The organism is Streptomyces sp. NPDC052012, from assembly GCF_040689265.1.
GTDB lineage: Bacteria > Actinomycetota > Actinomycetes > Streptomycetales > Streptomycetaceae > Streptomyces.
Genome location: NZ_JBFAXA010000019.1, coordinates 1 through 54,935 on the forward strand (window position 1 = coordinate 1; position 54,935 = coordinate 54,935).

Genomic DNA, 54,935 nt, shown 5'->3' on the forward strand with positions numbered 1-54,935 from the left:
CCGAGAACTGGCCGGTGACCCCGATCGCGGCCCGGACCGCCTGCGCCTCACGGGCCAGGTCGTGGCCGGCGACCTGCGCCTGACCGCCGTCCGCCCTGATCAACGTGGAGAGGATCTTCACCGCGGTCGTCTTGCCCGCCCCGTTCGGGCCCAGCAGGGAGAAGATCGTGCCTTCCGCGACGGCCAGGTCGATGCCGTCGAGGACCAGCTTGTCGCCGTAGGACTTGCGCAGACCGTTCGCCGCGATGGCCATGGTGGTCATGAGAGGTGCTCCCTTTCCAGGACGTCCGGGGCTTTTGGGATTCAGAGGCTGCGGGCGGTGATGTCGCCGTAGGCGGTGGTCGCGTGGATGGTCAGGCCGGCGGCGGCGCCGTCGGTGTTGTTCAGCGCGTTGTGGATGCGGCCGTAGCCGGTGCCCGCGTCCAGGGAGGCGGAGGCTCCGTGAGCGGCGCCGATCTCGATGTCACCGTGCTCGGTGCGCAGCGTGACCGTACCGTGCAGGGCCTCGGTGATCCGGATGTCGCCCTGCTGGGTGCTGATCTCGGCGGGGCCGCCCATGCGGCCGACCGCGATGTCGCCGGCGAGGAGGGTGAGGCGGGTGCCGGCGGTCTCGTCGAGCTTGACCGAGCCCTGCGCCCCCTCGAAGGTGACGTCGCCGAGCCGTCCCACGCCCCGGAAGCCGGCGGCGGCGGCCTTCGCCTCGACGCGGGAGCCGGCGGGCAGCTGGACGGTCACCTCGACGGCCCCGGAGCCGCTGCCGAGGATCCGGTTCCTCGCCGGCGCGGCCTCGATACGCAGGACACCGTCGCCGTAGGCGACCTGGATCTGCTCGGCCGCCTTCACGTCGCGGCTCTTGGCGGGGTCCGCCGGGAGGATCTCGACGGTGGTGTCGGCCCGGTCGGCGGCGATGAGCCGGATCTGTCCGGCGGGGATGTCGAGGACGGCCGCGATCGGAGCGGGGGTGTCGAACGTCCGCGGGGTGGTCTGCTGCGTCTGCATGGTGTGCTCCTCAAGTCCGTGCGCCTTGTTTCCGACGAGAGAAACGCTACGTTGCCTTCACTAAGTCGACAACACACTTGTTGCGCTCGACTCACATCAGTGCAGGTCAGCACTATTAATTCGTTGCAACCAGCTGAACGATAACGCAACACAACAGCGACGATTCGTTGCAATGAGTTGAGGGTGAACGCTATGGTGAGCCCACCCCGCACCACGAAGGAGGCCGCGATGCCCGGAGGCAGGCTCACCCAGCAGGAACGTCAGCAGATCGCGCTGGGACTGGCCGACGGCCTCGCCTACGCGGAGATCGCCCGGCGTCTCGACCGTCCGACCTCGACGATCACGCGCGAGGTGATGCGCAACGGCGGCCCCACCGCCTACCGCGCCGACCTCGCCCACCGCGCCGCCGAGCAGCGTGCCCACCGTCGCAGGCAGGCCGCGCCCCGGGGTGCGAAGGCGCCCGCGCAGGCGCACGGGCGCGACCCCGAGGCGATGCGCGCGTACGAGGAGACGTTCACGACCGTGATGATGCAGTCGGGCATGCCGAAGATGACGGCCCGTGTCATGGCAGCCCTCAGCCTCACCGACTCGGGCAGCCTCACCGCGTCCGAGCTCGTCCAGCGTCTCGAGGTCAGCCCGGCGTCCGTGTCCAAGGCGATCGCGTTCCTCGAGAGCCAGGGCATGGTCCGCCGCGAGCGCGACGGGCGGCGCCGCGAGCGCTATGTGATCGACAACGACGTCATGTACCAGTCGATGATGGCCAGTGCCCAGGCCATCGCCCGGATAGTGGAGATCACCCGGCAGGGCGTCGGCGTGCTCGGCGCCGACACCCCGGCCGGGGTTCGTTTCGAGAACATCGCCCGCTTCCTCGACTTCGTCGCCGAGAGCACGGCCCGCGCGGCGGAGCAGGCACGCGCGATCCTTCACTCGACGCCTGCCACCGCGCCGGAGAGCGCTGCTGAGCCGGGGTCAGAGGGCTGAGGGAACGGGTGGGTCAGTGTGCCGCGGGCTTCTCCGCGCCCGAGGCCCGGACCTGGGGCTCGCGCCACATCGACCACAGCGTGGGCCCGCCGCCGGGCAGTTGGAGTTTCTCGCGGACGGTGAAGCCGAAGTGCTCGTAGAAGGGGAGGTTGTCCGGCTTGGACGACTCCAGGTAGGCGGGGAGGCCCGCCGCGTCCGCCTGGGCGAGGCCCGAGCGGAGCAGCGCGGCTCCGTGGCCCTGGCCCCGGGCGGCGGGGTCGGCGCCGATGACGGCCAGGTACCAGTGCGGTTCACGGGGCGAGTGCTTGGCGGCCGACTCCACGGCCTCCCCGAAGAGGGCGGCCCGGTCACCGAGGATGTTCTGCAGTTCGCCGATGGTCTCCGCGTCCGGGACGGCCTGGGGCTGGGCCTCCGGCGGCACCCAGAACGCGGCGCCGGCGCCGGTGCGTTCGCAGACCGCGTGGTGGGCGTACTGGCGCGTGAAGATCGTGCCGAAGTAGCGGGTCAGGCCTTCCTCGCGCGTGGTGTCGTCGGGGAAGAACCAGCGCATCATCGGGTCGTCGTCGAAGGCGCGGGCCAGGGTGCGGCTGACGAAGGCGGCGTCGTCGAGCGTTGCCGTTTCGGGTGCGTTCGGTATGGGCATACCGGTCATTCTGCACGCCGTGATCATCAGCCGGTGGGGCGGGGTGGCGCCCATCGGGGCGTTGTCTCAGTCGAGTTCGCCTCGTTCGACGCAGAACTCGTTGCCCTCGGGGTCGGCCATGGTCACCCAGCCCTTGCCGTCCGGGCGTGTGTGGTCGGCCAGTTGGCGGGCGCCGAGGCCGATGGCGCGGGCCACTTCCTCGGCCCGGGTGCGGCCCGTGGGCCTCAGGTCGAAGTGGAGGCGGTTCTTCACCGCCTTGGGTTCGGGCACACGGACGAAGAGCAGGCCGGGACCAGTGCCGGACGGGTCCTCGATCAGGGCCTCCGGGTCGCCCGGCTTGTCGTCGTCGGAGACCTGACGGCCCAGCAGGGCGCTCCAGAACAGGGCCAGTTCGTAGGGATCGCCGGTGCAGTCGAAGGTGATGTGGCGGATCGTGGGGTTCAACGGGGCTCCCGGTGCGTCGAGTTCGGGCGTCGGCCTGGTCTCGCAGGATGTCGTGGCAGGGCAGCCGTCGTCGAACCGTTTTCCGGCGGGTGCGGGCCGGGTGGGACACGCCGCCGAGCGGCGGGTGCGGGCTGGGCGGAGCTCAGGGGGATGCAGGGCGGAGCTCCAGGATGTGCCGGGCGTGCCTCAGGGGCGCCCCCTGAGCTGTCCCCTTCGCTGGGGGAGTTAGCCTCTGAGCCAGGTGTGACACCCGCCCCACGGGCACGGCAGCAGGAGGCAGGCAATGGCGAAGGTTCCCAGCTCGGTGGTGGCCGCGAGTGGGCTGGTCGGTGGGTACGGCGTCGCCCGCTGGACGCGGAAGCGGCAGCTGGGCGGTGTGGTCCTCGCCGCCGCGGGCGCCGCTGCCGCGCGGCAGTGGCGGGAGCAGGCCGGCGGAGTGGCGGCGGGGGCACTGACGGCCGCGTACGTCGCCGCCTTCGCAGGGTCGCATCCGCTGGCCAAGAAGGTGGGTGCCTGGCCGGCGGTCTTCTCGGTCGCCGGGGCCGTGGCCCTGGCGTCGTGGGCGGTGGCCGACCGGCGCGGCTGAGCGGAACCCGCCGGCTCACCCTGGCGGAACCGGCCCCGCTCACCCCCGGTGAGTGAGGACGTTCACCACCCGCCCGCCCGGATCCCGCACGAAGAAGCGGCGTACGCCCCACTCCTCGTCCCGCAGCTCCCGTACGATCTCCGCGCCCGAGGCCTTGACCTGGGCGTACACCGCGTCGACGTCCTCCACCTCGACGCTCAGGTCGGGGACCACGGGCGCGGTGCGTTCCTCCGTGAAGAAGCTGATCTGGGCGGTGGGGTTGGCGGGGGACGCCAGGGTGACCACCCAGCCCATGTCCATGACCTCCTCGAAGCCGAGCAGGCCGTAGAAGTCGCGGTTCGCGCCCAGCTCCTTGTCGGAGCCGACCTGGACGTCGGGCATGACTCTGCGGATCGTCATGCGCCAGGTCTACCCGCCGCCGCGGCCGCTACGCCGTCGCCGGCCTGGACTGTCCGTGTCTGCTCTTCGCCTGCGCGCCCGCCGTCGCCGTCAGCGGCTGGGCGATGTCCTCCAGCGACCGCCGTTCCGCCTTCACCGCGAGGAACACGGCCACCAGACCCGCCGCACACATCAGGCCGGCGCCGATCTGGAAGGCGAGCACCGTGTCGGCGACCTTGCCCGTGCCGGTGAGTTCGGCGAAGAGCAGCGGGCCGCTGATGCCGCCCGCGGCCGTGCCGATGGCGTAGAAGAAGGCGATCGACATGGCCCTCGTCTCCATGGGGAACACCTCGGAGACGGTCAGGTACGCGCTGCTCGCGCCCGCCGACGCGACGAACAGCACCGCGCACCAGCAGGCCGTCAGCGTGGCCGCGCTCAGCGAGCCCCGGTCGAACAGCCAGGCCGTGGCGAACAGCAGCAGACCGGAGACCAGATACGTGCCCGAGATCATCACCCGGCGGCCCACGGTGTCGAAGAGTTTGCCGAGCAGCAGCGGGCCCAGGAAGTTGCCGAGGGCGATGACGGCGAAGTAGTAGCCGGTACTGCCGGAGGGGACGTCGTAGAACGTCGTCAGGATCGCGCCGAAGCCGAAGGTGATGGCGTTGTAGAGGAACGCCTGGCCGATGAAGAGGGAGAAGCCGAGGACCGCACGCCTGCGGTACCGCGAGAGCACCGTGCGGGCGATCTCGGCGAACGTGACGCTCTTGCGCTGGTGGATGGTCAGTTCGCCCTCGGCGCGCGGCAGCGGCTCGCCCTTCTCGGCCTCGACGCGCTGCTCGATGTCCGAGACGATCCGTTCCGCTTCCTCGTCGCGGCCGTGGATCAGCAGCCAGCGCGGGCTCTCCGGGACGTGGCGGCGTACGAGCAGGATGACCAGGGCGAGGACGGCGCCGAGGGCGAAGGTCAGGCGCCAGCCGACGTTCGCCGGGAAGATCGAGGTGTTCAGCGCGACGATCGACAGCAGCGAACCGCCGACCGCGCCCAGCCAGAAGCTGCCGTTGATGATCAGGTCGACGCGGCCCCGGTACGGCGCCGGGATCAGCTCGTCGATCGCGGAGTTGATGGCCGCGTACTCCCCGCCGATGCCGAAGCCGGTGAGGAAGCGGAAGAGGAAGAACCACCAGGTGTCGAAGGCGATCGCGGTCAGGGCGGTGGCGCCGAGATACACCGCGAGGGTGATCATGAAGAGTTTTTTGCGCCCCCAGAGGTCGGTCAGGCGGCCCCAGAACAGGGCGCCCGCGCAGGCTCCGGCGACATAGAGGGCGGCGGCGATACCGGTGACCTGGCCGGAGGTGATCGGCAGTCCGCTGCCGGGCTCGGACAGGCGGCTCGCGATGTTGCCGACGACCGTGACCTCCAGGCCGTCCAGGATCCACACGGTGCCGAGACCGATGACGACGGACCAGTGCCAGCGGGACCAGGGAAGCCGGTCCAGGCGGGCGGGGATGCTGGTGGTGACGGTGCGTCCGGTCGGGCCGGTGCCTGCGGCCGGTGCGGTTCCTCCGGTGGTCATAGGGCCCCCTCCTCGGCGAAGCGACCACCGTCGGGTGCCCTGACATGTACGGTTCTACGCCCAGCCCGGCCCGGCCCGGCCCGGCCCACGCCCGTCCTACGCCCGGCGCACGCCCCGCCTACGCCCCCAGCGCCCGCGACACGGTGTAGATCACCAGCCCCGCCAGTGAGCCGACCACCGTGCCGTTGATGCGGATGAACTGCAGGTCGCGGCCGATGTTCGCCTCGATCTTCTTCGTGGTGTGCTCGGCGTCCCAGCTCGCCACCGTGTCGGTGATCAGGGAGGTGATCTCCTTGCGGTAGGTGGTGACGACGTACACCGCCGCGCTCTCCAGCCAGCCGTCGACCTTGCCCTGCACCTTGGGGTCGGCCGCCATCCGCGCGCCCAGCGACAGCAGCGAGGCCCGTACGCGCAGCCTGAGTTCGCTGCGCTCGTCCTCCGCCGCGGAGACGATCATGGACCGTACGGCGGTCCACGCGGAGGCGATCAGGTCCTGCACCTCGCCGCGGCCGAGGACGTCTGTCTTCAGCCGCTCCACGCGGGTGCGCGTGTCGGTGTCGGACTGCAGGTCGGAGGCGAAGTCGGTGAGGAAGCGGTCCAGGGCGCCGCGGGCGGGGTGGGCGGGCATGTCGCGCATCTCCGCGCAGAAGCGCAGCAGTTCCTTGTAGACGCGCTCGCCGACCTTGCGGTCCACGAACCTGGGGGTCCAGCCGGGGGCGCCGCCCTGCACGGCGTCCATCACGGAGTCGCTGTGCAGGATCAGCCAGTCGTGGGCGCGGGTGACGATCAGGTCGACGGCGCGTTTGTGGCCGCCGTCGGCGACGATCTTCTCCAGCATCTTGCCCATGCCGGGGGCGATCTCCTGGGCGTCGGCGCGGCGGGTGATGGCCTCGCCGACGACCGCCTGGACGTCGGAGTCGCGCAGCACGGTGAGCGCGCCGCGCAGGGCGGCGGAGAGCTCGGCGGTCACGCGGTCGGCGTGTTCGGGGACGGCGAGCCAGGCGCCGAGGCGGCTGCCGATGCCGACGGCGCGCAGCCGCTGGCGTACGACGTCCTCGGAGAGGAAGTTCTCGCCGACGAAGTCGCCGAGCGAGACGCCCAGCTGGTCCTTCTTGGTGGGGATGATCGCGGTGTGCGGGATGGGCAGGCCGAGGGGGTGGCGGAAGAGGGCGGTGACCGCGAACCAGTCGGCGAGCGCGCCGACCATGCCGGCCTCGGCGGCGGCGGCGACATAGCCCGCCCAGGGGCCTGCGCCCTGGTGGGAGGCCACCTTGGCGAGGACGTAGACCAGGGCGACGAACAGCAGCAGGCCGGTGGCGGTGAGTTTCATCCGGCGTACGCCGCGCCGCTTCTCCTCGTCCGCGGGGCTGAACGTGGTCATCGCGCGGTTCGTGACCGGGCCGGGGCGGGCATGCTGCTCCTCGGCACCCCGCCCGCCGGTTTGCCCGGTGTCTGACGTTTTCGTCCGTTCCATCCGCTCCACCCGTTCGGTGATCCCTCACACATTGTCCCTTCCTGACCGACTCCCGGAACGGAACAGGAGTTCCCGGCGTCTGTCCGGAGGGGGAAGGCGAGGGGGTCCTGTCAGCCTCTCCCCGCCCATGACGCATCATGGGCTCATCGGATCGGAGCCTCGGGGCTCCCACCTCCCGAGGAGAACAGAACAGCATGACCCGGGGTCGTGACGGGGGCGCGGGGGCGCCTCCCGCCAAGTACCGAGCCCTGCTCGCCGCGATCGTCGCAGCGATCGTGGCCGTGTCCGCCGCCATCTTCGTCGGCGTGTCCTCCGACGACGGCACGAACAGCCGCGACACCCTCGCCGGTGGCCGCGGCGCCCACAACAACCCGGCCGCACCCGCCTCCACCGGCACCTGGGTCGGTTCCTGGGCCACCTCGCCGGTCGGGGGCGAGCCCGGCACCGAGATGCGGGGGCTGGCGGGGCGCTCGGTGCGCAACGTCGTCCACACCAGCGTCGGCGGTACGAGTGCCCGCGTCACCCTGTCCAATCTCTACGGCCAGTCCCCGCTGACGATCAGCCACGCCTCGATCGCCGTCTCCGCGGGCGCGGACTCGGCGGCGGCGCTCGCCGGAACGATGCGGCAACTGACCTTCACGGGGCGGGCCGCGGTCGTCATCCCGGCGGGCGGTCAGGTGATGAGCGACGCGGTGCGCCTCACCGTCCCGCACGACGGGGACGTCCTGATCACGACGTACTCCCCCACCGCCTCCGGGCCGGTCACCCACCACCCGCATGCGCGCCAGGTCTCCTACGCCGCCGTCGGCGAGCACACCCGGGACACCACGGGCACGCCGTACACCGAGCGGTTCACGTCCTGGCGGTACGTGACCGCGCTGGACGTGCTGAGCAACGAGTCGGACGGCACGGTCGTCGTCCTCGGCGACTCGCTCACCGACGGCATCACCTCCACGACCGGCGTGAACAACCGCTGGCCGGACATCCTCTCCGACCGGCTGCGCACCGCCGTCGAGTCCGGGCGGGACGTGCCGCGCTACAGCGTCGTCAACGAGGGCATCAGCGGCAACCGTGTCCTGACCGACGGCCTGGGGCGCCCGCCGGAGAACCCCAGCGGCCTGAACCGCTTCGGCCGGGACGTGCTGAGCCGCACCAACGTGAAGGTCGTCGTGATCGTCCTCGGCGTCAACGACATCCTGCGCGACCCGAACACCGCGGACCCGGACCGCATCGTGGCCGGCCTGAAGGCCCTCGTGGACCGGGCCCACGCGCGGGGCCTGAAGGTGGTCGGCGCGACCCTGATGCCGTTCGGCGGCCACCGCGGCTACACGGACGCCCGCGAGGCGGTCCGCCAGGAGATCAACGCCGAGATCCGCGCGGGGCGGGTGTTCGACGCGGTCGCCGACTTCGACAAGGGGCTGCGTGACCCGTACGACCCTCGGCGGCTTCGGGCGGACTATGACTCCGGGGATCATCTGCACCCCAGCGACAAGGGGTACGCGCGGATGGCCGAGGTGTTCGACCTGGACGATCTGAAGGGTGGGGGCGCGGCGGAGCTGTAGGCCCGTGGGGCGTCGGGGGTGGTTTTCTCGCCCCCGCCGCCCCTTCCCGTCCCGTCCCCAGGGGGCTCCGCCCCCTTCGACCCCCGATCAGGGGCTCCGCCCCTGCAACCCCGCCGGGACTTCCCCCGGCCCCCGCATCGGCCGGAACGGGCCTCGTCCTCGAGCTCTCCCCGAGGGGGCACCCCGGACGGGCCGGAACAGCTCACGTGCGCCGAAGCGCCGGCGGGCGGCAACAGCTCACCTGCGCCGAGTGCCGACGGGCTGGAACAGGACACTTGCCCCGACACGTCGGCGGGCCGGAACAGCTCAGGCAGCCCGAAACACCGGCGGGACGGAACAGCTCACCCGCCCCCACACACCGGCGAGCCCGAACAGCTCACCCGCCCCCACACACCGGCGAGCCCGAACAGCTCACCCGCCCCCACACACCGGGCGGGCCGGAGGCGCTCACGTGTCCAATTCGCGGCGGGCTTCCTTGCGTTCCAGTTTCTCCCTGCGGCGCTCCTCGCGCAGGCGCTGCTTCTCCGCACGCGGGAGTTTGCGCTGGACGCCGACGCCGCCCCAGAAGGCGAAGCCCGTGACGATCACGCGCGGGGCGCCCGGGTCGCCCGGCACGCCCGCCTCGCGGTGATCGAAGCCGCCCATGATGCCGATGCCGCGCACGACGACCTCGACACCCGGCGGCACGACGACATCCACCCCGCCCATGATCGCGACCGCGTTGATCACGATCTCGCGGTCCGCGAAGTCCGCCTCGCGCAGATCGATCTCACCGCCGCCCCAGAACGCGAAGCAGTTGAAGCGGCGCGGCGCCGTCCAGCGGCCCTTGCGCTGGAAACCCGACATCACCGCGACGGCCCACGTCGACCTGCCGTCGTCGTCCCCGCCGACGATCCGGTCCGCCCAAGCGCCACCCCGCGCGGGCTCCTTGCTCAGCGACACCACCGGTGCGGCCCCGCCCGGGGACGGCAGGTCGCGGGTGATCGGCTCCAGCTCGCCGTACGTGCGCGCCTTGTACGTCGCGTCCAGGCGTTCCCCGAACTCCTCCATGTCCAGACGCCCCTCCGCGAGGGCGTCCCGCAGGATGTCGGCGACCCGTTCACGGTCGGCGTCGGAGGCGCGGAGGTCCGGGACAGCGTCGTCGGTCATACACAGCAGCCTACGATTTCCCCCCGACCGGCGGCTACGAGAGCTACGGTTGCGTAGCCGCTCGTTCCGCCCGTTCCGCGTACATCTTGGCGATCACGGCCTCGATGTCCGGCTCCCGTACCGAGAGATCCACCAGCGGGCACTCCGCCGCGATCCGCGCCACCAGCGGCGCCGCCGACTGCGACGCCGGGAACGCCAGCCACTGCCGGGGCCCCTCCACACGGACCACCCGCGCCGGCGCCGGCACCTCGAGCGGCGGCAGCTCCCGCTCCAGGTCCACCACCAGCGTCCGCTCGCTCTCCCCCGCCTCGTGCAGCCCGGCGAGCGGACCGTCGTACATCAGCCGGCCGTGGTCGATGACCATCACCCGGCCGCACAACTGCTCGATGTCCTGCAGATCGTGCGTCGTCAGCAGCACCGTCGTGGCCCGCTCGGCGTTCAACTCCCGCAGGAACTCCCGCACCTTGGTCTTGCTGATCACGTCCAGACCGATCGTCGGCTCGTCCAGGTACAGCACCTCCGGATCGTGCAGCAGCGCCGCCGCGATGTCGCCGCGCATCCGCTGACCGAGGGAGAGCTGCCGCACGGGGACGTCCAACAGGTCGGCCAGGTCCAGCAGTTCCACCATCCGGTCCAGGTTCTCGCGGTAACGCCCGTCCGGGATCCGGTACATGCGGTGCATCAGCCGGTAGGAGTCGATCAGCGGGAGGTCCCACCACAGCGTGGTCCGCTGCCCGAACACCACCCCGATCCGGTGCGCCAGCCGCGTCCGCTCCCGGCTCGGGTCGATGCCCGCCACCCGCAGCCGCCCGGCGCTCGGGGTGAGGATCCCGGTCAGCATCTTGATCGTCGTCGACTTCCCGGCGCCGTTCGGCCCGATGTAACCGACCATCTCGCCGCGCGCCACCCGGAAGGAGATCGAGTCGACGGCCCGCACCTGCCGCCGCTCCCGCTTCAGGAAACCGGTCTTCCTGCGCACGTCGAAGACCTTCTCCACCCGGTCGAGCGTGATGAAGTCACCCTCGCGGGCCCGTGCCTCGTCCACCCGTCAGCTCCCTGTACTCCGATACGAGCGCAGCCCCGCCCGCCACGCCACCCCCGCGAGCGCACAGCACGCCACCGCCACCAGCGGCGAGGCGAACGCCGCCCAGCCCGGCAGATCCAGCGGATAGGGCCGCCCGAGCACATACGTCGCGGGCACCCAGTTCACGAAGGCGAGCGGCAGCACGAACGTCACCCCGCGCACGAGTTCCTTTCCGAACACCGTCGGCGGGTACTGCAGCAGCGTCGTACCGCCGTAGGTGAACGCGTTCTGCACCTCGGAGGCGTCCTGCGCCACGAACTGGAACGCCGCCCCCGCCACGAACACCGCACAGAAGATCGCCGACCCGCTGACCAGCATCACCGGCATCAGCAGCAGCCGGCCGGCCGTCCAGTCGATGTCGACGGTGCTCAGCGCGTACCCGAGGACCAGCGCCCCCTGGGTGACCCGCCCGAGCCGGCGCAGCCCGAACCGGTCGGCGGCCACCTGCGCCAGCACCGGCGCCGGGCGCACCAGCAGCGTGTCGAGCGTGCCGTCGCGCACCCGCTGACCGAGCTTGTCCATCGAGCCGATCGCCAGGTCGGCGAACCCGAAGGAGATGCTGGTCAGGCCGTAGAGGAAGGCAATCTCGGGGAGGGCGTAGCCGCCGAGGGCGTCGACGCGGGAGAACATCAGCAGGATCGCCACGAAGTCGAGCGCCGTCAGCGCGAAGTTCCCCACCGTGGTCAGCACGAACGACGTGCGGTACGCCGTGGTGGAGCGGATCCACATTCCCACGATCAGCCGGTACGCCCGCAGCCCGTCCCTGAGCCGGGAGGATCGCCGGCCCCCGGCGACACCGGCGTCAGCCACCCTGGACCACCACCCGCCGCGTCGCCACCGACTGCAGCAGCCGCCCGGCCGCCAGCAGCACCACCGCCCAGCCCGCCTGGAACGCGTACGTGCCGGGCAGAGCGGCCTCGCCCATCAGCACGTCCGCGGGCGCCTGGAGCATCGACGACCACGGCAGCGCCCGCACGACCTCGCCGAGCGCACCGGGGAAGACGTTCAGCGGCAGCAGCATCCCCGAGCAGAACGTGCCGGTGATCATCAGCATCTGCGCCACCCCGGTGCCGTCGAGCAGCCAGAACGCCGACAGCGCCACCAGATAGCGGACGGCGAAGCTGACGACCATCGCGAGCGCCACCGCGACCAGGAACGCCGCCCAGGTCATCGGGTCGGCGGGCAGCGCGAGGTGGAAGAACAGCCCTCCGACGGCGAACGGCACCACCCCGCGGCCCAGCAGCTGGAACGCCGCCCGCCCCAGATCCGCGGACAGCCACCACAGCTGAAGGTCGGCCGGCCGGTACAGATCGATCGCCACGTCACCCGTACGGATGCGTTCCATCAGTTCGCTCTCGACGCCGCCGCCCCCGAGGGCGAGCGTCGACAAGAACGCCTGCCCGAGCCACACGTACGTCAGGGCCTGCGCCTGGTCGTACCCGCCGAGACCGGGCCGCTCGTCCCACAGGGCGACATAGGTGTAGGCGAGGACCAGCCCGAACACCGTGTTGGTGAACACCCCCGCCAGGGTGGCCGCCCGATATGTCGCGTACCGTCGGAAGCCACCCGCCGCGACGGCCGCGTACAAGCGTCCCGAGCCCACGCCCGCACCCTCCTCCCGCGCCCGGCACCGAAGCGCAGGAGCCTAGCGGGGGCGGCGGGCGGGCTGCCACGCGTTTTCCGGGCGCCGGCAGGCGGCCCGGGGCGGGCGACAGCCGCTCCTCGCGGCCCTGGTCACCCGTTTCGCGCCAGCCATGCGTGTGAGAAGCCGCATGTCTGCGCGACGCGCGCCGTGGCGGGGAACTGATCGCCGGATGCGACAGTCTTCCATGAGGGGGAGCGCACCAGGCGTACTGGAGCGAACGAGGCGAAACAGGAGTCCGTGCACGACATGAGCGACGAGCCGCAGCAGCAGCCCCACCAGGGCTGGGCACCCAGAGAGCCGCAGGCGGCGAACGCCCCTCAGGACAACGGCAAGGGCCGGCGCACCGGATGGCGGCGCCTGATCCCCACCTGGCGCATGGTGCTCGGCACCTTCCTGATCGCCGCGCTGCTGATCGTCGGCGGCTTCGTCCTCGGCTACACCCTGGTGAAGATCCCGCCCGCCAACGCCCTCGCCACCCAGCAGGCCAACGTCTACCTGTACGCGGACGGTTCCGTCATCGCCCGCGACGGCGAGGTCAACCGGGAGAACGTCGGCCTCGCCCAGGTCTCCAAGGACGCCCAGCACGCCATCCTGGCCGCCGAGGACCGCGACTTCTACAGCGAGTCCGCCATCGACCCCGGCGCCATGGTCCGCGCCGCCTGGAACACCGCCACCGGCAAGGGCAAGCAGTCCGGCTCCACGATCACCCAGCAGTACGTGAAGAACTACTACCTGCGCCAGGAGCAGACCGTCACCCGCAAGGTGAAGGAGTTCTTCATCGCCATCAAGCTGGACCGCGAACAGTCCAAGGACAAGATCCTCGAGGGCTACCTCAACACCAGCTTCTTCGGCCGCAACGCCTACGGCATCCAGGCCGCCGCCCACGCCTACTACGGCATCGACGCCGCCGAGCTCGACCCCGCCCGCGCCGCCTACCTCGCCGCGCTCGTCAACGCGCCCAGCCAGTACGACGTCATCGCCCACCCGGAGAACCGCGACGCGGTCGTATCCCGCTGGAACTACGTCCTGGACGGCATGGTCGAGAAGGGCTGGCTCAGCGAGTCCGAGCGGGCCGGCATGAAGTTCCCGATGCCGAAGCAGACCACCGTCTCCACCGGCCTGTCCGGCCAGCGCGGCTACATCGTGAACATCGTCAAGGACCACCTGATCCAGAACAAGATCGTCAGCGAGGAGGAGCTCGACGCGGGCGGCTACCGCATCACCACCACCCTGCACAAGGACAAGCAGGACGCCTTCGTCGACGCCGTCAACGACAAGCTGATGGACCGGCTCGACAAGAAGAACCGCAAGGTCGACACGTACGTCCGCGCGGGCGGCGCCTCCGTCGAGCCGAAGACCGGCAAGGTCGTCGCGATGTACAACGGCATCGACTACGTCAAGCAGTACACCCCCAACGCCACCCGCCGCGACTACCAGGTCGGCTCCACCTTCAAGCCGTTCGTGTTCACCTCCGCCGTCGACAACCGGTCCAACACCCAGGACGGCCGTCTGATCACTCCGAACACGACGTACGACGGCACCAACAAGCGCCCGGTGGAGGGCTGGAGCGGCGGCCGCTACGCCCCCGAGAACGAGGACCAGGTCTCCTACGGCGACATCACCGTCCGCGAGGCCACCGACAAGTCCGTCAACGCGGTGTACGCGCAGATGGCCGTGGACGTCGGCTCCGACAAGGTCATGCGGACCGCCATCGACCTCGGCCTGCCCTCCTCCACCCCGGAACTGACCCCCTCCCCCTCCATCGCGCTCGGAGTCGCCACCGCCAGCGTCCTCGACATGGCCCAGGCCTACGCGACCCTCGCCAACCACGGCGAGCACCGCACGTACACGATCGTCGAGAAGGTCACCCGCAACGGCGAGACCGTCGAGCTGCCCGAGAGCCGGACCCGCCAGGCCGTCAGCCGCGAGGCCGCCGACACCACCACCTCCGTGCTGCGCGGCGTCGTCAGGGGCGGCACCGCCACCGCCGCCCAGGGCTCCGGCCGCCCCGCCGCCGGCAAGACCGGCACCGCCGAGGAGGACAGGGCCGCCTGGTTCGCCGGCTACACCCCCGAACTGGCCACCGTCGTCGCCGTGATGGCCCAGGACCCGGAGACCGGCAGCCAGAAGAAGCTGTACGGCGCCATGGGCCTGCCCCGCATCAACGGCGGCGGCGCCCCCGCCGAGATCTGGGCCCAGTTCACCCGCGAGGCCCTCCAGGGCGAGCCCGTGCGCGACTTCGACCTCCGGCTCCAGCCCGGCGCCGACCAGACGCAGCCGCCCACCGACAGCACACCCAGCGGACCCGCCTCCGACGGCCCCGACGAGGACGCCGAGCAGACGCCGGAGGACGAGGAGACCACCGGGCAGACCCCGGGCGAGGACGAGGGCGAGGACCAGGGCCAGAGCGACGGCGGCACCGAGGACGGCGGCACCGGCGACACCACCGGCGGCGACACCGAGGGCGGGACCGCCACCGGCGGCACGACGGGCGGCACCGGCGACGGTGAGAGCGGCGACGGCGGAACCGACGGGGACGAGGGCGGCACGGGCCAGGGCGGCCCGACCGGCATCGTCCCGACGCGCAGGCCCTGAGCCCGGGAAGGGCCCGTCAGTGGCCGGAGGTCGCCTTCAGCCCCACCACGGCGACCAGCAGCAGACAGATGAAGAAGATCCGGGCGGCGGTCACCGGCTCCCCCAGCACCACCATGCCCAGCACCGCCGCCCCGGCCGCGCCGATCCCGACCCACACGCCGTAGGCCGTGCCGATGGGCAGGGTCTTCGCGGCGTACGACAGCAGCACCATGCTCGCGACGATGCCGGCGCCGGTGAACACGCTCGGCCAGAGCCGGGTGAAACCCTCGGTGTACTTCATGCCGATCGACCAGCCGACCTCCAGCAGACCGGCGACGACGAGCAGAACCCAGGCCATGACAGGCACCTCCGGGACACGAACGGAAACGGGGGTGCGTCGTCTTTGCCTTCACCCGGTACGGCGCGTCTCGTCGGGACCCAGTGGGTCCTTCCACCATAGCCAAGAGCAGCCGAAAGGGGCCGGTGACGATGGTCACCAGCCCCTCACACCTCAGAACTACAGGTGATTACAGGTACAAGCCGGTTGAATCCTCGGAACCCTCGAACCGGTCCGCGGCCACGGCGTGCAGATCGCGCTCCCGCATCAGCACATACGCGATCCCCCGCACCTCGACCTCGGCACGGTCCTCCGGGTCGAACAGCACCCGGTCACCCGGCTCCACGGTCCGTACGTTCTGCCCCACCGCGACGACCTCGGCCCAGGCCAGCCGGCGGCCCACCGCCGCCGTGGCGGGAATCAGGATGCCGCCCCCGGAACGCCGCTCGCCCTCACTGGTGTCCTGCCGCACGAGTACGCGGTCGTGCAGCATCCGGATGGGCAGCTTGTCGTGCTGGGGACTGTGCTCGTTTCTGTTGGCGCTCACGCTGTGAAACCTACCTGCCTTCGCCGCGAACGTACGCGGGCGGGTCAGCCCCGCCGCCGGCGGGTGCCCAGGGCCAGCAGCCCCACGACGCCCACCACCAGCACCGCCACCGGCACGACCCGCTCCAGCCGGGGCGCGCCCTTCTCGTCCACGAACTGCGCCTTGACGTCGCTCACCGCGCGGTTCACGCCGACGTAGGCCCGCCCGAGGGTGTGATCCACGTTGGCGGCGACCTTCGCCTTCGCATCGCCCATGATCGTCTTCGGGTGCACCCGCACACCGATCTCGTCCAGGGTCTCGGCCAGCACCGCGCGACGGCGCTTGATGTCCGCCTCGATCTGCGCCGGGGTTCTGGTGTCCGCCGTGTCCGCCACCGTGTCGCCTCCGAAATCCGCTGATACCTGTGCCGGACAGTCTGTCAGCTCCGGACGCCGCCGCACTGTCAGGACCCCCGGTTACGCTAGTCCGATGAGCGAGCGACTCCAGCCCGGGGACGTGGCCCCCGCCTTCACCCTCCCCGACGCCGACGGCAACCAGGTGTCCCTGTCCGACCACAAGGGCCGCAAGGTCATCGTCTACTTCTACCCCGCTGCCCTTACCCCCGGCTGCACGAAGCAGGCCTGCGACTTCACCGACAACCTGGAGCTCCTCGCCGGCGCGGGCTACGACGTCATCGGCATCAGCCCCGACAAGCCGGCGAAGCTGGCGAAGTTCCGCGAGCAGGAGTCCCTGAAGATCACCCTCCTCGCCGACGAGGACAAGCAGGTCCTGAACGCCTACGGCGCGTACGGCGAGAAGAAGAACTACGGCCGCACCTACCTGGGCGTCATCCGCTCCACGATCGTCGTGGACGAGGAGGGCACGGTGGAACGCGCCCTGTACAACGTCCGAGCGACGGGCCACGTGGCCAAGATCATCAAGGATCTCGGCATCTGAGCGCACTGCCCGGCCGCTAGCATGGCCGGGCAGTATCAGGCGGCCGTGGTGGAACTGGCAGTCACGCTGGGTTTAGGTCCCAGTGGGGTAACTCCCGTGAGGGTTCGAGTCCCTCCGGCCGCACCGTCTTCTCTCAGCCCAGCAGCTCGCGCACCACGGGTACCAGGGCGCGGAACGCCTTGCCGCGGTGGCTGATGGCGTTCTTCTCGGCCGGGGTCAGTTCCGCGCAGGTCCTCGTCTCGCCGTCCGGCTGGAGGATCGGGTCGTAGCCGAAGCCGTTCGTGCCGGCGGGCTCTCGGCGGAGGGTGCCTCTGAGTTGGCCCTCGACCACCCGCTCCGTGCCGTCCGGCAGCGCCAGGGCCGCTGCGCAGGCGAAGTGGGCGGCCCTGTGGTCGTCGGGGATGTCCGAGAGCTGGGCCAGGAGCAGGTCGAGGTTGGCCTTGTCGTCGCCGTGGCGGCCCGACCAGCGGGCCGAGAAGATGCCGGGGGCGCCGTTCAGGACGTCGACGCAGAGGCCGGAGTCGTCGGCGACGGCCGGGAGGCCGGTGGCCTGGGCCAGTGCGTGGGCCTTCAGCAGGGCGTTCTCGGCGAAGGTGACGCCGGTTTCCTTGACGTCGGGGATGTCCGGGTAGGCGTCGGCGCCGACGAGCTCGTGGGGCAGGCCGGACTCGGCGAGGATCGCCCTCAGTTCGGTGATCTTTCCGGCGTTGCGGGTGGCGAGGATCAGGCGGGTCATGGGGACCAGTATTCCGGTCCCCATGACCTTCGCTCGAGGTGCCTTACGGGGTGCAGACCTTGGTCAGTTCGCCGGCCGCGTCGGTGACCGGGCTGATGTCGGGGGTCTGGTCACCGTTCTCGATGGAGGTGCGGACGTTGTCGACGGCCTTGTTCAGGTCGTCGACCGCCTTGTTGACGTCCGCGTTGTCGGTCTTGTCGCCGATCTCGCCGAGGTTCTTGTCGATGGAGTCGAGGGACTCCTCGAGCTGGGTCACGTCGTTGGAGGCGTTCTCCACGGCCTGCTGGAGGTCGGTGACGCTGTCGGCGATGGCGTCGGCGGTCTGGACGCAGTCCAGCGCCTTGTCGACGGCGTCGCAGCCGGTGGTGAGTCCGGCGGTCAGCGCGACGGCCGCCAGGGTGGCGGCGACGGCTGCGGTGCGGCGTCGGCGGCTCGCGGCCATGGAACGGTCCCTCCCTCGTCGGGCCGGTCGGTGGTCCGGCCGGCCCTGGTCGCTGGCCGGGCGCACAGGGATGAGCCGTGCGCCCGTATCTCTTCAGACGCGGCGGTGGCCGGCGCGGTTGCCCGCGTCGGCCACCTGCCTTGGTGCGCCTTTTACCTTCCTTTACCGTTCGAGGACGGTATCAAGCGCGGTGCGCTGCGCGGCGGCGAGTTCGGTGCAGCCGGCGACGGCGAGGTCGAGGAGGGCGTCGAGTTCCTCACGGGCGAAGGGTTCGGCCTCGGCGGTGCCCTGGACCTCGACGAAGCGGCCGTCGCCGGCGCAGACGACGTTCATGTCGGTGTCGGCCTTGACGTCCTCCTCGTAGCACAGGTCGAGCATGGGGACGCCGGCGACGATGCCGACGGAGACGGCGCTGACGGTGCCGGTGAGGGGCTGGCGGCCGGGGCGGATGAGCTTCTTGGCCTGGGCCCAGGCGACGGCGTCGGCGAGGGCGACGTAGGAGCCGGTGATGGCGGCGGTGCGGGTGCCGCCGTCGGCCTGGAGGACGTCGCAGTCGAGGACGATGGTGTTCTCGCCGAGTGCCTTGTAGTCGATGACGGCGCGCAGGGACCGGCCGATGAGGCGGCTGATCTCGTGGGTGCGGCCGCCGATGCGGCCCTTGACGGACTCGCGGTCGCCGCGGGTGTTGGTGGCGCGGGGAAGCATCGCGTACTCCGCGGTGACCCAGCCCTCGCCGCTGCCCTTGCGCCACCGCGGGACGCCTTCGGTGAGGGACGCGGTGCACAGGACCTTGGTGTCGCCGAAGGAGACGAGGACGGAGCCTTCGGCGTGCTTGCTCCAGCCGCGTTCGATGGTGATCGGGCGGAGTTGTTCGGGGGTGCGGCCGTCGATTCGAGACATGGCGTCGAGCCTAGCCGCACATGCGGAAGGGGCCCCTCCCGCGGTGGGTGAGGGGCCCCGGTGAGCGGGCGAGGCTCACATCATGTCTTCGATCTCCGCTGCGATGGGGTCGGCGTCGGTGCCGATGACGACCTGGATCGCGCTGCCCATCTTGACGACGCCGTGGGCGCCGGCGGCCTTCAGGGCGGCTTCGTCGACCTTGGCGGCGTCCACGACCTCGGTGCGCAGGCGGGTGATGCAGCCTTCGACCTCTTCGATGTTGTCGATGCCGCCGAGCCCGGCAACGATCTTCTCAGCCTTGCTGGCCATGTTCGTTCTCCCTGATCCGAACCGCTTTGTCGCAGTAACCCACAGTTGGCCCATCTTCGCGAGCGGTCATGTCGGACGTATCGAATGATGGCGTCACGACAGCGGAACCGTCCGTCGACTGGTCTACACCACCGGGTGGATCGCCGACAAACCCGCAGCGAAGGGGACCGGATGAGCACCGACCGTCCCGCCGGCACGGAGGACCGGGTGAGTCCCGCGCGTGAACGCTGGAACCGGCTGTTCCAGGGTCTGCAGAAGATGGGGCGCAGCCTGCAGCTGCCGATCGCCGTGCTGCCGGCGGCGGGCATCCTGAACCGGCTGGGGCAGCCGGACGTGTTCGGCGACGACGGGCTCGGCTGGACCAATGTCTCGAAGGTGATGGACGGCGCGGGCGGCGCGCTGCTGGACGGTTCGCTGGGGTTGCCGCTGCTGTTCTGTGTCGGTGTGGCGATCGGCATGGCGAAGAAGGCGGACGGGTCGACGGCGCTGGCGGCGGTCGTGGGCTTTCTCGTCTACTTCAATGTGCTGCGGCAGTTCCCGGAGGACTGTCCGGAGGGCTCTCAGGCGGTGCCGGACGTCGGCTGCCAGCTGGCGGACGGGACGGTGACGGCGTACGACTACCAGAATCCGGGTGTCTTCGGCGGCATCGTCATCGGTCTGATGGCGGCGTTCTTCTGGCAGCGGTTCCACCGCACGAAGCTGGTGGACTGGCTGGGCTTCTTCAACGGCCGGCGTCTGGTGCCGATCATCATGGCGTTCGTGGCGATCGCGTTCGCGGCGCTGTGTCTGTGGGTCTGGCCGCCGATCGGTGACGCGCTGGAGAGTTTCAGCGACTGGATGTCGGATCTGGGCGCGTGGGGCGCGGGTGTGTTCGGGGTGGCGAACCGGGCGCTGCTGGTGATCGGCCTGCATCAGTTCCTGAACGTGCCCATCTGGTTCCAGTTCGGCACGTACACCACGCCGGACGGCGAGGTGGTGCACGGTGACATCAACATGTTCCTGGCGGGCGACCCGGACGCCGGTCAGTTCACCTCGGGCTTCTTCCCGATCATGATGTTCGCACTGCCGGCGGCGGCCCTGGCGATCACCCACTGCGCGCGGCCGAGCCGCCGCAAGGAGGTCGGCGGCCTGATGCTGTCGGTGGCGCTGACGTCGTTCGTCACGGGCATCACCGAGCCGATCGAGTACTCGTTCCTGTTCATCGCCCCGCTGCTGTACGCGGTGCACGCGGTGCTGACGGGTGTGTCGATGGCGGTGACCTGGGCGCTGGGGGTGAAGGACGGGTTCAGTTTCTCGGCCGGACTCATCGACTACGTCATCAACTGGAACCTTGCGAGCAGACCCTGGGCGATCATCCCGATCGGTCTGTGCTTCGCTGTCGTGTACTACGTGATCTTCCGTTTCGCGATCACGAAATTCGATCTGAAGACGCCGGGACGGGAGCCGGAGGAGGAAGTGGAGGACGTCACCAAGGTGTGAGGAAGCGCGGGTTCCTTATGCGGCCTTCATCGTGCTACAACAGGTCTACACCACTGAGTGGTGTAGACCACCACCGATGGAGGAAGTATGAGCACCGCCACCGCATCGGCGGCCCCCGCGAAGAAGCGGGGATCCGGCCTGTTCCAGGGCCTGCAGAAGGTCGGCCGCAGCCTTCAGCTCCCGATCGCCGTGTTGCCGGCGGCGGGCATCCTGCTCCGGCTGGGACAGACCGACGTCCAGGAGAAGCTGAACCTTCCCGACAAGGTCACGGCGGTGTTCGCCACCGCGGGTGGCGCGATCTTCGACAACCTGCCGATGCTGTTCTGCATCGGCGTGGCCATCGGTTTCGCGAAGAAGGCCGACGGCTCCACGGCGCTCGCCGCCCTCGTCGGCTTCCTGGTCTACAGCAACGTCCTGAAGGCGTTCCCGGTCACCGAGGCGCAGGTCAAGGCCGGCGAGGACATAGCCGCGACCTACAACAACCCCGGTGTCCTCGGCGGCATCCTGATGGGTCTGCTGGCCGCGGTGCTGTGGCAGCGGTACCACCGCAAGAAGTTGGTCGACTGGCTCGGCTTCTTCAACGGCCGCCGTCTCGTCCCGATCATCATGGCGTTCGTCGGCACCGCGATGGGTGTCTTCTTCGGCCTGGTCTGGGAGCCGATCGGTGAGGTCATCTCCGACGCCGGCGAGTGGATCACCGGTCTGGGCGCCGCGGGCGCGGGTCTGTTCGGTCTGATCAACCGCGCGCTGATCCCGATCGGCATGCACCAGTTCGTGAACACCGTGTCCTGGTTCCAGATCGGCGACTTCACCAACGCCGCCGGTGACGTCGTCCACGGTGACCTGAACCGCTTCTTCGCCGGTGACCCGAGCGCCGGAATGTTCATGTCCGGCTTCTTCCCGATCATGATGTTCGGCCTGCCGGCCGCCGCGATCGCCATTGCGCACTCCGCCCGTCCCGAGCGCCGCAAGGCCGTGATGGGCATGATGGTCTCCCTCGCGCTGACCTCCTTCGTGACCGGCGTGACCGAGCCCATCGAGTTCTCGTTCATGTTCATCGCCCCGGTGCTGTACGCGATCCACGCGGTGCTCACGGCCCTGTCCATGGCGATCACCTGGGCCTTCGGCGTCCACGCCGGCTTCACCTTCTCCGCGGGCGCCATCGACTACGGGCTCAACTGGAGCCTCGCCACCAAGCCCTGGCTGATCATCCCGATCGGCCTGGTGTTCGCGGCGATCTACTACGTCGTCTTCCGCTTCGCCATCACCAAGTTCAACCTCCCCACCCCGGGCCGCGAGCCCGAGGAGGAGGTCGAGGACGCCACGAAGGCGTGACGCCCCGCTGAACGGCGCGAAGGCCCCGGACCCCGAGGTGATCGGGTCCGGGGCCTTCGTCGTGCGGTCGCGGCTCTCAGATCTCGTACGTCCTGCCGGGCGCCGCCAGTTCCACCGGGCCGGTGTACACCGCGCGGGCGTCGGTGAGGTTGATCTGGGGGTCGGTCCACGGGGGGATGTGGGTGAGGACCAGGCGGCGGGCCTGGGCCCGGGCCGCGGTCTCGCCGGCCTCACGGCCGTTGAGGTGCAGGTCGGGGATGTTCTCCTTGCCGTGCGTGAAGGCGGCCTCGCACAGGAAGAGATCGGCGTCACGGGCGAGTTCGTCCAGCGCCGGACTCACTCCGGTGTCGCCCGAGTACGTCAGCGACTTCCCGCCGTGCTCGATACGGATGCCGTACGCCTCCACCGGGTGGGCCACACGCTCGGTGTGCACGAGGAACGGGCCGATCTCGAAGGTGGACGGCTTGACCGTGTGGAAGTCGAAGACCTCGCTCATCGAGGAGGCCGAGGGGGTGTCGGCGTAGGCGGTGGTCAGCCGGTGTTCGGTGCCCTCGGGTCCGTAGACGGGCAGGGGGGCGCAGCGGCCGCCGTCGTGCCGGTAGTAGCGCGCCACGAAGTACGCGCACATGTCGATGCAGTGATCGGCGTGCAGATGGCTGAGGAAGATCGCGTCGAGGTCGTAGAGACCGCAGTGGCGCTGCAGCTCGCCAAGGGCGCCGTTGCCCATGTCGAGGAGCAGCCGGAAGCCGTCGGCCTCGACGAGGTAGCTCGAGCAGGCCGATTCCGCGGACGGGAACGACCCCGAGCAGCCGACGACGGTGAGCTTCATGAAGCAGAAACCTCCGCTGGCGGGGATGAGAAAACGGGGGTCGTGCGGTTCGTCGAGCGTAAGGCGCAAAACCTTTGGTCGCTCCTCCACCAGGGGCTGTTGTGGGCGAACTCACCTGTGCTGTCACCGGTTCGGCTGGAAGCGGGGCGTGTGAGGCGCGTGAGGGGGCGCGCGGCGACAGGGCGCGCCGGTAACGTCATGCGCATGGACACGTCCTGGTGGCTCGTGCTCTCCGCGGTGGTGTTGCTCGCGCTGGTCGCCACGCTCGTCGACGGGTGGGGCCGGGGCAGACGGGCCCTGGAGCGCGGGGCACGCGCGGCGCACCGGCCACAGCCGGCGGAGATCTGGTGGGCGGGGGTGCCCTACGAGGACGGTCCGGGCGCGAAGGACCGGCCGTGCCTGGTGCTGGCGGTGCACGGGAGGCGTGCGACGGTCGCCAAGATCACCAGTAAATACCGGGAAGGGCGGACGGGGGCAGTTATTCCGCTGCCGCCCGGTTCGGTCGGGGATCCGCGGGGACGGGCGAGTTTCCTGGAGACGGACGAGCTGCGGGAAGTGCGTATGCGTGACTTCCGCCGGCGGGTGGGCACGGTGGACCCGGTCCTGTGGGACCAGGTCCGTCGCCTGGCCGGCTAGGGGCGGGCAACGCGCCCAGGGGCGCGGGGCTGTGTCGACATGCGGCTCCGCCGCGTGGGCGCGACCAGCCCCCACTCACCGGCGGCCGACACTCAAGCCCAGAGCTGCCCCTGCAACGTCTCGATCGCTTCCTCGGTCGTCGCAGCGGTGTACACCCCCGTCGACAGGTACTTCCAGCCCCCGTCGGCGACGACAAACACCACGTCGGCGGACTCCCCCGCCTTCAACGCCTTCTTCGCGACCCCGATCGCCGCATGCAGCGCCGCCCCCGTCGAGACCCCCGCGAAAATCCCCTCCTGCTGCAAGAGCTCCCGGGTCCGCGTCACCGCATCCGCCGACCCGACCGAGAAGCGCGTGGTCAGCACGGACGCGTCGTACAGCTCCGGCACGAAGCCCTCGTCGAGGTTCCGCAGCCCGTACACCAGGTCGTCGTACCGGGGCTCCGCGGCGACGATCTTCACGTCCGGCTTGTTCTCGCGCAGATAGCGGCCCACGCCCATCAGCGTGCCGGTCGTGCCGAGACCGGCGACGAAGTGCGTGATGGACGGGAGGTCGGCCAGGATCTCCGGGCCCGTGGTCGCGTAGTGCGCGCCCGCGTTGTCCGGGTTGCCGTACTGGTAGAGCATCACCCAGTCCGGGTGCTCGGCGGAGAGCTCCTTGGCGACGCGCACGGCGGTGTTGGAGCCGCCCGCGGCCGGGGAGGAGATGATCTCCGCGCCCCACATGCCGAGCAGCTCACGGCGTTCCTGCGAGGTGTTCTCGGGCATCACGCACACCATGCGGTAGCCCTTGAGCTTCGCGGCCATGGCGAGCGAGATGCCGGTGTTGCCGGAGGTCGGCTCGAGGATGGTGCAGCCGGGGGTGAGCCGGCCGTCCTTCTCCGCCTGCTCGATCATGTGCAGCGCCGGGCGGTCCTTGATCGAACCCGTCGGGTTGCGGTCCTCCAGCTTGGCCCAGATCCGGACGTCGGCGGACGGCGAGAGCCGCGGCAGGCGCACCAACGGGGTGTTGCCCACCGCGGCCAGCGGGGAGTCGTACCGCATCGCCGGTCAGGCCATGCCGCCGGCGACGGCCGGCAGGATCGTGACGTTGTCGCCGTCGGTGAGCTTGGTGTCGATGCCGTCGAGGAAGCGGACGTCCTCGTCGTTGAGGTAGACGTTGACGAAGCGGCGCAGCTGGTCGCCGTCCACGATCCGGGCCTGGATGCCCGAGTGCCGGGTCTCGAGGTCGGCGAAGAGCTCGGCGAGGGTGTCCCCGGTGCCCTCCACCGCCTTCTGGCCGTCGGTGTACTGGCGGAGGATGGTCGGGATGCGGACCTCGATGGCCATGGCAGAGGGCTCCTGTCGGAAGGTGTGGTCTGGTTCGGAGTGGGCGCGCGCGGTGGCGCCGCCGCGGCTCACTGGCCCGTGCGGCGGCAGGAGAAGATCAACAGATGGCGCTGTTCAGCCTGCACAGGTCGACGTGCAGCCGCGCCACGAGCAGTGTGCCCCGCGCCTTTTCGCTCACGTCGAGAAGAACCATGGGGTCATCGTATCGATTCCCGGCCGGGCTCCCGGAGTGTGATCTCACCGCTCGGACACCTTTCATCCACCATGCGAAACGTACGAGGCAGGCGCACCCGTCGGGACGCCGTGTGCCGACCATCAGTACGTCTCGACGACCTTGACCTCTTCCTCCGTGACCTCGCCCTCCAGGATGCGGAACGAGCGGAACTGGAACTCGCCCGCGCCGTCGGTGTCCGCGGTGGAGACCAGGACGTAGTGGGCGCCGGGCTCGTTGGCGTAGGAGATGTCGGTGCGGGAGGGGTAGGCCTCGGTGGCGGTGTGGGAGTGGTAGATGACCACCGGCTCCTCGTCGTTGTCGTCCATCTCCCGGTACAGCTTCAGCAGGTCCTGGGAGTCGAACTCGTAGAAGGTGGGCGAGCGGGCCGCGTTCAGCATCGGGATGAAGCGCTCGGGGCGGCCGGAGCCCACCGGCCCCGCCACCACGCCGCACGCCTCGTCGGGGTGGTCGGCGCGGGCATGGGCGACGATCTTGTCGTACAGGGCCTGGGTGATGGTCAGCATGAGGCTCAGGATAAGCAGAAGGGCCGTCCCGTACCGAGGGGTGGTACGGGACGGCCCGGATGCTGGACGCCTTGAGCGGCGGCGGCAGGGAGTGCCACGAGAACTCCCTGCCGCCAGGCGTCCCTGGGGGGTCAGCCGACCTTCTCGAGCTCCGGGTCGCGGCGCTCGGCGATCTGCGGATTGCGGCTCTTGAGGATCGCCCAGCCGATGGCGAGGGCGACGGCCCAGCCGGCCGCGACGTACAGGCAGACCCGCGCGTCCTTGTCGTACGCGATCATGCAGGTCACGCCGATGAGGAAGAGGAGCGCGACCCAGCTGAAGAGTGCGCCGCCGGGGGCGGGGAAGGGCGAGGCGCGCAGCCGGCCGGCGTCGACCGCGGCGCGGTAGCGGATGTGGCTGATGAGGATCATCATCCAGGTCCAGATGCCGGCCGCGGTGGCAACGGAGGTGACGTAGAGGAACGCCTTCTCCGGCACGACGTAGTTCAGGACCACGCCGATGCCCATGAGCGCCACGGAGACCGCGATGCCGACGGCGGGCGTCTTGCGGGCGTTGAGCTTGCCGAACGCCTGCGGCGCCTCGCTGTTGGAGGCCAGGTCGCGCAGCATCCGGCCGGTGGAGTACATGCCGGAGTTGCAGGACGACAGGGCCGCGGTGAGCACCACGAAGTTGACGATGCCGGCGGCGAGCGGGATGCCGATCTTGCCGAAGGCGTGGACGAAGGGGCTCTCACCGGCGGAGAACTCGGTCCACTTGACGACGGAGAGGATCACCAGGAGCGCGCCGACGTAGAAGACGATGATGCGCCAGGGCAGGGTGTTGATGGCCTTGGGCAGGGTCTTCTCGGGGTTCTCGGACTCGCCCGCGGTGACGCCGACGAGCTCGACGGCGAGGTAGGCGAACATGACGCCCTGGAGGGTCATCAGGCTGGAGCCGATGCCGTTGGGGAAGAACCCGTCGTGCGACCAGAGGTTGGAGACGGCGGCGGTGTCACCGGCGTCGGAGAAGCCGAGGGTGAGCACGCCGAGGCCGATGACGATCATGCCGATGATGGCGGTGACCTTGATCATCGAGAACCAGAACTCGACTTCGCCGAAGATCTTGACGGAGATCAGGTTGACGCCGAACAGCACCACCAGGAACACCAGGGCGCTGACCCACTGCGGGATCTCCGGGAACCAGAAGTGGATGTAGATGGCGGCGGCCGTGAGCTCGGCCATGCCGGTGACCACCCACATGAGCCAGTACGTCCAGCCCGTGACGAAGCCGAAGAACGGACCGAGGAATTCGCGGGCGTACTCGGCGAAGGAGCCGGAGACGGGCCGGTAGAGGAGCAGCTCGCCCAGGGCCCGCATGATGAAGAAGATGACGACGCCGGCGAGGGCGTACATGAGGATGATGCTGGGTCCGGCCTTCGCGATGTTCGCTCCGGCGCCCATGAACAGGCCGACGCCGATGGCGCCGCCGATCGCGATCATCTGGACCTGACGGCTGCCGAGCCCGCGCTCGTACCCCTCTTCAGGGGCGTCGGTGACCTTCGCAGAGGTCATGGGTAGTGCGCCTTTCTCCATGCCGACCCGGGCCGTTGGTCGGCCGCGGATCGGGTCTCGATCCCCCCGGACTGATGGAGCGGAGCGGACCGCGAGGTTCCGCTCGTGCCTGGCCGGTGGTTACCGGCTCGGTGGCGCACCCGACGGAACATACGGGTGGTGTTCGCCGGGCGGTCGTGAAGATTTATCACGGCCGCCATACTGATCACTCGGGCGGTTTGTGGCGCACACCACAGGAAGAAGCGGACAAAGGGCACCTGAAAAGCCCATAGGTGGTGGCCGCTTTGACGGGATCGTTATCCGGATTTGAGCGTCCTCTGAGCGAACACGTCAGCGAACTTTTCCGGACATCTGCGACGGATTCACGGCATGAACGGCCGTCGGTTCAGGGCATCAGCGTCGAGACGAGCGTCTCCTGGAGCCCGCCGAGCCACAGGTACGCCATCACCATCGGCTTGCGCGGGTCCTCGTCGGGGAGCCGGTAGAGGACGTCGGTGTCGTCCTCGTCGTCGATCTGCAGCCGGGAGCCGATCGCGAGGCGCAGGTCGTTCAGCGCGCCGAGCCACTGCCGGGACTCGTCGGGCGACAGCTTGAGCACCGCCCCGCCCTCGCCCGCCGCGGTGAGCGCGTCCAGGGAGCGGATCACCGCGAGGGCGTTCTCGCGCTTGCCGGCCCGCAGGTCGTTCTCGGTGTAGCGGCGGAACTCCGCGGAGTACGCGCGTTGCTCCTCGGCGGCCTTGGGCGAGGGAGCGCCCTCGGGGTCGCTGTAGGCGTCCGGGAAGAGCCGGCGCAGCACGGGGTCGGCGGGGGGTTCGCTCGGGCCCTCGGCGAAGAGTTCGGCGAGCGGGTCGGCGCCGGCGTCCTCGGCGGGGCCGGGGCCGATGAGTTCCATCAGCTGCACGGCCAGGGACCGGATGATGGAGATCTCGACCTCGTCGAGGGCGACGGCCGCGCCGCCGCCGGGGAGCGGTTCGAAGTGTCCTGGCATGGAGGCGATTCGCTACTTCCGGTCCTGTTGGAGGGTGGCCCACAGACCGTAGCCGTGCATGGCCTGGACGTCCCGCTCCATCTCCTCGCGGGTGCCGCTGGAGACGACCGCGCGGCCCTTGTGATGGACGTCGAGCATGAGCTTGGTGGCCTTGTCCTTGGAGTAGCCGAAGTACGTCTGGAAGACGTACGTCACATAGCTCATGAGGTTGACCGGGTCGTTGTGGACGATCGTGACCCAGGGGACGTCGGGCTCGGGTACGGCGAAGGTCTCCTCCGCCGACTCGGTGCGTTCGATCTCCAGGGGTGCGGGTGACGTCACATGGCCCATGCTGCCACGGCTTCCAGAAATCGTCACACCGACGAAAAGGGGTGTACGATGATTGCCATGAACACAGCGGACCTTGGGCTGCCGGTGGACGTCCCGTCGACGGCGCTCTTCACGGACCACTACGAGCTGACGATGCTGCAGGCCGCGCTGAAGGCCGGTACGGCCGGGCGGCGCAGTGTCTTCGAGGTCTTCACCCGGCGGTTGCCGGAGGGGCGGCGCTACGGCGTCGTCGCGGGCACCGGGCGTGTCCTGGACGCGGTGGAGAACTTCCGCTTCGACGAGGGCGTCCTGGGCTTCCTGCGCGAGCGGCGGGTCGTCGACGAGGAGACACTGCACTGGCTCGCCTCGTACCGCTTCTCGGGTGACGTCTGGGGCTATCCGGAGGGCGAGGTGTACTTCCCGGGCTCGCCGATCATGCGCGTCGAGGGCAGCTTCGCCGAGTGTGTGCTGCTGGAGACGGTGATCCTGTCGATCCTCAACCACGACTCGGCGATCGCGGCGGCGGCCTCCCGGATGTCGTCCGCCGCCGGAGACCGGCCGCTGATCGAGATGGGCGCCCGGCGCACCCACGAGCTGGCCGCGGTGGCCGCCTCCCGGGCCGCGTACGTCGGCGGCTTCGCCTCCACCTCCGACCTGGCGGCCGGCTTCCGCTACAACATCCCGACCGTCGGCACCGCCGCCCACGCCTTCACGCTGCTCCACGACAGCGAGCGGGACGCCTTCCGGGCGCAGGTGGAGTCGCTGGGCCGGGGCACGACCCTGCTGGTGGACACCTACGACGTCGCCGAGGCGGTCCGTACGGCCGTCGAGATCACCGGTCCTGAGCTGGGCGCGGTGCGCATCGACTCCGGTGACCTGCTGCTGGTCGCGCACCGGGTGCGGCAGCAGCTGGACGAGCTGGGCGCCACCGGCACGAAGATCATCGTCACCTCGGACCTCGACGAGTACGCCATCGCCTCGCTCGCGGCGGCACCGGTGGACGCGTACGGCGTCGGCACCCAGCTGGTGACCGGCTCCGGGCACCCGACCGCCTCCATGGTCTACAAGCTGGTCGCCCGCGCCGAGTCCACGGATCCGCAGGCGCCGCTGGTGCCGGTGGCGAAGAAGTCCTCCGGCGGCAAGACCTCCATCGGCGGCCGCAAGTGGGCCGCGCGGCGGCTGGACGCGGAGGGCGTCGCCGAGGCGGAGGTCGTCGGCACCGGTCCGGTGCCGGACGAGCTGGCGGACCGGCAGCTGCTGGTGCAGTTGATCAAGGGCGGTGAGGTGCTCGCCCGCGAGCCGCTGGACGCGGTGCGCGACCGGCACACGGCGGCACGGGCGGGTCTGCCGCTGTCCGCCACCCAGCTCTCCCGAGGGGAACCCGTCATTCCGACGGAGTACGTCCGGGGCGGCTCGGGTAGCTAGGTGCTGTCCGGTCCGCAAGCGCTCTCCGGGCCCCCGGGCCCTGTGCGCATCGCCCGCAATTCAATAGGCTCGGAGGTTCACCGGCCGGGCCCGCTCCCCACCCGACCCCATAGTCGAAGGACACCGACATGCGCCGCGCCTTGATCGTCGTCGACGTGCAGAACGACTTCTGCGAGGGGGGCAGCCTCGCCGTGGCCGGCGGGGCGGAGGTGGCCGCCGCGATCACCGAGCTGATCGGGCAGGCACCCGCGGGCTACCGGCATGTGGTGGCCACCCGCGATCACCACATCGCGCCCGGCGGGCACTTCGCCGACAACCCCGACTACGTCCGCTCCTGGCCCGCGCACTGTGTCGCCGGGACCGAGGGGGTCGGCTTCCACCCGAACTTCGCGCCCGCGGTGGCCTCCGGGTCGGTCGACGCCGTCTTCGACAAGGGGGCGTACTCGGCGGCGTACAGCGGGTTCGAGGGCGCGGACGAGAACGGGGTGAAGCTGGCGGACTGGCTGCGCGGGCGGGAGATCGACGAGGTGGACGTGGTGGGCATCGCCACGGACCACTGCGTGCGCGCCACCGCGCTGGACGCGGTGAAGGAAGGGTTCCGGACGCGGGTGCTGCTGGAGCTGACCGCCGGGGTGGGTCGTGACACCACCGACCGTGCGGTGGAGGAGCTGCGGCAGGCCGGCGTGGAGCTCACGGGCAAGCCGGTCGTCCAGTAGGGCCAGAACCTTGCCGGCCGCGGCGTCAGGCATCAGGCGTCAGGGCTGAGGGCCCGGGGTCACGCCGGTGCTGCCGGCCGTCTCAGCAGGGCTCTGATCGGGTGCCACAGCTCCACCGTCAGATCCGCCGCCGGGGTGGTGCGCCATATCAGGCCGTCGGGGTGGTGGAGGACCGCGGTGATCTCGTCGGGGGTCGGCGGGGCGGCGTTGCCCCTGAGGTAGATCGCTCGCAGGCCCAGGTTGCGCAGCCTGGTCAGGGCGCGTGACCTGTTCTGGGCGTGGACGAGGACCCGTACCCCGGACGGTGCCTCGGCGGCGGGGCTGGGCAGGTTCAGTGCCACCACCACCGTGCCGTTCGGCAGCTTGCAGAAACCTCCTGCGGCCATGCGGTCACACCCCCGTGTCAGCCGGTGTCAATAAGAGAACCACAGGACGCACCTAAACACGGATCGGCGGTGACCCGCCAGGGGGTCACCGCCGATCACACTCTGACCTGCGAGGATGCGGATTACCTACCCGCGGGGCCGACCTCCAGCTCGATCGTCGAGCCGTCCTTGGCCTCCTTCACGATCTTGATCTTCGTGTTGGTGTCAGTGATCTTGACGCCGGCGGTCGGGTTCGACTCGTCGTAGTAGTCGTTGGTCCGGTCGTTGAAGACCGGAACACCCTTCGAGCCCGGGATCCAGGTCGCCACGTCCGCCTTGTGCAGCGTCATGCCGTCGGTGCGGTACTTGCTGAACGGCGAGTCGTAGGCCTGGATGCGGTTGCGCATCAGCGTGCCGTCGGACCACTTCAGCGCGGTCGGGTGGGAGTCGACCGGCAGGACCAGACCGGTGCCGGCGTGCTGGCTGGTGTTGTTGTCCGCCTGGGAGGTGTCCCACTTCCAGATCAGCAGACCGTTCTGGTACGCGTAGTGCTCCACCCAGTCCGGGCGGGACGTGAAGCCGAAGTTGTACGGGCCGACCTCGAGGGTCTTGTCGTACGACACGTACTGGCGGTTCTCGGCGATGTAGTACTGCGCGTAGTCCTTGGTGAAGGACGCGCCCTGGCGGGTGAAGCCGTTCGCCGTCCAGGCGGCGTCCTCGGTCTCGGCGTTGTCGGTGAACAGCGCCTCGCCGTCCGCCGTGACCTTGATCGAGTCGGCCGTGAAGCCCTTCTGGGCCACACCGCCGTCGGTCTGGTAGCGGAAGCGCAGGTCGACCTTCTTGCCGGTGTAGGCGTCCAGGGAGTACGCGAACTTCTTGTAGCCGTCGAGCGTGCCGTGCAGGGCGGGCTTGTCGCTGCCGTCGCGCGGGATCGGCTGGCCGTCCACCGTGCCGTCGATCGCCGTCCAGTTGGCGCCGCCGTCGGTCGACACCTCGGTGTAGAGGTAGTCGTAGTTGGCCTCGATGTCGTACCAGCCGTCGAAGGTCAGCTCGGCCTTCGCCTTGCCGGTGAGGTCCACCGAACGGGTCAGCGTGTTCTTGAGGTTGTCACCGCTGCCGCTCCACCACTGGGTCTTGCCCTCGGCGGGGGTGATGATCTCGGTGGTGACGGCCTTCTTCGGCAGCTGGACGACCAGCGCCTGCTTGTGCTTGGTGTTGTACTCCGCGACCCCCAGCTTGTGCCAGGAGTTCACGCCGGCCTTGGCGGTGTCGTAGTTCAGCCAGCCCAGCTGGAGCTTGTCCCAGGCGGTCATGTCGCCGGGCAGGTCACCGATCTCGTTCTTGCCGGTGCCGAGCCAGGAACCGGACGACATCAGCGTCCAGAAGCCAGTGGAGTTCTCGCCGCCGGCGGTGTCGTAGTGGTCCGGCAGACCGAGGTCGTGGCCGTACTCGTGGGCGAAGACGCCGAGTCCGCCGTTCTCCGGCTGGACGGTGTAGTCGCCGACCCAGATGCCGGTTTCGCCGATCTTCGCGCCGCCGAGCTTGTTGTTCTCGGGGCCGGTGGCGCCGGCGTCGGTGCCGAAGGCGTACCAGCGGTGGGCCCAGATCGCGTCGGTGCCCTGGGCGCCGCCGCCCGCGGACTCGTCCTCGCCGGCGTGCACGATCTGGAAGTGGTCGATGTAGCCGTCGGGCTCGTTGAAGTCGCCGTCGCCGTCGAAGTCGTAGCGGTCCCACTCGTCGTAGCGGGCGACGTCCGCCTTGATCTGGGCGTCGGTGCGGCCGGCCGCCTTCTGCTGGGCGACCCAGGCGTTCAGGCCGTCGCTGACGACGTTCCACACGCTCGGGCAGTTGGTGTCGCCGCAGGCGTTGTTGCCGTAACGGGCCTCGTTGTAGGGGACCTTGACCCAGTCGGAGACCTCGCCCTCGACCGAGTAGCGGCCGGAGGACTGCTTCTCGTAGTACGTCTTGACCGAGTCGACGCCCTTGCCGTGGCCGAAGTACAGGTCCTCGAAGTACTGCTGGTCGTAGTCCTCGCGCCAGGCCGTCGAGTTGTCCTTCTTGCGGTCCGGCTTGGCGATCTGGTTGTGCAGGGGACCGGGGGTGCCGCCGTAGCGGCTGTCTATCTGGTCGCCGAACTCGACCAGGATGGTGAATATCTTGTCCGTCTTCTCCCGGCCGAGCTCGACGTACTTGCTGTCGCCCTTCTTGCTCTTGAGCTGGACGACCTTCGAGCCGTCACGGTTCTTCACCGCGGCCTTGCCGGAGATGACCTGGTTCAACGCCTCTTCCCGCTGGGCCGCCTGAGTGTCACTCAGCGGGCCTTTGAGGTCGTGCGCGTGGTTGCCCTTCGCCGGGTGCGGGTCGTGGCGGTCCACGGCCTCCGGGCGGGCCGGCGAGTCCGCCTGCGCCACGCCGGCGGCGGAGAGCGTCGCGGCGGCCGCGGCGATCGCGACGGCTGTGGCCGCCGCTCTGAACGTCCAGGGTCTGCTGGTCACTTGAGTTCCTCCCCCGCGTGCGCGTGCGCGGATGGGGGGTCAGAGGCAGTACGAGTCCGCGCACGCGTGATCCACGCGTGTAGTCAAGTGACGACATTTGACTAGAGGTTCGCCGGAAAAGACAGACCTTGACTTGCACAAGTCAAGTGCACTATGCGGAGACGATGTTCGCTTTACGGACAGCCGGGGTGAAGACGGCGTGGGCGGGGCTCGGGTGAATGTGACACCGGCGCGTGCGCCTGTCCACTGGGTGGACGCCATGACTCCGTGCGCCCCCTGTGCACCGACCCTGTCGGTTAGGTCACGCTTACTGTCCGTTCCGCTCGGGCACGCTCGCGGTTAGAGTCGCTTGGCGGAACGCCATTGAGCCGGCGGAAATGCCAGGCCGACAGCCCCCGACTTCGAGGACACGATGGCCATGCCCCGTCCGACTGTCGCTCAGTTCGCCTACGGTTCGTGCACCGTGGTCTTCTCGACCCTCGCCATGCTGCTGATCTCCCGGACGAGTTCGGGTGTGGGGGTCGCGGTCGTCGCCGTCACGGCACTCGCCCTCGGACTCCTGGTGGCCCTGACGGTGCCGTCCGCCCGTCCCCGCCGGGTCGCGCCGGTACGGCTCGCGTCCACGCAGCGGACACGGGTACCGGCCGCGTCCGCGGAGCCCGTGCGGGCCACGGTCCCGGCTCCGGCGCGCGAGGGAATGCGGGAGGGTGTGCGCGAGCCCGTGCGGCAGCGGGCGGCGTCCTGACACACGCCCCGCACGGGGATCCTCGCGTCAGCGGGTGCTGACCACCACCGTCTTGGCCGCCTTGTCGTGCAGACCCTGCTTGTAGGGCCGGTCGAAGAAGCTCCAGCCGCCCGAGATCGCGGTCCAGACGCACGCGCAGCAGAAGGCGAACGGCAGCCAGAGCACGGCGGCGCGGATCAGCGCGGTCTGCATCGAGGGGTTGGCGCCGTCATTGAGGTTCGCCACCCGCATGTTCAGCAACTGCTTGCCCAGGGTCTGGCCGTTGCGCACGGTCAGGACGGTGTCGTACGCGATGTAGAGGACGGCGGCGATGAGCGACTGCCCGAAGGTCGTGCCGACCTCCACCTGATCGCCGTCGAGGTCGTAGTCGTTGACGTTGAACGCCCAGGTGAGCAGCCAGACGACCACGCCGACGAGGATCATGTCGATGATGCGGGCGAGGGTGCGCCGGGCGCTGTCGGCGAGCGGGGGCATTCCGGCGAGGGGGTCGCCGGGACCTCCGGGACCGCCGGGGCCCGGACCGTAAGGGCCGCCGGGACCACCGGGGCCGCCTGGACCGTACGGTCCGCCACCGCCGCCGCCCTGGTACGGCGGGGGCTGGCTGCCGTACGGCGAGTCGTAGGGAGAGCCCGCGCCCGGCCCCGGGCCCTGCCCGGGGCCCTGGCCCGGTGGGGGTTGCTTCTTGAACGGGTCGTCGTCCGGCGGCTGCTGACCGGACCCGGGGGGCGGTTCGGTGCTCATGGCCCGAGTCGACCGCGAACCCCGGGTCTCCGCATCCGGCGCGCCGCCGTCCGGAGTACGGCTGACGCGTGCTCAGCCGGCGACGAAGGTGTGCGCCGCCTTGTCGTGCCAGCACTGCCGCCACGGCTTGTCGAACAGACACCAGGCGACACCGACCACACCGACGACGAGCAGTCCGGGGATGCTGTAGACCAGCCAGCGGCGCAGGGCCGCGCCGAACTCCGGTGGCTCGTGGGCCTCGATGTCCCGCACCTCCAGGCCCAGCAGCTTCTTGCCCAGGGTGCGGCCCCACGTGACGGTGGGCAGCACCTCGGTGAGCACACCGGCGACGAGCAGGACACCGAGGACGATGCCGAGGTAGACCGAGGTGGTGCCGTCCAGGAGCCAGACCGTGACGGTCTCACCGGACAGCTTGGCCGCGTCGATCTTCGCGTTGACGTGGTCGACCGCCTTCAGGCCGAGCGGCACGGCGGCCACGGCGGTGAGCGCGCCGAGGACGAGGGTGTCCAGCAGCCGGGCGGCGAACCGCTTGCCGAGGCCGGCGGGGCGGGCGGATGCCTGGCGCCGGGCGGCGGCCTGGAAGGGGTCCTCGACCGGCGGCTTCCACGGCGCGACCGGCACGTCGTCCCCGCCCGCCAGCCGGTGCACCTGCTGCGCCCACGACGACTGCCCACCACCGGGACCACTGGTCAACGGCGCGCCACCGGGCACACCGGTCTGCGGCGGTACGGCGGACGGGGCGGCAGCCGCGATGCCCGCCTGGGCGGCGGGAGCCCCGGACTGCGGCGGTACGGCGGAGGGGTCGGGCGCCTGCTGGGGTCCGGAGAGGGCGGTCGGGGCGGCGGCGGGCGCGCTGCCTGCCGGGGAGGCGGGAGCGGCTGCCCCGGTTGCCGCCCGGGCGGCGGAGGGGCCCGACGTCCCCGTCCCCGCAGGGGCGCCGGAGCCCCCGGGAGCACCGGCCCCCGCCTGACCGGCGGCAGCCCGCGCGGCAGCGGCCTGCCCTGCCTGGAAGCCCGGCCGCCCGGGACCCGCCGCCCCGACAGCCGTGCCGGCCGGGCCCGAGGGAGCCGCCGCCGATCCCGCTCCGGCCCCGCCCGCACCCTGCACGCCGCCCGGGGCGGCCCCGGCCACACCTGCTGCGGCACTGCTCGCGCCCGCGCCGCCGGGCCGTTGGCCTGCGGCGCCGGACCCGGAACCGCCCGCGTCCGCGGCGGACCCCCGCGCACCGGCGGAAGCCGCCGCGCCCGTGTTCCCGGGGCGATCGGCCGTGCGCGGCTTCACCGCGCGGAACGTGATCGTCCCCTGGTCGTCGTCGGCGGCGTCCGAAGGCTCGGCGGTGCCGGGCCCCGGTGTGGGCCTGCGGAAGACGAAGGTGTTGCCCGCGGCGGCGGAGCCCTTCGGCTCCGGGGTGTCCGCGGACGTCTCGGGCTTCTGCTGCGGTGTCGACGTGTGCGGCACCCTCGGGTCCGTGCCCCAGGAGACCCTGCGGTCCTGGTCGCCGCCGAAGCCGGACTGGCGGGAGCGGTCGGCGCCCCACGCGGACGCGGGCTCGGGGCGGCTGCCGTGCTGGGACTCCGGGACAGCGGGTCCCACTTCCTCGACCGGGTCCTCGTCGAAGAAGTGCGGTCCCGTCTCCTCGACGGAGGGCGCGGCACCGGGCGGCGGTGCGAGCGGCTCCCCGTTCGCGGGCGCGGGGCGGCTCGTGCCCGGTACCCAGGCGGCACCGTTCCAGTACCGGACATATCCAGGAATGGACGGATCCGGGTAGTACCCTTCGCGGGGCCTGTCGTCGCCGGGTGCCGGGGTTGGGGCGCTCATGTCCGTCGTCCCGTATCTGCTCGGGGGTGGGTCGGGGGGCTCCACATCTATCAGACCCGCGCAACCCCCACGGCCCGTCCCACCGGACCCACCCCTTCGGGGCACTGATGTGATACCTGCCGGTGACCCTCACGGGAGCGGCGGCCGGAACGGGCGGTCGGGCTCGGGCGAAAAAGTCTCCCGGACCCGCGTAATGCCGCCGCCTCCGCCCGCTCTCTCCTCCCGACGGCCCCTCACGGGGCACCTTCACGGGAGAGGAACACACGCCATGCACATCGTGGTGGAGCGCGAACTGGAACTACGGCTCATCCTGTCGCCGGAGCGGAGCGTCCCCGTGCCGGCCCGGCTCGGCTACCGCAGCGACGACCCCTACGCCGTCCACATCACCTTCCACGTCGACTCGGCCTTCCCCGTGCACTGGACGTTCGCCCGGGACCTGCTGATCGAGGGCGTCTTCCGGCCGTGCGGGCAGGGGGACGTGCGGGTGTGGCCGTCGAAGGCGGACGGGCGCAGTGTCGTGCTGATGGCGCTGACCTCACCCGACGGGGACGCCCTTCTGGAGGCCCCGGCGGCGCAGGTGTCGGCCTGGCTGGAGCGGACGCTGCTCGCGGTGCCGCCCGGCAGCGAGGGCGGGCAGCTCGGTCTGGACGACGGGCTGGCCGAACTGCTGGCCCAGTGACGGCGCGGAAGGCTCGAAAGGCGCGGAAGGCCCGGAAGGCTCAGAAGGCTCAGAACAGCTTGCCCGGGTTGAGGATGTTCAGCGGGTCGAAGACCTGTTTGACGGCCCGCTGCATCTCCAGCCCCACCGGCCCGAGTTCGCGCGCCAGCCACTCCTTCTTCAGCACGCCGACGCCGTGTTCCCCGGTGATGGTGCCGCCGAGTTCCAGGCCGAGCGCCATGATCTCGTCGAAGGACTCACGGGCCCGCCGGGACTCCTCGGGGTCCTGCGCGTCGAAGCACACGGTCGGATGGGTGTTGCCGTCCCCGGCGTGGGCGACGACGCCGATGGTGAGCCGGTACTTCTCGGAGATCCGCTCGACGCCGTCGATGAGTTCGCCGAGCCGCGAGCGGGGCACGCACACGTCGTCGATCATCGTGGTGCCCTTGACGGCCTCCAGGGCGACGAGCGACAACCGCCGTGCCTGGAGCAGCAGTTCGGACTCGGCGGTGTCCTCCGCCGGGACCACCTGGGTGGCGCCGGCGGCCTCGCACAGCGCGCCGACAGCGGCGAGGTCGGCGGCCGGGTCGGTGGTGTCGAACGCGGCGAGCAGCAGGGCCTCGGTGGAGTCCGGCAGGCCCATGTGGGCCAGGTCGTTGACCGCCTTGACGGTCGTACGGTCCATGAGCTCGAGGAGTGAGGGGACATGCCCGCCCGCCATGATCCGGCACACCGCGTCGCAGGCTGCGGCGCCGGAGGCGAACTCGGCGGCCAGCACCAGCTGCTCGGGCGGCTTGGGGCGCAGGGCGAGGATCGCGCGGACGACGATGCCGAGGGAGCCCTCGGAACCGACGAACAGCCGGGTCAGGTCGTATCCGGCGACGCCCTTGGCGGTGCGGCGGCCGGTGGACATCAGGCGGCCGTCGGCCAGCACGACGTCGAGACCGAGGACGTACTCGGCGGTCACCCCGTACTTGACGCAGCACAGGCCGCCCGAGGCGGTGCCGATGTTGCCGCCGATGGTGCACTGCTCCCAGCTGGAGGGGTCCGGCGGGTAGTACAGGCCGTGCTCGCCGACGGCGCGGGACAGGGCGGCGTTGACGACGCCGGGTTCGACCACCGCGATCCGGTCGACCGGGCTGATCTCCAGGATGCGGTCCATCTTGGTCAGCGACAGCACGATGCAGCCGTCGGTGGCGTTGGCGCCGCCGGACAGACCGGTGCGGGCGCCCTGCGGGACGACCGGGACGCGCAGCTCGGTGGCGGTGCGCATGACGTGCTGGACCTGTTCGACCGTGCGGGGCAGGACGACCACGGCCGGGCTGCCGGCCGGGCAGAAGCTCGCCATGTCGTTGGCGTAGGAGGCCGTGACGTCGGGGTCGGTGAGGACGGCCTCGGGGGGCAGTCCGCGAAGCAGCCCGTCGACGAGGGGGCCGGCCGCCACCGTGTCTTCATCGCGTCGCGCTTCGATACGGCTCATGATCACAGCCTCGCACCCGCGGCCATCGGTGTGAACCCCGTGTACGGCAGGCGCAGCACACGGGGTGTGATCGTCGTACGAGCCCCTGGTGTGCCGCACAGTGTGCGCCATGGAGGACAAGCCAGTCGACCAGTCGGCCGACACGCCACTCGACAAGCCGGTCGACGAGCCGGAGGAGCAGCCGGCCGTCGACGACCCGCCACAGGAGCCCCGCCGCCGCACGGTCCGCCGCCGGCTGCTGCTCGCCTCGGTCGCCGGGAGTGCCGTGCTCGGCGGGCTGCTGGCGCTGCTGCCGTGGGGCGGAGAGGACGGGGGGCCGCCGCAGCCGGCGCCGGGAGCGCGGGCCCTGACGGCGGTCACCAGCGGGGTGCCGGCCTCGCTGCCCGATCTCCAGGTGCTCATCGAGGAGCGCGGGCGGCATCTCGGGAAGCATCCGCGGGACGCCGCGTCCTGGGCCGTGCTCGGGGCGGCCCAGGTGGAGCAGGGGCGCCGCCTGGCGGACCCGGCGTACTACCCGCGGGCCGAGAAGGCGCTGCGCACGTCGCTGAAGGTACGGCCGGAGCGGAACGCGGCGGCGCTGCGCGGCCTGGCGGCGCTGGCCAACGCCCGCCGGGACTTCGCGGCGGCGCGCAAGTGGGGCGAGGCGGCGCGGAAGCTGGAGCCGAAGGCGTGGACGACGTATCCGCTGCTGATCGAGGCGTGCGCCGGACTCGGTGATCACAAGGCGGTGGGCCGGATGCTGGACCGGCTCACCGAACTGCGCACGGGACGGGCGGTGATGGCGCACGCGGCGGCCGTGTACCGGGACCGCGGCTGGCGGGAGGACGCGGCGGCGCAGCTCGCCGACGCGGCGGCGGCGGCCGTCGAGCCGGCGGAGCGGGCGGCGTATGTGGAGCGCGCCGGGCAGCTGGCGTGGGAGCGCGGCGACCTTCAGGACGCGCTGCGGCACTTCCAGGAGGCGGTGCGGCTCGATCCCGACCAGCGGGCGGCGCAGGCCGGGCAGGGCAGGGTGCTGGCGGCGCTGGGGCGGACCACGGAGGCGCTGAGCGCCTACCGGGTGGCGCTGGAGAAGCAGCCGCGGCCCGAGTACGCGCTGGAGCTGGGCGAGCTGTACGCCTCGGTGGGCATGCCCGAGGCGGCGAAGGTGCAGTACGACCTGCTGCGCGAGCGGGTCCGGGAGGCCGCCGCGCACGGCGTGGACGAGGATCTGGTGCTCGGCCGGTACGAGGCGGACCACGGGGACCCGGAGGCGGCGGTGCGGCGGCTGCGGGCGGAGTGGAGACAGCATCCGTCGACCGCGGTGGCCGACGCGCTGGGCTGGGCGCTGCACCGGACCGGGGAGCACGAGGAGGCCCTCGACTACGCGGTGCGGGCGACGGAGGGCGAGCGCGGCGGCGGGGTGCGCAGCGCACTGTACGTGTACCACCGGGGCATGATCGAGCGGGCGCTGGAGGAGCACGGGGCCGCGCGGCGGCGTCTGCGGGAGGCGATGCAGATCAACCCGTACTTCTCGCCGCTCGGGGCGCGCGAGGCGAAGGCGGCGCTGGCCCGGCTGGGCGAGCCGCCGGTCGAGGCGGGGGCGGACGTGTCCTAGGGGGTCTCCCAGGGGTGTCCTGCCGGCAGGGGCGCGGCGGGCACCCCCCGTGGATGCCCGCCGCGCCGCTGCTCACGGCGTCAGAGGTTGCCGCGCTTGGCCTGCTCGCGCTCGATCGCCTCGAACAGCGCCTTGAAGTTGCCCTTGCCGAAGCCCATCGAGCCGTGCCGCTCGATCAGCTCGAAGAACACCGTCGGACGGTCCTGGACCGGCTTGGTGAAGATCTGCAGCAGGTAGCCGTCCTCGTCGCGGTCGGCGAGGATCTTCAGCTCGCGCAGCGTCTCGATCGGCACCCGGGTGTCGCCGACCCACTCGCCGAGCGTGTCGTAGTACGAGTCCGGGGTGTCCAGGAACTGCACACCGGCCGCACGCATCTGACGGACGGTCTGCACGATGTCGTTGGTGTTCAGCGCGATGTGCTGGACGCCCGCGCCGCCGTAGAACTCCAGGTACTCGTCGATCTGGGACTTCTTCTTGGCGATGGCGGGCTCGTTGATCGGGAACTTGACCTTGAGCGTGCCGTCGGCCACCACCTTCGACATCAGCGCGCTGTACTCGGTGGCGATGTCGTCGCCCACGAACTCCTTCATGTTCGTGAAGCCCATGACCTTGTTGTAGAACTCGACCCATTCGTTCATCCGGCCGAGCTCGACGTTGCCGACGCAGTGGTCGATGGCCTGGAAGGAGCGCTGGGCGGGCGGCTCGACGATCGGGTCGGCGGCGACGTAGCCGGGCAGGTAGGGGCCGTCGTAGCCGGTGCGCTCGACCAGGGTGTGGCGGGTCTTGCCGTAGGTGGCGATCGCGGCGAGGACGACCGTGCCGTGCTCGTCCTTGAGCTCGTACGGCTCGGCGACGGAGCGGGCGCCGTGCTCGACGGCGTAGGCGTACGCGGCGCGTGCGTCCGGCACCTCGATGGCGAGGTCGATGACGCCGTCGCCGTGCGCGGCCACGTGCTCGGCGAGGAAGGTGCCCCACTCGGTGCTGGGCTTGATCACCGAGGTGAGGACGAAGCGGGCGGAGCCGCTCTCCAGAACGTACGCAGCGGTCTCGCGGTTGCCGTTCTCCGGTCCGGAGTAGGCGACCAGCTTCATGCCGAAGGCGGTGGAGTAGTAGTGCGCCGCCTGCTTGGCGTTGCCCACGGCGAAGACGACCGCGTCCATTCCCTTGACCGGGAAGGGGTCGGCCTGCCGGGCGGTGGTCTCGGGAGTGTGGTGTGTGGTCTGCGTCATAGGGGCAGGGTGGTGCAGCCCGGCAAGGTGCGCAATAGTTCGCTGAATCACTGGGCAATGTGTTCAGCCGTACGCCGGTATCGGCGGGCTTTCTGTACAGGATGACCACCGGGAGGGGTGGCATGGCGATCGATCAGCTGGACGGCCGGATCATCGCGCTGCTGGCGCGAGAGCCGCGGATCGGAGTGCTGGAGATGTCGCGGCGGCTGGGGGTGGCCCGGGGCACCGTGCAGGCCCGGCTCGACCGGCTTCAGTCGAACGGAGTCATCCGCGGATTCGGCCCCCAGGTGGACCCGGCGGCCCTCGGCTACCCGGTCACCGCGTTCGCCACGCTGCAGATCCGGCAGGGCCAAGGAGCCGACGTACGGGCCCACTTGGCGACCGTTCCGGAGGTGCTGGAGCTGCACACCACCACCGGCACCGGCGACATGCTGTGCCGGCTGGTGGCTCGCTCGAACGCCGATCTCCAGCGGGTGATCGACCGCGTCGTCGGTTTTGATGGCATCGTCCGGGCCTCCACGGCGATCGTCATGGAGAACCCCGTCCCGCTGCGGATCATCCCGCTGGTGGAGCAGGCGGCGCTCGGCGACTGAGACGACCTGGCCGAGCTGGGGGTGAGTGTGAACTTCTGGGAGTACCTGGAGAGCCGGCACCAGCAGCTGCTCACCGACGCCTATCAGCACGCCAGCGTGGTCTTCCAGTGCATGGTGGTGGCGACCGCGCTCGGTGTGCTGATCGGGGTGGCGACCTACCGCAGCGAGTGGGCGGGCAACCTGGCCACGACCACCACCGCCACCCTGCTGACCATCCCTGCGCTGGCCATGATCGGTCTGCTGATCCCCGTCGTGGGGCTGGGGGTGCCGCCCACGGTGATCGCCCTGACCCTGTACGGGCTGCTGCCGATCGTGCGGAACTCCATCGTGGGCCTGCGCGGGGTCGACCCGTCGCTGGTCGACGCGGCCACCGGCATCGGCATGTCCCGCGTGGCCCGGCTGGCGCGGGTGGAGCTGCCGCTGGCCTGGCCGCCGATCCTGACCGGGATCCGGGTCTCCACGCAGATGCTCATGGGCATCGCCGCCATCGCCGCCTACGCCTCCGGCCCCGGCCTCGGCAACCTGATCTTCCGCGGGATCGCCTCCCTGGGCAGCAAGAACGCGCTGAACCAGGTCCTCGCGGGCACCCTCGGCATCATCATCCTCGCCCTGCTGTTCGACGCCGCGTACGTGCTGATCGGGCGGCTGACCATTCCGAGGGGGATCCGTGCCTGAGCTCCCCGAGGGCTCCGTGCCCGAGCCGGCCTCCGACGCCCCGGCCGCCAAGGCGGGCGCCACCATCGAGCTGGAGCACCTCACCAAGCGCTACCCGCACAGCGCGCAGCCGGCCGTGGACAACGTCAGCATGGACATCCGGGCCGGTGAGACGGTCGTCTTCGTCGGCCCGTCCGGCTGCGGGAAGTCCACCACCCTGAAGATGATCAACCGGCTGATCGAGCCGACCGCGGGCCGCATCCGGATCGGCGGCGAGGACGTCACCGACATGGACCCGGTGAAACTGCGCCGCACGATCGGCTACGCGATCCAGGCCAGCGGGCTGTTCCCGCACATGACGGTCGCGCAGAACATCGCGCTCGTGCCGAAGATGCTGCGCTGGCCCGCGGCGCGGGTCCGGGCCCGGGTGGAGGAGATGCTGGACCTGGTCGGTCTCGAACCGGGCGAGTTCCACGGCCGCTACCCGCGGCAGCTGTCCGGCGGTCAGCAGCAGCGGGTGGGCGTGGCGCGGGCGCTGGCCGCGGATCCGCCGGTGCTGCTGATGGACGAGCCGTTCGGCGCGGTCGACCCGATCACCCGGGACCACCTCCAGGACGAGCTGATCCGGTTGCAGCGCGAGCTGCACAAGACGATCGTCTTCGTCACCCACGACTTCGACGAGGCGATCAAGCTCGGCGACCGGATCGCGGTGCTGCGCGAACGCTCCCACATCGCCCAGTTCGACACCCCGGAGGCGATCCTCACCAACCCGGCGGACGACTTCGTCTCCGGCTTCGTCGGCGCGGGCGCCGCCCTGAAGCGGCTCAACCTCACCCGCGTACGGGACGTGGAGATCACCGAGTACCCGACGGTGACCGTCGACGATCCGCTCCAGGACATCTTCAACCGGCTGCGCTCCAGCGGCACCAACGAGATCCTGCTGCTCGACAAGCGGGGCCGCCCCTACAAGTGGCTCAGGCGCGGCGACCTGATGCGGGCCAAGGGCTCGCTGGCCCGCGCGGGCACGCTGGTCAGCGACACGGTGACCCGGGACGCGACCCTGCGGGACGCACTGGAGGCCGTGCTCACCGACAACGCGGGACGGGTGGCGGTCACCGGGCGGCGCGGCGAGTACGAGGGCGTCGTCGACGTGGAGACGCTGATGAACTCCGTGCACGAACTGATGGAGGCCGACCGGCTGGAGGCGCTGGAGGCCCAGCACGATCTGCAGGAGCTGCGGGCCGCGCAGACGCACGCCGAGCAGGAGGGCGTGGGAGGGGAGCCGAAGGCGTGAGGACCCCGTCCAGCGAGCAGGGGCTCTCGGTCCCGGGAGAGGACGAGCCGTCGGACGCGACCGGGCCGGCTCCCCCGCCGCCCACGGCGAAGCCGCCCCGGGTGACCTGGCAGAAGCTGACGCTCCTGCCCGCGGTGCTGATCGCCGTGCTGCTGGCGACCTGGCTGTGGTTCGAGCAGGCCGACCTCGACGCCCTCACCCGCAACGCGCTGTCCGACGGGCAGGTGAGCAAGGCGCTGTGGCAGCACATCGGGCTCACCGCGATCTCGACGTTCTTCGTGCTGATCATCGCGATCCCGCTGGGGATCCTGCTGACCCGGCGGGCGTTCAGCAGGGCCACCCCGGCGGCGATGGCGTTCGCCAACATGGGCCAGGCGACCCCGGCGATCGGTCTGCTCGCGCTGCTGGTGATCTGGCTGGGCATCGGCCGCAGGGCCGCGCTGATCGGCATGATCGCCTACGCCGTGCTGCCGGTGCTGTCCAACACCATCGCGGGCCTGAAGGCCAACGACCCCACACTGCTGGAGGCGGCCCGCGGCATCGGCATGTCCCCACTGGGCGTGCTCACACGGGTGGAGCTGCCGCTGGCGGTCCCGCTGATCCTGGCGGGCGTGCGCACGGCGCTCGTCCTGAACGTCGGCACGGCGACGCTGGCGACCTTCGGCGGGGGCGGCGGCCTGGGCGTGCTGATCACCACCGGGATCACCAGTCAGCGGATGCCGGTGCTGATGGTGGGCTCGGTCCTCACGGTGGCGCTGGCGCTGCTGGTGGACTGGCTGGCGTCCCTGGCCGAACTGCTGCTGCGGCCGCGGGGGCTGGAGGCGGCGACATGACGCGGGGCGTGAGTCTCCTGAGCCGGCGCACGTCTGTGCTGCTCACCGGGGTGCTGCTGGCGGCGGCCTCCGCCTGCGGCCTGACCAGCGGTTCCCCCATGGTCGACGACGTCGAACCGGGTTCGATCGGGCAGGGAAAGCCACTGGACGGCGCGAAGCTCACCGTCACCTCCAAGGAGTTCACCGAGCAGCTGATCCTCGGCGCGATCATGGGCATCGCCTTCCAGGCGGCCGGCGCCGAGGTCGTCGACCGCACCGGCATCCAGGGCTCGGTCGGCTCCCGGGAGGCGGTCGTCAAGGGCGAGGCGGACGCCGGGTTCGAGTACACGGGCACCGCCTGGATCACGTACCAGGGCAACAGCGACCCCATCCCCGACCCGCGCGAACAGTGGCTGGCGGTGCGGGATGCCGACCGGAAGAACGGGGTGACCTGGCTGGAGCCCTCGCGGCTGAACAACACCTACGCCCTCGCCATGAACCGGGCCAACTACGAGAAGTACCGCACCAGGACCCTGTCGGACGTGGCCGAGCTGTCCAAGTCCGACCCGGGCGCGGTGACGCTGTGCGTGGAGGGCGAGTTCGCCAACCGCGCGGACGGGCTGCCGGGCATGGAGCGGGCGTACCGCATGGACCTGCCCGCGCGGAACGTCACACAGATGGACACCGGGATCATCTACACCCAGACCGCGAAGGGTGCCTGCACCTACGGTGAGGTCTTCACGACCGACGGGCGCATCAAGTCGATGAACCTGGTGGTGATGGAGGACGACAAGAAGTTCTTCCCGAACTACAACGCGGCACCGACGGTCAACAGCGACACGTTGAAGGAGTGGCCGGCCATCGCGGAGGTGCTGGCGCCGGTGACGGCGAAGCTGGACAACACCGTGGCGCAGGACCTCAACGCGAAGGTGGACGTGGACGGGGAGGACCCGCACCAGGTGGCGCTGGACTGGATGGTGAAGCAGGGGTTCGTGAAGGAGGGGTAGCCGCGGGCCGGGGGTCAGCAGCTGGGGACCTTGCCCGTGCCCTTCTCCAGCGAGACGAGCGCGTCGACGGCGCCCTTGAGGGTGGTGACGGGGATCAGCCGGAGCCCCTTGGGCAGCTCGGCCCGCGCGTCGGCGCACTCGGCCTTCGGCACGAGGAAGACGGTCGCGCCGTCCCGCCGGGCGGCCTGCGTCTTGAGGGGCACACCGCCCACGGCACCGACGGTTCCGTCCGCGTCGATGGTGCCGGTCCCGGCGATGACCCGGCCCCCGGTGAGGTCGCCGCCGCTGCCGTCGCCGTTGAGCTTGTCGACGATGCCGAGCGAGAAGAGCAGCCCGGCGCTGGGCCCACCGACGTCGGCGAGCTTCAGACTGACGTCGACGTCCTTGTCGTCCAGCTTCAGATAGTTCAGCGCGGCCTCGGTCGCCTCGTCCTGCGACTCCTTCATCTGCTCGCGGTTGAACTGCTCGATCTCCTGGGTGGTGTCCCCGCTCGGGTAGACGGAGTCCCGCGGCATGACGGCCTGATCGGTACGGAACCAGCTGTCGATCACATCGGGGAGACTGACGCGCGTGTCCGGCGAGGTCGCCTCGATGGTCGTCATCCGCAACTGCCCGCTGGTCTCCCGCACCGGCGCCCCGGAAATCGTGATCACCTGCGCCCCCTTGTTCTCCCCCAGCACATCGGCCGTCATCCCGGGCTGCGCCACGGAGAAGGGCAGAGGCGCGAAGAGGGCGGTGGCAAGCAGGCCGACGACAGGAGCACCACAAACAGCGAGGGCCTGGGGACGCGAGAGACGAGAGAGCACGGAGTCAATGTAACGTGCCCCAGCAGCGGGCAACGGGGCCGCTGTGGCGTGCGCAGCTGCGGCCCGGTGGGGGCTGGTCGCGCAGTTCCCCGCGCCCCTGGGCAGCTCGACCCACCGCCAGTCGCACGCGCGGGCAAGCGGACCCACCCCCGGCCAGCACCGCGCACCGGGCAACAAGCCTCAGCGCAACGCCTCCGCAACCTCCCGCGCCGCATCCACAACCCGAGGGCCCACGCGCTCCGGCACGACATCCGCGAGCATCACCACACCCACGCTGCCCTCGACCCCGGTCACCCCCAGCAGCGGCGCCGCAGCCCCGCACGCCCCCGCCTCCAGCTCCCCGTGCGTCAGCGTGTACCCGGGATCACCGTTCCGCTGCTGCCGCGCGGCGAGTATCGCCTTCCCCGCCGCCCCTCGGTCCAACGGATGCCGGAACCCCGCCCGGTACGCCACGTGGTAGTCCGTCCACGACGGCTCCACCACCGCCACGGCCAGCGCCTCCGCCCCGTCCACCAACGTCAGATGCGCGGTCGCGCCGATGTCCTCCGCCAACGCCCGCAAGGCCGGCATCGCCGCCTCCCGCACCAGCGGATGCACCTGCCGCCCCAGCCGCAGCACCCCCAGCCCCACCCGGGCCCGTCCGCCCAGATCACGGCGTACGAGTGCGTGCTGCTCCAGCGTGGCGAGCAACCGGTACACAACGGTCCGGTTCACGCCCAGTTTGTGGGAAAGCTCGGTGACGGTCAGCCCGTGGTCCGTATCGGCCAGCAGCTTGAGGACACGCAGTCCCCTGTCGAGCGTCTGAGAGGTCTCCGCGGTCACGACGCCCACTCCTTAGTGGTGAGGTCGGCGGCCCCCTCGCTGCCTGTGCGTCACCGAGTCCCGTCGGTGACGCGCTACAGAGGCCGCCGATCGGCCGGCGGCCCGGTCAGGTCCCGGGCACAGTCGCTTCACGGCTGCGCTCCGCGGCGACGCTGCCACGGGGCGTGTGCGTAGCGGGACAGTAGCGAGCCTGTTCGCCCAGCGGAAGGCTCCGTCCAGAATCCGGGCACGAGAGCTAAAGAATCAGCGAACTTTGACCGCTTACGTCCCTGCGGCGTCCGGTCACCGCATTCGCGTGGCCCACTCCTGCACCTTGGCGATCCGCTGCCGCAGCTGCCCCGCGGTGGCCTCGGCGGCGGGCGGACCGCCGCAGACCCGGCGCAGTTCCGTATGGATCACTCCGTGCGGCTTGCCGCTCTGGTGGACGTACGCGCCGACCAGATTGTTGAGCTTGCGGCGCAGCTCCATCATCTCCTTGTGGGAGACCACCGGGCGCCGCTCGGCGGGCAGTTCGAGGAGATCCGCCTCGGCGTCGGGCTTCTTGCGGCTGTGCGCGATCTGCCGCGCCTGCCGCTTCTGCAGCAGCAGCTGCACCTGGTCCGGCTCCAGCAGTCCCGGGATGCCGAGGTAGTCCTGCTCCTCCTCGCTGCCGGGGTGGGCCTGCATGCCGAACTCGGCGCCGTTGTACATGACCCGGTCGAAGACGGCGTCGGACTCCAGCGCCTCGAAGGGCAGCATGTCCTGCTCGCCGGTGTCCTCGTCCTGCTCGCGGTTCGCCTCCTCCATCTCCTTCTCGGACTCGGCGTACGGGTCCTCCTCGCCGTCCTTCTTGGGCTTGTCGAGCACGTGGTCGCGCTCGCGCTCCATCTCGTTGGCGAAGGACAGCAGGTCGGGGATGGTCGGCAGGAACACGGACGCGGTCTCGCCGCGCCGCCGGGACCGTACGAAACGGCCGACGGCCTGGGCGAAGAACAGCGGCGTGGAGATGGTGGTGGCGTACACGCCGACCGCGAGGCGGGGCACGTCGACGCCCTCGGACACCATGCGCACGGCGACCATCCACCGGTCGTCGCCCGCGCTGAACTCGTCGATCCGCTTCGAGGCGCCGGCGTCGTCGGACAGCACCAGCGTCGCCTTGTGGCCGGTGATGTCGCGGATGAGCTTGGCGTACGCGCGGGCCGACTCCTGGTCGGAGGCGATGACGAGGGCGCCCGCGTCCGGGATGGCCTTGCGGACCTCGCTCAGGCGCTGGTCGGCGGCGCGCAGCACGGCCGGCATCCACTCGCCGCGCGGATCGAGGGCGGTGCGCCACGCCTGACTGACCGCGTCCTTGGTCATGGGCTCGCCGAGGCGGGCCTCGATCTCGTCGCCGGCCTTGGTGCGCCAGCGCATGTTGCCGCTGTAGCTCATGAAGATGACCGGCCGCACGACGCCGTCCGCGAGGGCGGACCCGTACCCGTAGGTGTAGTCGGCGGCCGACCGCCGGATCCCGTCGTCGCCCTCCTCGTACGTCACGAAGGGGATGGGGTTGGTGTCGGACCGGAACGGCGTACCGGTGAGCGCCAGCCGCCTGGTCGCCGGCTCGAACGCCTCGAGACACGCCTCGCCCCACGACTTGCTGTCACCGGCGTGATGGATCTCGTCGAGGATGACCAGGGTCTTGCGCTGCTCGACCCGGTTGCGGTGCAGCATGGGCCGCACGCCGACACCCGCGTACGTCACGGCGACGCCGTGGTACTCCTTGCTGAGCGGCCCCGCGCTGTACTCGGGGTCCAGCCGGATCCCTATCCGCGCGGCCGCCTCCGCCCACTGCTTCTTCAGATGCTCGGTCGGGGCCACCACGGTCACCTGCTGCACGACATGGTGGTGCAGCAGCCAGGACGCCAGCGTCAGAGCGAACGTCGTCTTACCGGCGCCGGGCGTCGCCACCGCCAGGAAGTCACGCGGCTGCTCCTGGATGTACTTCTCCATCGCCCCCTGCTGCCAGGCACGCAGCTTGCTGGCGGTGCCCCAGGGGGCCCGCCCGGGGAACGCCGGGGACAGGTGATGCGAGTGGGACGCGGAGCTGGCGGTGGTAGTCACGATCTCCGTGGGGGTCGAGCGGCAACGTCAGACAACCGGGCCACCCTACCGGCGCCCCGCCGGTCCCCATGCGCGGACGCCACCGCACCCCTCGCGGGTGGGACCGACATCACAGCCCGGCGGGCGCCCCGCGCTCACCGCTCCCGCAGCCGCGTCGTCACCCAGGCTCCCGCCAGGGCCACCGCCGCCATCGGCAGGAACACCGCCGCGAAGGCGGCCGGGTGGGAGCCGGTGGCCTGCGTGGCCGTGTGGGTGACCGTGCCGCCGCCGAGCGCGGCGAAGGCGGCGCCGCCGGCGGCGAGCAGGATGACGTTGGAGAGGCCGTCGGAGATCTGGAGGGCGGCGGAGTTGGTGCCGGCCTCCTCCGGGGCGGAGAGGTGGAGCAGCAGCACGCTGGTGGAGGAGATCACCAGGCCCATGCCGAAGCAGCCGAAGGCCCAGGCGACCGCCACCGTCCAGGCGGGCACGGCATCGATCAGGACGCTGGGCGCGGCGGCGATGGCCGCGGCCACCAGCAGCATGCCGAGCGTGGTGAGACGTTCCCGGTACGGCTCGAGCCGCGGCCGGGACTGCACCCACGAGCCCAGCGCCCAGGTGCCGCCGCCCGCCGCGAGCGAGAACCCGGCGAGGGTCGGGCTGAGCCCCCGCTGGGTGACCAGCATCAGCGGCACGAAGGACTCCGCGGCGATGAAGGACCCGGCGGCGATGCCGCGCAGCAGCACCACCGAGGGCAGGCCGCGCGCCGCCCGGTAGGTGCCGCGCGGGAGCAGGCCGAGGACGGCGGGGATCAGCAGCGCCAGGCCGGCGGCACCGGGCAGGAGCGAGATCCAGCGCAGGTCCTGGGCCGCGTACTGGAGGAGGCCCGCGCCCAGGGAGATGCCGAGGGCGAGCCGGATGCGGCGGCGGTCGAAGGAGGCCGGTTCCGCGGGCTTCGCCGGGTCCGTCTCCGCGTCGCCGCCGACCGGGCCGGAGGCCCGGCGGCGTATCTGTGGCAGCGCGAGCGCCAGCGGGAACACCACGAGCACCGGGATGCCGAGGAACACCCAGCGCCAGCCGAGGTGCTCGGTCACCGCCCCGGAGGCGAGCGGGCCGACGATCGACGGCACCACCCAGCTCGCCGCGAACGCCGCCATGATCGCCGGGCGCAGCCGCTCCGGATAGGCCCGGCCTACGACGACGTACAGCGCGACGATCACCAGTCCGCCGCCGAGCCCCTGCACAGCCCGCCCCAGGATGAACGGCCACATCGCGCCCGCCGTCCCGGCGAGCAGCAGCCCGGCCGCGAAGGCGGCGATGCCCGCGGTCAGCGGCGCGAGCGGTCCGCGCCGGTCCGACCACTGGCCGGAGAGCACCATCCCGAACAGGCTCGTGGTGAAGAACCCGGAGAACGCGAAGGCGTACAGCGACACCCCGTCCAGCTCCCGCGCCGCCACCGGCATCGCCGTACCGACCGCGGTCGCCTCGAACGCGATCAGCAGCACGACGGACACGATGCCGATGCTCAGCGCCCGGTACGAACGGCTCAGTACGGTCTCGGCGGGCTCCGCGGCCGGAGGTGGGGTGACATCGGCGTCACGCCGTTCGAGGGCAGTCATGGTCGCCAGGGTAAGGGCCAAGTGAGGGGTTGACCCCTGTCGGGAGGAGGTACGGGGCTACGCCCTTGGTCCTACGACCGCGCGTGCTTCATGAACGGCGTATGGCAGTCCCGTTGCAGCCCGCCCGGGTCCCTTGAGCCCCCGCTCACCCCACCGTACGGTCAAGCCATCAACACGGCCGTGTGCCCGAGTGGTTGAGGGGCTCGCCTGCGCTGCATCCATCAGCGAGCTCCGCTCGCGGGGACTTACGCGGGTTCGATTCCCGCCACGGCCGTGCGTGAGAAATGAGACACGGCCGTGTGCCCGAGTGGTTGAGGGGCTCGCCTGCAAAGCGAGTTACGCGGGTTCGATTCCCGCCACGGCCTCTTTCGACGCCTTCCGGTGGAGCAGCCACAGGGCGAAGGCGAGGGTGGCGACGTCTGCGTGGAGCGGGGAGAGCTTGCCGTCCCACTCGTTCCAGTGCAGCACCCCGCCCGTGGCGCCGTCGACGACCAGGCTGTTGCCGTCGAGCAGGGAGCCGAGGCGTATGAGGCGGTCGGCGTCGGCGGGGAGGGCCTCGGGCCGGAAGCCGTCCTCGTGGTCGTCCGCGTAGTACTCGGTGAGGGTGCGCAGCGGCAGGTCGGTGTCCAGTGCGAACAGGCCGCCGTCCTCCGGCAGGCCCGTCTCGCTCAGGAAGCGGCGGGTCGGCTCGTGCGTGAGCGTGCCGGGGAAGTCGACCTCCTCGAAGCGGAACACGCCGCCCCGGCCGAACTCCCTCACCAGGGCGAGTCCGAAGGACGTGCCCGTGCTCGCCGCCAGCGCGGCGATGCCCGTCATACCCGTCGTGTGCATGGTTCCCCCGTGTTGCGTGTGCTCCGCAGCCGTCCCCCAACGCTTCGCACCCTACGCGCCGCCACTGACAACGGCCTCCACCACAACAGACGCACGGACAACGGCGAGCGTTGCCTCCAGGGACCGGGCGGAACGGGACGGGACGAGACGGGCGGGGCTCAGCCGCCCGTCACCACGGCCGCCTGCGGGCGGATCGGGAGGCGGTTGACCGGGCGGCCCGTGGCGGCGCGGACCGCGGAGGCGATGGCCGCCGGGGAGGTCACCACCGGGACCGCGCTGACCGCCTTCGCGCCGAAGGGGGCGACCACGTCCCGCTCCTCGACCAGCTTCACGATGCGGATGTCGGGGGCGTCGAGAGCCGTGGGGAGGGCGTAGCCCGTCAGGTCGGGGTGGCGGATCACGCCGCGCGGGGTGCGCAGGTTCTCGGTGAGGGCCACGCCCACGCCCTGGGTCACGCCGGCCTCGATCCGCGCGGCCAGCTGCGCCGGGTTCAGCACCCGGCCCACGTCCTGGGCGACCGCCAGTTCCACGACCCGTACCGAGCCCAGCTCGATGTCGACGTCGACCACCGCGCGGATCGCGCAGAAGGACATGCCGACGAAGGCGTCGCCCTGCCCCGACTCGTCCAGCGGCTCCGTGGGGTGCGGACGGCACTGGGCCGTCGCCCACAGTTCCTTGCCGTCCAGCGCCTCGGCGACCGTCGTCGACAGGACACCGTCGTACGAGGTGATCTTGCCGTCGGTGATCTGCAGCAGTTCCGTGGACATGCCGAACTTGTGCGCCAGGGGCTGGAGCAGCTGCGTGCGGACCATCTTCGCCGCCCGCTCCACCGCACCACCGGACACCCACGTGTGGCGGCCCCGGCAGCCCGCGCCCGCCGGGGGCTGGTCGGTGTCCACCGGTGCCACATGCACCTCGTCGACGCCGAGCGTCTCCTGGACGATCTGCCGGGCCAGTGTCGAGAAGCCCTGGCCGGTCTCCACCGCCGCGCACAGCACCGTGGCGACGCCGCCCTGCACCTTCACCGTCGCCGTGGACACCTCGTCGGCGCCCTCCGCGCCGAGCATGTGCACCATGCCCAGGCCGTAGCCCACGCCCCGGCGGACCGCGCCCGGTTCGCCCGCGCCCTCGGGGCCGCCGGGCAGCAGCCACTCGTCCTCGGGGGTGTCCTTGGGCAGCGGAGGCAGCGGGTGGTCGCGTACGGCCTGCAGCAGTTCCGCCACCGGGGCCGGGCAGGTCACCGTCTGGCCCGTCGGGAGCACGTCGCCCGTCGCCATGACGTTGCGCAGGCGCAGCTCCGCCGGGTCGATGCCGAGCTTCTTGGCGAGCTTGTCCATCTGCGCCTCGTGGGCGGCGCACACCTGCATCGCGCCCTCGCCGCGCACATGGCCGGAGGGCGGGTTGTTGGTGCGCACGGCCCAGCCCTCGATGAACGCGTTCGGCACGACGTACGGGCCGCAGGCGAAGGCGACGGCGGCGGCCAGGGCGTCGGAGGAGGTGTCGGCGTAGGCGCCCGCGTCGAGCAGGATCTGCGCCTCGACCTTCACCAGCTTGCCCTCGCTGTCCGCGTGGTGGCGGTAGCGCAGCAGGGTGGGGTGCCGGTGGGTGTGGCCGAGGAAGGACTCCTCGCGCGTGGCGGCCAGTTTCACCGGGCAGCCGGTCTTCATCGCGAGCAGCCCGAGCGGGAGCTGGAAGCTGCGGTCCTCGCGGTCGGCGGTGGCGCCGGGGACGCCGGTGACGACGATCTTCACCCATTCGGGTTCCAGGCCGTAGCAGGCGGCGGCCGTGTCCCGGTCGGCGTGCGGGTCGGTGGAGGCCAGGTACAGCTCCACGCCGCCGTCCGGGCGCGGTACGGCGAGTCCGGCCTCGGCGCCGATCGGGGCGGGGTCCTGGCGCCCGATGCGGTACAGGCCCTCGACCACGACGTCGCCGGCTGCCTCCGGGTCGCCGTGGCGCAGCGGGATGTGCCGGATCAGGTTGCCGTCGGGGTGCAGCGGCTCGGCCTCGAAGGCCTGCTCCGGGTCGGTCACCGGGTCGAGCACCTCGTACTCGACGATGACGGCGGCGGCGGCCATCCGCGCGGTGTCCGGGTGGTCGGCGGCGACGGCGGCGATGGGCTCGCCGTGGTGGCGTACGACCTCGGACGCGAAGACCGGACGGTCGGCCTTGCCGCGGCCGTAGACCGGGTCGCCGGGCACGTCCTCGTGGGTGACGACCGCGTGGACGCCGGGCATCTCGCGGGCGTGGCTGGTGTCGATGGACACGATGCGCGCGTGCGGGTGGGGCGAGCGCAGCACGGCCGCCCACAGCAGGCCCTCGGCCCACAGGTCGGCGGCGTACGGGAAGGTGCCCTCGGTCTTCGCGCGGGCGTCGGCGGGCGGCAGGGAGGCGCCGAGGCCGTGCGGGAGGGTCTCCGGCTCGGGGAGTGCCTCGGCGGCCTGTGCGGTGGCTGCTTCGTTGCTCACGCCTGGCCTCCGTCCTGGCCGTAGGGCTGGTCGTAGGGCTGATCCTGCGGGGGCTGGAACGCCGACGGGTTGACGCCGCCGGCGCCCGGGCCCGCCTGGTGCGGGATACGGGGCTCGTCCGGCTCCTGGTCGGGCTCGGGGGACGCGGAGAGGGCCTCGCGCTCGGCGACGACCTCCTTGACGGCGTCCACCACGCCCCGGTAGCCGGAGCAGCGGC

General features: G+C 71.0%; 55 protein-coding genes, 3 tRNA genes, 2 pseudogenes and 1 riboswitch (1 of these 61 running past the window's edge). Of the genes and pseudogenes, 21 read left to right on the forward strand and 39 right to left on the reverse strand.

Going from position 1 to position 54,935, the window contains the following annotated elements; genetic code table 11:
* Together AB0412_RS25725 and AB0412_RS25730 are read right to left on the reverse strand one after the other, a co-directional pair.
* On the reverse strand, positions 1-262 hold a 262-nt coding region (locus AB0412_RS25725; protein WP_366404942.1), incomplete at its 3' end, for an ATP-binding cassette domain-containing protein.
* Between the two features lie 41 nt (positions 263-303).
* Positions 304-999, reverse strand: a complete 696-nt coding sequence (locus tag AB0412_RS25730; RefSeq protein WP_366404943.1) for a DUF4097 family beta strand repeat-containing protein — start codon at positions 997-999, stop codon at positions 304-306.
* 228 nt (positions 1,000-1,227) lie between these two features.
* On the opposite strand from AB0412_RS25730, the gene AB0412_RS25735 reads away from it, so the two are divergent.
* On the forward strand, positions 1,228-1,980 hold the full coding sequence (locus AB0412_RS25735) for a helix-turn-helix domain-containing protein (protein WP_366404944.1): 753 nt from the start codon (positions 1,228-1,230) through the stop codon (positions 1,978-1,980).
* A 13-nt stretch (positions 1,981-1,993) separates the two neighbouring features.
* Here AB0412_RS25735 and AB0412_RS25740 read toward each other — a convergent pair whose 3' ends face one another.
* A complete protein-coding gene (locus AB0412_RS25740) occupies positions 1,994-2,632 on the reverse strand; it encodes a GNAT family N-acetyltransferase (protein ID WP_366404945.1) in 639 nt (212 codons plus the stop codon).
* Positions 2,633-2,689: 57 nt separating this feature from the next.
* Entirely contained in the window at positions 2,690-3,067 is a 378-nt protein-coding gene (locus AB0412_RS25745) for a VOC family protein (protein WP_366404946.1), read from the reverse strand.
* 283 nt (positions 3,068-3,350) lie between these two features.
* Here AB0412_RS25745 and AB0412_RS25750 point away from each other — a divergent pair, with 283 nt between their 5' ends.
* Positions 3,351-3,653 carry a hypothetical protein gene (locus AB0412_RS25750; RefSeq protein WP_366404947.1) on the forward strand — a complete coding sequence of 101 codons (303 nt, stop codon included), beginning with the start codon at positions 3,351-3,353 and terminating at the stop codon, positions 3,651-3,653.
* A gap of 39 nt (positions 3,654-3,692) precedes the next feature.
* Here the strand turns inward: AB0412_RS25750 and AB0412_RS25755 are convergent, their stop codons facing one another.
* The 3 genes from AB0412_RS25755 to AB0412_RS25765 all read right to left on the reverse strand — a co-directional run bounded on the left by AB0412_RS25755 (position 3,693) and on the right by AB0412_RS25765 (position 7,078).
* A complete protein-coding gene (locus tag AB0412_RS25755) occupies positions 3,693-4,052 on the reverse strand; it encodes a VOC family protein (protein WP_366404948.1) in 360 nt (119 codons plus the stop codon).
* A gap of 28 nt (positions 4,053-4,080) precedes the next feature.
* Complete coding sequence (locus tag AB0412_RS25760; protein ID WP_366404949.1) at positions 4,081-5,604, reverse strand: MFS transporter; 1,524 nt, start codon at positions 5,602-5,604, stop codon at positions 4,081-4,083.
* A 118-nt stretch (positions 5,605-5,722) separates the two neighbouring features.
* Entirely contained in the window at positions 5,723-7,078 is a 1,356-nt protein-coding gene (locus AB0412_RS25765; protein WP_366404950.1) for a DUF445 domain-containing protein, read from the reverse strand.
* A gap of 194 nt (positions 7,079-7,272) precedes the next feature.
* Here AB0412_RS25765 and AB0412_RS25770 point away from each other — a divergent pair, with 194 nt between their 5' ends.
* Positions 7,273-8,640, forward strand: a complete 1,368-nt coding sequence (locus AB0412_RS25770) for an SGNH/GDSL hydrolase family protein (RefSeq protein WP_366404951.1) — start codon at positions 7,273-7,275, stop codon at positions 8,638-8,640.
* A 471-nt stretch (positions 8,641-9,111) separates the two neighbouring features.
* Here AB0412_RS25770 and AB0412_RS25775 read toward each other — a convergent pair.
* From AB0412_RS25775 to AB0412_RS25790, 4 genes and pseudogenes are all read right to left on the reverse strand, one after another.
* Positions 9,112-9,789: pseudogene (locus tag AB0412_RS25775) on the reverse strand (DUF1707 domain-containing protein); the annotation flags it as partial.
* Between the two features lie 43 nt (positions 9,790-9,832).
* Positions 9,833-10,834 carry an ATP-binding cassette domain-containing protein gene (locus tag AB0412_RS25780; protein WP_366404952.1) on the reverse strand — a complete coding sequence of 334 codons (1,002 nt, stop codon included), beginning with the start codon at positions 10,832-10,834 and terminating at the stop codon, positions 9,833-9,835.
* A gap of 3 nt (positions 10,835-10,837) precedes the next feature.
* Positions 10,838-11,683 (reverse strand): ABC transporter permease, encoded by an 846-nt coding sequence (locus AB0412_RS25785; RefSeq protein WP_366404953.1) that lies wholly within the window; start codon positions 11,681-11,683, stop codon positions 10,838-10,840.
* Positions 11,676-12,476, reverse strand: a complete 801-nt coding sequence (locus AB0412_RS25790) for an ABC-2 family transporter protein (RefSeq protein WP_366404954.1) — start codon at positions 12,474-12,476, stop codon at positions 11,676-11,678. Before AB0412_RS25790 ends, AB0412_RS25785 begins: the two co-directional genes overlap by 8 nt.
* A 288-nt stretch (positions 12,477-12,764) precedes the next feature.
* On the opposite strand from AB0412_RS25790, the gene AB0412_RS25795 reads away from it, so the two are divergent.
* On the forward strand, positions 12,765-15,113 hold the full coding sequence (locus AB0412_RS25795; protein WP_366404955.1) for a transglycosylase domain-containing protein: 2,349 nt from the start codon (positions 12,765-12,767) through the stop codon (positions 15,111-15,113).
* A gap of 16 nt (positions 15,114-15,129) precedes the next feature.
* Here the strand turns inward: AB0412_RS25795 and AB0412_RS25800 are convergent, their stop codons facing one another.
* The 3 genes from AB0412_RS25800 to AB0412_RS25810 all read right to left on the reverse strand — a co-directional run bounded on the left by AB0412_RS25800 (position 15,130) and on the right by AB0412_RS25810 (position 16,350).
* A complete protein-coding gene (locus tag AB0412_RS25800) occupies positions 15,130-15,450 on the reverse strand; it encodes a multidrug efflux SMR transporter (RefSeq protein ID WP_366404956.1) in 321 nt (106 codons plus the stop codon).
* A gap of 33 nt (positions 15,451-15,483) precedes the next feature.
* A riboswitch (guanidine-III (ykkC-III) riboswitch) is annotated at positions 15,484-15,544 on the reverse strand.
* A gap of 75 nt (positions 15,545-15,619) precedes the next feature.
* Positions 15,620-15,976 (reverse strand): co-chaperone GroES, encoded by a 357-nt coding sequence (locus AB0412_RS25805; protein ID WP_366404957.1) that lies wholly within the window; start codon positions 15,974-15,976, stop codon positions 15,620-15,622.
* A gap of 44 nt (positions 15,977-16,020) precedes the next feature.
* The gene (locus AB0412_RS25810; RefSeq protein WP_366404958.1) at positions 16,021-16,350 is read right to left on the reverse strand and encodes a DUF3618 domain-containing protein; all 330 of its coding nucleotides are present in this window, start codon (positions 16,348-16,350) and stop codon (positions 16,021-16,023) included.
* Positions 16,351-16,444: 94 nt separating this feature from the next.
* Here AB0412_RS25810 and bcp point away from each other — a divergent pair, with 94 nt between their 5' ends.
* Together bcp and AB0412_RS25820 are read left to right on the forward strand one after the other, a co-directional pair.
* Positions 16,445-16,912, forward strand: a complete 468-nt coding sequence (bcp, locus tag AB0412_RS25815) for a thioredoxin-dependent thiol peroxidase (protein ID WP_366404959.1) — start codon at positions 16,445-16,447, stop codon at positions 16,910-16,912.
* Positions 16,913-16,951: 39 nt separating this feature from the next.
* Positions 16,952-17,035: transfer RNA gene (locus AB0412_RS25820), tRNA-Leu, on the forward strand.
* A gap of 10 nt (positions 17,036-17,045) precedes the next feature.
* Here the strand turns inward: AB0412_RS25820 and rdgB are convergent.
* The 4 genes from rdgB to AB0412_RS25840 form a co-directional block, all read right to left on the reverse strand.
* The gene (gene rdgB / locus AB0412_RS25825; protein ID WP_366404960.1) at positions 17,046-17,648 is read right to left on the reverse strand and encodes an RdgB/HAM1 family non-canonical purine NTP pyrophosphatase; all 603 of its coding nucleotides are present in this window, start codon (positions 17,646-17,648) and stop codon (positions 17,046-17,048) included.
* A gap of 43 nt (positions 17,649-17,691) precedes the next feature.
* Positions 17,692-18,090, reverse strand: a complete 399-nt coding sequence (locus AB0412_RS25830; protein ID WP_366404961.1) for a hypothetical protein — start codon at positions 18,088-18,090, stop codon at positions 17,692-17,694.
* 162 nt (positions 18,091-18,252) lie between these two features.
* Positions 18,253-18,990 (reverse strand): ribonuclease PH, encoded by a 738-nt coding sequence (rph, locus tag AB0412_RS25835; protein ID WP_366404962.1) that lies wholly within the window; start codon positions 18,988-18,990, stop codon positions 18,253-18,255.
* Between the two features lie 75 nt (positions 18,991-19,065).
* Positions 19,066-19,299, reverse strand: coding sequence for a PTS glucose/sucrose transporter subunit IIB (locus AB0412_RS25840; RefSeq protein ID WP_366404963.1), 234 nt, complete (start codon positions 19,297-19,299; stop codon positions 19,066-19,068).
* 171 nt (positions 19,300-19,470) lie between these two features.
* On the opposite strand from AB0412_RS25840, the gene AB0412_RS25845 reads away from it, so the two are divergent.
* Both AB0412_RS25845 and AB0412_RS25850 read left to right on the forward strand, forming a co-directional pair.
* A complete protein-coding gene (locus tag AB0412_RS25845; RefSeq protein ID WP_366404964.1) occupies positions 19,471-20,778 on the forward strand; it encodes a PTS transporter subunit EIIC in 1,308 nt (435 codons plus the stop codon).
* 87 nt (positions 20,779-20,865) lie between these two features.
* Positions 20,866-22,113, forward strand: coding sequence for a PTS transporter subunit EIIC (locus tag AB0412_RS25850; protein ID WP_366404965.1), 1,248 nt, complete (start codon positions 20,866-20,868; stop codon positions 22,111-22,113).
* 76 nt (positions 22,114-22,189) lie between these two features.
* Here AB0412_RS25850 and AB0412_RS25855 read toward each other — a convergent pair whose 3' ends face one another.
* A complete protein-coding gene (locus AB0412_RS25855) occupies positions 22,190-22,942 on the reverse strand; it encodes an MBL fold metallo-hydrolase (protein ID WP_366404966.1) in 753 nt (250 codons plus the stop codon).
* Positions 22,943-23,146: 204 nt separating this feature from the next.
* On the opposite strand from AB0412_RS25855, the gene AB0412_RS25860 reads away from it, so the two are divergent.
* Positions 23,147-23,578: a type II toxin-antitoxin system PemK/MazF family toxin gene (locus AB0412_RS25860; RefSeq protein ID WP_366404967.1), complete on the forward strand. Its 432-nt coding sequence runs from the start codon at positions 23,147-23,149 to the stop codon at positions 23,576-23,578.
* A 92-nt stretch (positions 23,579-23,670) separates the two neighbouring features.
* On the opposite strand, the gene AB0412_RS25865 is transcribed toward AB0412_RS25860, so the two are convergent.
* From AB0412_RS25865 to clpS, 7 genes are all read right to left on the reverse strand, one after another.
* Positions 23,671-24,621 carry a cysteine synthase gene (locus AB0412_RS25865; RefSeq protein WP_366404968.1) on the reverse strand — a complete coding sequence of 317 codons (951 nt, stop codon included), beginning with the start codon at positions 24,619-24,621 and terminating at the stop codon, positions 23,671-23,673.
* Between the two features lie 6 nt (positions 24,622-24,627).
* Entirely contained in the window at positions 24,628-24,906 is a 279-nt protein-coding gene (locus AB0412_RS25870; protein ID WP_366404969.1) for a MoaD/ThiS family protein, read from the reverse strand.
* A gap of 97 nt (positions 24,907-25,003) precedes the next feature.
* Positions 25,004-25,099: a putative leader peptide gene (locus AB0412_RS25875; protein WP_366404970.1), complete on the reverse strand. Its 96-nt coding sequence runs from the start codon at positions 25,097-25,099 to the stop codon at positions 25,004-25,006.
* A 122-nt stretch (positions 25,100-25,221) separates the two neighbouring features.
* Complete coding sequence (locus AB0412_RS25880) at positions 25,222-25,644, reverse strand: M67 family metallopeptidase (protein WP_366404971.1); 423 nt, start codon at positions 25,642-25,644, stop codon at positions 25,222-25,224.
* A 131-nt stretch (positions 25,645-25,775) separates the two neighbouring features.
* Complete coding sequence (locus AB0412_RS25885; protein WP_366404972.1) at positions 25,776-27,194, reverse strand: amino acid permease; 1,419 nt, start codon at positions 27,192-27,194, stop codon at positions 25,776-25,778.
* Positions 27,195-27,579: 385 nt separating this feature from the next.
* Positions 27,580-28,182: a DUF2017 domain-containing protein gene (locus AB0412_RS25890; protein WP_366404973.1), complete on the reverse strand. Its 603-nt coding sequence runs from the start codon at positions 28,180-28,182 to the stop codon at positions 27,580-27,582.
* A 12-nt stretch (positions 28,183-28,194) separates the two neighbouring features.
* Positions 28,195-28,512 (reverse strand): ATP-dependent Clp protease adapter ClpS, encoded by a 318-nt coding sequence (clpS, locus tag AB0412_RS25895; protein ID WP_366404974.1) that lies wholly within the window; start codon positions 28,510-28,512, stop codon positions 28,195-28,197.
* A 57-nt stretch (positions 28,513-28,569) separates the two neighbouring features.
* On the opposite strand from clpS, the gene AB0412_RS25900 reads away from it, so the two are divergent.
* Positions 28,570-29,916 carry a nicotinate phosphoribosyltransferase gene (locus AB0412_RS25900; protein WP_366404975.1) on the forward strand — a complete coding sequence of 449 codons (1,347 nt, stop codon included), beginning with the start codon at positions 28,570-28,572 and terminating at the stop codon, positions 29,914-29,916.
* Between the two features lie 128 nt (positions 29,917-30,044).
* Positions 30,045-30,632, forward strand: coding sequence for an isochorismatase family protein (locus tag AB0412_RS25905; protein ID WP_366404976.1), 588 nt, complete (start codon positions 30,045-30,047; stop codon positions 30,630-30,632).
* Between the two features lie 59 nt (positions 30,633-30,691).
* On the opposite strand, the gene AB0412_RS25910 is transcribed toward AB0412_RS25905, so the two are convergent.
* Positions 30,692-31,018 (reverse strand): hypothetical protein, encoded by a 327-nt coding sequence (locus AB0412_RS25910; protein ID WP_366404977.1) that lies wholly within the window; start codon positions 31,016-31,018, stop codon positions 30,692-30,694.
* A 122-nt stretch (positions 31,019-31,140) separates the two neighbouring features.
* Complete coding sequence (locus AB0412_RS25915) at positions 31,141-33,492, reverse strand: immune inhibitor A domain-containing protein (protein ID WP_366404978.1); 2,352 nt, start codon at positions 33,490-33,492, stop codon at positions 31,141-31,143.
* 412 nt (positions 33,493-33,904) lie between these two features.
* On the opposite strand from AB0412_RS25915, the gene AB0412_RS25920 reads away from it, so the two are divergent.
* Positions 33,905-34,237: a hypothetical protein gene (locus AB0412_RS25920; RefSeq protein ID WP_366404979.1), complete on the forward strand. Its 333-nt coding sequence runs from the start codon at positions 33,905-33,907 to the stop codon at positions 34,235-34,237.
* A 27-nt stretch (positions 34,238-34,264) separates the two neighbouring features.
* Here AB0412_RS25920 and AB0412_RS25925 read toward each other — a convergent pair whose 3' ends face one another.
* Together AB0412_RS25925 and AB0412_RS25930 are read right to left on the reverse strand one after the other, a co-directional pair.
* Positions 34,265-34,978 (reverse strand): RDD family protein, encoded by a 714-nt coding sequence (locus AB0412_RS25925; RefSeq protein ID WP_366404980.1) that lies wholly within the window; start codon positions 34,976-34,978, stop codon positions 34,265-34,267.
* Positions 34,979-35,050: 72 nt separating this feature from the next.
* Complete coding sequence (locus AB0412_RS25930) at positions 35,051-36,796, reverse strand: RDD family protein (protein WP_366404981.1); 1,746 nt, start codon at positions 36,794-36,796, stop codon at positions 35,051-35,053.
* 268 nt (positions 36,797-37,064) lie between these two features.
* Between AB0412_RS25930 and AB0412_RS25935 the strand changes: the two genes are divergently transcribed.
* Positions 37,065-37,475: an SsgA family sporulation/cell division regulator gene (locus AB0412_RS25935; protein ID WP_366404982.1), complete on the forward strand. Its 411-nt coding sequence runs from the start codon at positions 37,065-37,067 to the stop codon at positions 37,473-37,475.
* Positions 37,476-37,524: 49 nt separating this feature from the next.
* On the opposite strand, the gene AB0412_RS25940 is transcribed toward AB0412_RS25935, so the two are convergent.
* On the reverse strand, positions 37,525-38,940 hold the full coding sequence (locus AB0412_RS25940; protein WP_366404983.1) for an FAD-linked oxidase C-terminal domain-containing protein: 1,416 nt from the start codon (positions 38,938-38,940) through the stop codon (positions 37,525-37,527).
* Between the two features lie 103 nt (positions 38,941-39,043).
* Between AB0412_RS25940 and AB0412_RS25945 the strand changes: the two genes are divergently transcribed.
* Positions 39,044-40,528, forward strand: a complete 1,485-nt coding sequence (locus tag AB0412_RS25945; RefSeq protein ID WP_366404984.1) for a tetratricopeptide repeat protein — start codon at positions 39,044-39,046, stop codon at positions 40,526-40,528.
* Between the two features lie 80 nt (positions 40,529-40,608).
* Here AB0412_RS25945 and hppD read toward each other — a convergent pair whose 3' ends face one another.
* A complete protein-coding gene (hppD, locus tag AB0412_RS25950; RefSeq protein WP_366404985.1) occupies positions 40,609-41,757 on the reverse strand; it encodes a 4-hydroxyphenylpyruvate dioxygenase in 1,149 nt (382 codons plus the stop codon).
* A gap of 122 nt (positions 41,758-41,879) precedes the next feature.
* Here hppD and AB0412_RS25955 point away from each other — a divergent pair, with 122 nt between their 5' ends.
* Genes AB0412_RS25955 through AB0412_RS25975 form a run of 5 tightly spaced genes read left to right on the forward strand, consistent with a single transcriptional unit; the run spans position 41,880 to position 46,117 of the window.
* Positions 41,880-42,350, forward strand: coding sequence for an Lrp/AsnC family transcriptional regulator (locus AB0412_RS25955; protein WP_366404986.1), 471 nt, complete (start codon positions 41,880-41,882; stop codon positions 42,348-42,350).
* Between the two features lie 27 nt (positions 42,351-42,377).
* A complete protein-coding gene (locus AB0412_RS25960) occupies positions 42,378-43,025 on the forward strand; it encodes an ABC transporter permease (protein ID WP_366404987.1) in 648 nt (215 codons plus the stop codon).
* A complete protein-coding gene (locus AB0412_RS25965; protein WP_366404988.1) occupies positions 43,018-44,298 on the forward strand; it encodes a betaine/proline/choline family ABC transporter ATP-binding protein in 1,281 nt (426 codons plus the stop codon). The genes AB0412_RS25960 and AB0412_RS25965 overlap by 8 nt, the downstream gene beginning before the upstream one ends.
* Positions 44,295-45,131, forward strand: coding sequence for an ABC transporter permease (locus AB0412_RS25970; RefSeq protein ID WP_366404989.1), 837 nt, complete (start codon positions 44,295-44,297; stop codon positions 45,129-45,131). Before AB0412_RS25965 ends, AB0412_RS25970 begins: the two co-directional genes overlap by 4 nt.
* A gap of 17 nt (positions 45,132-45,148) precedes the next feature.
* Entirely contained in the window at positions 45,149-46,117 is a 969-nt protein-coding gene (locus tag AB0412_RS25975) for a glycine betaine ABC transporter substrate-binding protein (protein WP_366405057.1), read from the forward strand.
* A 14-nt stretch (positions 46,118-46,131) separates the two neighbouring features.
* Here AB0412_RS25975 and AB0412_RS25980 read toward each other — a convergent pair whose 3' ends face one another.
* The 4 genes from AB0412_RS25980 to AB0412_RS25995 all read right to left on the reverse strand — a co-directional run bounded on the left by AB0412_RS25980 (position 46,132) and on the right by AB0412_RS25995 (position 51,422).
* Positions 46,132-46,923, reverse strand: a complete 792-nt coding sequence (locus AB0412_RS25980) for a S16 family serine protease (protein ID WP_366404990.1) — start codon at positions 46,921-46,923, stop codon at positions 46,132-46,134.
* A 180-nt stretch (positions 46,924-47,103) separates the two neighbouring features.
* Positions 47,104-47,745 carry a helix-turn-helix domain-containing protein gene (locus AB0412_RS25985; RefSeq protein ID WP_260828138.1) on the reverse strand — a complete coding sequence of 214 codons (642 nt, stop codon included), beginning with the start codon at positions 47,743-47,745 and terminating at the stop codon, positions 47,104-47,106.
* Between the two features lie 282 nt (positions 47,746-48,027).
* A complete protein-coding gene (locus tag AB0412_RS25990) occupies positions 48,028-49,827 on the reverse strand; it encodes a DEAD/DEAH box helicase (protein ID WP_366404991.1) in 1,800 nt (599 codons plus the stop codon).
* 134 nt (positions 49,828-49,961) lie between these two features.
* Positions 49,962-51,422 (reverse strand): MFS transporter, encoded by a 1,461-nt coding sequence (locus tag AB0412_RS25995; RefSeq protein WP_366404992.1) that lies wholly within the window; start codon positions 51,420-51,422, stop codon positions 49,962-49,964.
* A gap of 176 nt (positions 51,423-51,598) precedes the next feature.
* On the opposite strand from AB0412_RS25995, the gene AB0412_RS26000 reads away from it, so the two are divergent.
* Positions 51,599-51,696: transfer RNA gene (locus tag AB0412_RS26000), tRNA-OTHER, on the forward strand.
* A 19-nt stretch (positions 51,697-51,715) separates the two neighbouring features.
* Positions 51,716-51,787 (forward strand) — tRNA-Cys (locus AB0412_RS26005).
* Here the strand turns inward: AB0412_RS26005 and AB0412_RS26010 are convergent.
* The 3 genes and pseudogenes from AB0412_RS26010 to AB0412_RS26020 all read right to left on the reverse strand — a co-directional run.
* Positions 51,780-52,184, reverse strand: a pseudogene (locus tag AB0412_RS26010) (SUKH-4 family immunity protein); the annotation flags it as partial. The gene AB0412_RS26005 and the pseudogene AB0412_RS26010 sit on opposite strands and share 8 nt — an antisense overlap.
* 227 nt (positions 52,185-52,411) lie before the next feature.
* On the reverse strand, positions 52,412-54,718 hold the full coding sequence (locus AB0412_RS26015; protein WP_366404993.1) for a molybdopterin cofactor-binding domain-containing protein: 2,307 nt from the start codon (positions 54,716-54,718) through the stop codon (positions 52,412-52,414).
* Positions 54,715-54,935, reverse strand: partial view of a 2Fe-2S iron-sulfur cluster-binding protein gene (locus AB0412_RS26020; protein WP_366404994.1) — the 3' end only. Its footprint extends 1,849 nt past the window's final position; 221 of the gene's 2,070 nt are visible here — the last part of the coding sequence; its start codon lies off the right edge, out of view — the gene reads right to left on this strand; its stop codon occupies positions 54,715-54,717. Before AB0412_RS26020 ends, AB0412_RS26015 begins: the two co-directional genes overlap by 4 nt.

Excerpts from the sequence above, each read along its gene's own strand:
- AB0412_RS25730 (WP_366404943.1), bottom strand. The coding sequence starts at position 999 with ATGCAGACGCAGCAGACCACCCCGCGGACGTTCGACACCCCCGCTCCG.
- AB0412_RS25735 (WP_366404944.1), top strand. The coding sequence starts at position 1,228 with ATGCCCGGAGGCAGGCTCACCCAGCAGGAACGTCAGCAGATCGCGCTG.
- AB0412_RS25740 (WP_366404945.1), bottom strand. The coding sequence starts at position 2,632 with ATGACCGGTATGCCCATACCGAACGCACCCGAAACGGCAACGCTCGAC.
- AB0412_RS25750 (WP_366404947.1), top strand. The coding sequence starts at position 3,351 with ATGGCGAAGGTTCCCAGCTCGGTGGTGGCCGCGAGTGGGCTGGTCGGT.
- AB0412_RS25755 (WP_366404948.1), bottom strand. The coding sequence starts at position 4,052 with ATGACGATCCGCAGAGTCATGCCCGACGTCCAGGTCGGCTCCGACAAG.
- AB0412_RS25760 (WP_366404949.1), bottom strand. The coding sequence starts at position 5,604 with ATGACCACCGGAGGAACCGCACCGGCCGCAGGCACCGGCCCGACCGGA.
- AB0412_RS25765 (WP_366404950.1), bottom strand. The coding sequence starts at position 7,078 with ATGGAACGGACGAAAACGTCAGACACCGGGCAAACCGGCGGGCGGGGT.
- AB0412_RS25770 (WP_366404951.1), top strand. The coding sequence starts at position 7,273 with ATGACCCGGGGTCGTGACGGGGGCGCGGGGGCGCCTCCCGCCAAGTAC.
- AB0412_RS25795 (WP_366404955.1), top strand. The coding sequence starts at position 12,765 with ATGAGCGACGAGCCGCAGCAGCAGCCCCACCAGGGCTGGGCACCCAGA.
- AB0412_RS25800 (WP_366404956.1), bottom strand. The coding sequence starts at position 15,450 with ATGGCCTGGGTTCTGCTCGTCGTCGCCGGTCTGCTGGAGGTCGGCTGG.
- bcp (WP_366404959.1), top strand. The coding sequence starts at position 16,445 with ATGAGCGAGCGACTCCAGCCCGGGGACGTGGCCCCCGCCTTCACCCTC.
- rdgB (WP_366404960.1), bottom strand. The coding sequence starts at position 17,648 with ATGACCCGCCTGATCCTCGCCACCCGCAACGCCGGAAAGATCACCGAA.
- AB0412_RS25830 (WP_366404961.1), bottom strand. The coding sequence starts at position 18,090 with ATGGCCGCGAGCCGCCGACGCCGCACCGCAGCCGTCGCCGCCACCCTG.
- rph (WP_366404962.1), bottom strand. The coding sequence starts at position 18,990 with ATGTCTCGAATCGACGGCCGCACCCCCGAACAACTCCGCCCGATCACC.
- AB0412_RS25840 (WP_366404963.1), bottom strand. The coding sequence starts at position 19,299 with ATGGCCAGCAAGGCTGAGAAGATCGTTGCCGGGCTCGGCGGCATCGAC.
- AB0412_RS25845 (WP_366404964.1), top strand. The coding sequence starts at position 19,471 with ATGAGCACCGACCGTCCCGCCGGCACGGAGGACCGGGTGAGTCCCGCG.
- AB0412_RS25850 (WP_366404965.1), top strand. The coding sequence starts at position 20,866 with ATGAGCACCGCCACCGCATCGGCGGCCCCCGCGAAGAAGCGGGGATCC.
- AB0412_RS25855 (WP_366404966.1), bottom strand. The coding sequence starts at position 22,942 with ATGAAGCTCACCGTCGTCGGCTGCTCGGGGTCGTTCCCGTCCGCGGAA.
- AB0412_RS25860 (WP_366404967.1), top strand. The coding sequence starts at position 23,147 with ATGGACACGTCCTGGTGGCTCGTGCTCTCCGCGGTGGTGTTGCTCGCG.
- AB0412_RS25865 (WP_366404968.1), bottom strand. The coding sequence starts at position 24,621 with ATGCGGTACGACTCCCCGCTGGCCGCGGTGGGCAACACCCCGTTGGTG.
- AB0412_RS25870 (WP_366404969.1), bottom strand. The coding sequence starts at position 24,906 with ATGGCCATCGAGGTCCGCATCCCGACCATCCTCCGCCAGTACACCGAC.
- AB0412_RS25875 (WP_366404970.1), bottom strand. The coding sequence starts at position 25,099 with ATGGTTCTTCTCGACGTGAGCGAAAAGGCGCGGGGCACACTGCTCGTG.
- AB0412_RS25880 (WP_366404971.1), bottom strand. The coding sequence starts at position 25,644 with ATGCTGACCATCACCCAGGCCCTGTACGACAAGATCGTCGCCCATGCC.
- AB0412_RS25885 (WP_366404972.1), bottom strand. The coding sequence starts at position 27,194 with ATGACCTCTGCGAAGGTCACCGACGCCCCTGAAGAGGGGTACGAGCGC.
- AB0412_RS25890 (WP_366404973.1), bottom strand. The coding sequence starts at position 28,182 with ATGCCAGGACACTTCGAACCGCTCCCCGGCGGCGGCGCGGCCGTCGCC.
- clpS (WP_366404974.1), bottom strand. The coding sequence starts at position 28,512 with ATGGGCCATGTGACGTCACCCGCACCCCTGGAGATCGAACGCACCGAG.
- AB0412_RS25900 (WP_366404975.1), top strand. The coding sequence starts at position 28,570 with ATGAACACAGCGGACCTTGGGCTGCCGGTGGACGTCCCGTCGACGGCG.
- AB0412_RS25905 (WP_366404976.1), top strand. The coding sequence starts at position 30,045 with ATGCGCCGCGCCTTGATCGTCGTCGACGTGCAGAACGACTTCTGCGAG.
- AB0412_RS25910 (WP_366404977.1), bottom strand. The coding sequence starts at position 31,018 with ATGGCCGCAGGAGGTTTCTGCAAGCTGCCGAACGGCACGGTGGTGGTG.
- AB0412_RS25920 (WP_366404979.1), top strand. The coding sequence starts at position 33,905 with ATGGCCATGCCCCGTCCGACTGTCGCTCAGTTCGCCTACGGTTCGTGC.
- AB0412_RS25925 (WP_366404980.1), bottom strand. The coding sequence starts at position 34,978 with ATGAGCACCGAACCGCCCCCCGGGTCCGGTCAGCAGCCGCCGGACGAC.
- AB0412_RS25930 (WP_366404981.1), bottom strand. The coding sequence starts at position 36,796 with ATGAGCGCCCCAACCCCGGCACCCGGCGACGACAGGCCCCGCGAAGGG.
- AB0412_RS25935 (WP_366404982.1), top strand. The coding sequence starts at position 37,065 with ATGCACATCGTGGTGGAGCGCGAACTGGAACTACGGCTCATCCTGTCG.
- AB0412_RS25945 (WP_366404984.1), top strand. The coding sequence starts at position 39,044 with ATGGAGGACAAGCCAGTCGACCAGTCGGCCGACACGCCACTCGACAAG.
- hppD (WP_366404985.1), bottom strand. The coding sequence starts at position 41,757 with ATGACGCAGACCACACACCACACTCCCGAGACCACCGCCCGGCAGGCC.
- AB0412_RS25955 (WP_366404986.1), top strand. The coding sequence starts at position 41,880 with ATGGCGATCGATCAGCTGGACGGCCGGATCATCGCGCTGCTGGCGCGA.
- AB0412_RS25995 (WP_366404992.1), bottom strand. The coding sequence starts at position 51,422 with ATGACTGCCCTCGAACGGCGTGACGCCGATGTCACCCCACCTCCGGCC.